Source organism: Stenotrophomonas sp. STEN225 (genome assembly GCF_056756445.1).
The window spans coordinates 54,812-97,894 of the sequence record NZ_JBRRBV010000017.1; the positions used below are offsets into that span (position 1 = coordinate 54,812).

The 43,083-nt window shown below is 68.1% G+C and carries 45 protein-coding genes (1 of these 45 running past the window's edge); 17 read left to right on the forward strand and 28 right to left on the reverse strand.

Features of this window, described 5'->3' with window-relative positions:
- Positions 1–10: the 3' end of an EamA family transporter RarD gene (gene rarD / locus ACVOJ1_RS15670; RefSeq protein WP_262218896.1), read on the forward strand. It extends 890 nt beyond the left edge of the window; only the last 10 of its 900 coding nucleotides appear in the window; its start codon lies beyond the left edge, outside the window; the stop codon is at positions 8–10.
- Positions 11–82: 72 nt separating this feature from the next.
- Here the strand turns inward: rarD and ACVOJ1_RS15675 are convergent, their stop codons facing one another.
- The 4 genes from ACVOJ1_RS15675 to ACVOJ1_RS15690 form a co-directional block, all read right to left on the reverse strand.
- Positions 83–1,405 (reverse strand): ABC transporter permease, encoded by a 1,323-nt coding sequence (locus tag ACVOJ1_RS15675; protein WP_074902194.1) that lies wholly within the window; start codon positions 1,403–1,405, stop codon positions 83–85.
- 13 nt (positions 1,406–1,418) lie between these two features.
- A complete protein-coding gene (locus tag ACVOJ1_RS15680) occupies positions 1,419–2,576 on the reverse strand; it encodes an ABC transporter permease (protein ID WP_053516548.1) in 1,158 nt (385 codons plus the stop codon).
- Positions 2,577–2,590: 14 nt separating this feature from the next.
- Positions 2,591–3,280, reverse strand: coding sequence for an ABC transporter ATP-binding protein (locus tag ACVOJ1_RS15685; RefSeq protein WP_053516547.1), 690 nt, complete (start codon positions 3,278–3,280; stop codon positions 2,591–2,593).
- 118 nt (positions 3,281–3,398) lie between these two features.
- Entirely contained in the window at positions 3,399–4,646 is a 1,248-nt protein-coding gene (locus tag ACVOJ1_RS15690) for an efflux RND transporter periplasmic adaptor subunit (RefSeq protein WP_262218897.1), read from the reverse strand.
- A gap of 202 nt (positions 4,647–4,848) precedes the next feature.
- Between ACVOJ1_RS15690 and ACVOJ1_RS15695 the strand changes: the two genes are divergently transcribed.
- The 3 genes from ACVOJ1_RS15695 to ACVOJ1_RS15705 are packed head-to-tail and all read left to right on the forward strand — an operon-like array spanning position 4,849 to position 6,853.
- Positions 4,849–5,034 carry a hypothetical protein gene (locus ACVOJ1_RS15695; protein ID WP_197600110.1) on the forward strand — a complete coding sequence of 62 codons (186 nt, stop codon included), beginning with the start codon at positions 4,849–4,851 and terminating at the stop codon, positions 5,032–5,034.
- The gene (locus ACVOJ1_RS15700; RefSeq protein WP_111186487.1) at positions 5,031–6,254 is read left to right on the forward strand and encodes a sensor histidine kinase; all 1,224 of its coding nucleotides are present in this window, start codon (positions 5,031–5,033) and stop codon (positions 6,252–6,254) included. The genes ACVOJ1_RS15695 and ACVOJ1_RS15700 overlap by 4 nt, the downstream gene beginning before the upstream one ends.
- Positions 6,251–6,853 (forward strand): response regulator transcription factor, encoded by a 603-nt coding sequence (locus ACVOJ1_RS15705; RefSeq protein WP_053516542.1) that lies wholly within the window; start codon positions 6,251–6,253, stop codon positions 6,851–6,853. Before ACVOJ1_RS15700 ends, ACVOJ1_RS15705 begins: the two co-directional genes overlap by 4 nt.
- A gap of 90 nt (positions 6,854–6,943) precedes the next feature.
- Here the strand turns inward: ACVOJ1_RS15705 and ACVOJ1_RS15710 are convergent, their stop codons facing one another.
- The 9 genes from ACVOJ1_RS15710 to ACVOJ1_RS15750 all read right to left on the reverse strand — a co-directional run bounded on the left by ACVOJ1_RS15710 (position 6,944) and on the right by ACVOJ1_RS15750 (position 14,837).
- Positions 6,944–7,480: a cytochrome b gene (locus tag ACVOJ1_RS15710; protein WP_346480620.1), complete on the reverse strand. Its 537-nt coding sequence runs from the start codon at positions 7,478–7,480 to the stop codon at positions 6,944–6,946.
- Positions 7,477–8,580, reverse strand: a complete 1,104-nt coding sequence (locus ACVOJ1_RS15715; protein ID WP_346480621.1) for a catalase family peroxidase — start codon at positions 8,578–8,580, stop codon at positions 7,477–7,479. Before ACVOJ1_RS15715 ends, ACVOJ1_RS15710 begins: the two co-directional genes overlap by 4 nt.
- A 141-nt stretch (positions 8,581–8,721) precedes the next feature.
- Positions 8,722–10,089 carry a leucyl aminopeptidase family protein gene (locus ACVOJ1_RS15720; RefSeq protein WP_180876924.1) on the reverse strand — a complete coding sequence of 456 codons (1,368 nt, stop codon included), beginning with the start codon at positions 10,087–10,089 and terminating at the stop codon, positions 8,722–8,724.
- A gap of 3 nt (positions 10,090–10,092) precedes the next feature.
- Complete coding sequence (locus tag ACVOJ1_RS15725; protein ID WP_065174216.1) at positions 10,093–10,812, reverse strand: HAD family hydrolase; 720 nt, start codon at positions 10,810–10,812, stop codon at positions 10,093–10,095.
- Between the two features lie 31 nt (positions 10,813–10,843).
- The gene (locus ACVOJ1_RS15730; RefSeq protein ID WP_053516537.1) at positions 10,844–11,953 is read right to left on the reverse strand and encodes an AI-2E family transporter; all 1,110 of its coding nucleotides are present in this window, start codon (positions 11,951–11,953) and stop codon (positions 10,844–10,846) included.
- A gap of 67 nt (positions 11,954–12,020) precedes the next feature.
- Positions 12,021–12,458, reverse strand: a complete 438-nt coding sequence (locus ACVOJ1_RS15735) for a hypothetical protein (RefSeq protein WP_053516536.1) — start codon at positions 12,456–12,458, stop codon at positions 12,021–12,023.
- A complete protein-coding gene (locus ACVOJ1_RS15740) occupies positions 12,455–12,925 on the reverse strand; it encodes a phage holin family protein (protein ID WP_053516534.1) in 471 nt (156 codons plus the stop codon). The genes ACVOJ1_RS15735 and ACVOJ1_RS15740 overlap by 4 nt, the downstream gene beginning before the upstream one ends.
- 9 nt (positions 12,926–12,934) lie before the next feature.
- On the reverse strand, positions 12,935–13,300 hold the full coding sequence (locus ACVOJ1_RS15745; protein WP_053516533.1) for a hypothetical protein: 366 nt from the start codon (positions 13,298–13,300) through the stop codon (positions 12,935–12,937).
- Between the two features lie 103 nt (positions 13,301–13,403).
- Entirely contained in the window at positions 13,404–14,837 is a 1,434-nt protein-coding gene (locus ACVOJ1_RS15750; RefSeq protein ID WP_263176903.1) for a Do family serine endopeptidase, read from the reverse strand.
- 491 nt (positions 14,838–15,328) lie between these two features.
- On the opposite strand from ACVOJ1_RS15750, the gene ACVOJ1_RS15755 reads away from it, so the two are divergent.
- Both ACVOJ1_RS15755 and ACVOJ1_RS15760 read left to right on the forward strand, forming a co-directional pair.
- Positions 15,329–16,156, forward strand: coding sequence for a histone (locus ACVOJ1_RS15755; protein WP_180876926.1), 828 nt, complete (start codon positions 15,329–15,331; stop codon positions 16,154–16,156).
- Positions 16,157–16,293: 137 nt separating this feature from the next.
- Positions 16,294–16,980 (forward strand): hypothetical protein, encoded by a 687-nt coding sequence (locus ACVOJ1_RS15760; RefSeq protein ID WP_262218899.1) that lies wholly within the window; start codon positions 16,294–16,296, stop codon positions 16,978–16,980.
- Between the two features lie 14 nt (positions 16,981–16,994).
- On the opposite strand, the gene ACVOJ1_RS15765 is transcribed toward ACVOJ1_RS15760, so the two are convergent.
- Entirely contained in the window at positions 16,995–17,354 is a 360-nt protein-coding gene (locus ACVOJ1_RS15765; protein ID WP_053516528.1) for a DUF1428 domain-containing protein, read from the reverse strand.
- Between the two features lie 274 nt (positions 17,355–17,628).
- Here ACVOJ1_RS15765 and ACVOJ1_RS15770 point away from each other — a divergent pair, with 274 nt between their 5' ends.
- Both ACVOJ1_RS15770 and ACVOJ1_RS15775 read left to right on the forward strand, forming a co-directional pair.
- The gene (locus ACVOJ1_RS15770) at positions 17,629–18,201 is read left to right on the forward strand and encodes an OmpO family porin (protein ID WP_053516527.1); all 573 of its coding nucleotides are present in this window, start codon (positions 17,629–17,631) and stop codon (positions 18,199–18,201) included.
- A 186-nt stretch (positions 18,202–18,387) separates the two neighbouring features.
- Entirely contained in the window at positions 18,388–19,059 is a 672-nt protein-coding gene (locus ACVOJ1_RS15775) for a response regulator transcription factor (RefSeq protein WP_053516559.1), read from the forward strand.
- A 9-nt stretch (positions 19,060–19,068) separates the two neighbouring features.
- Here ACVOJ1_RS15775 and ACVOJ1_RS15780 read toward each other — a convergent pair whose 3' ends face one another.
- Positions 19,069–19,458, reverse strand: a complete 390-nt coding sequence (locus ACVOJ1_RS15780) for a DUF6165 family protein (protein ID WP_065174221.1) — start codon at positions 19,456–19,458, stop codon at positions 19,069–19,071.
- Positions 19,459–19,622: 164 nt separating this feature from the next.
- On the opposite strand from ACVOJ1_RS15780, the gene ACVOJ1_RS15785 reads away from it, so the two are divergent.
- On the forward strand, positions 19,623–20,315 hold the full coding sequence (locus ACVOJ1_RS15785; protein WP_065174222.1) for a TorF family putative porin: 693 nt from the start codon (positions 19,623–19,625) through the stop codon (positions 20,313–20,315).
- A 54-nt stretch (positions 20,316–20,369) separates the two neighbouring features.
- Here the strand turns inward: ACVOJ1_RS15785 and ACVOJ1_RS15790 are convergent, their stop codons facing one another.
- Positions 20,370–20,837 carry a YehS family protein gene (locus ACVOJ1_RS15790; RefSeq protein WP_346480622.1) on the reverse strand — a complete coding sequence of 156 codons (468 nt, stop codon included), beginning with the start codon at positions 20,835–20,837 and terminating at the stop codon, positions 20,370–20,372.
- Between the two features lie 85 nt (positions 20,838–20,922).
- On the opposite strand from ACVOJ1_RS15790, the gene ACVOJ1_RS15795 reads away from it, so the two are divergent.
- Both ACVOJ1_RS15795 and ACVOJ1_RS15800 read left to right on the forward strand, forming a co-directional pair.
- Complete coding sequence (locus tag ACVOJ1_RS15795; RefSeq protein WP_053516522.1) at positions 20,923–21,414, forward strand: hypothetical protein; 492 nt, start codon at positions 20,923–20,925, stop codon at positions 21,412–21,414.
- A gap of 88 nt (positions 21,415–21,502) precedes the next feature.
- On the forward strand, positions 21,503–22,255 hold the full coding sequence (locus tag ACVOJ1_RS15800) for an SDR family NAD(P)-dependent oxidoreductase (RefSeq protein ID WP_065174225.1): 753 nt from the start codon (positions 21,503–21,505) through the stop codon (positions 22,253–22,255).
- A 99-nt stretch (positions 22,256–22,354) separates the two neighbouring features.
- Here ACVOJ1_RS15800 and ACVOJ1_RS15805 read toward each other — a convergent pair whose 3' ends face one another.
- The 4 genes from ACVOJ1_RS15805 to ACVOJ1_RS15820 all read right to left on the reverse strand — a co-directional run bounded on the left by ACVOJ1_RS15805 (position 22,355) and on the right by ACVOJ1_RS15820 (position 26,459).
- Positions 22,355–23,233, reverse strand: coding sequence for an SPOR domain-containing protein (locus tag ACVOJ1_RS15805; RefSeq protein WP_065174226.1), 879 nt, complete (start codon positions 23,231–23,233; stop codon positions 22,355–22,357).
- 21 nt (positions 23,234–23,254) lie between these two features.
- Complete coding sequence (argS, locus tag ACVOJ1_RS15810; RefSeq protein ID WP_346480623.1) at positions 23,255–24,943, reverse strand: arginine--tRNA ligase; 1,689 nt, start codon at positions 24,941–24,943, stop codon at positions 23,255–23,257.
- A gap of 114 nt (positions 24,944–25,057) precedes the next feature.
- Positions 25,058–25,762 carry a RadC family protein gene (gene radC / locus ACVOJ1_RS15815; RefSeq protein WP_065174506.1) on the reverse strand — a complete coding sequence of 235 codons (705 nt, stop codon included), beginning with the start codon at positions 25,760–25,762 and terminating at the stop codon, positions 25,058–25,060.
- Between the two features lie 70 nt (positions 25,763–25,832).
- Positions 25,833–26,459, reverse strand: a complete 627-nt coding sequence (locus ACVOJ1_RS15820; protein ID WP_053516509.1) for a response regulator — start codon at positions 26,457–26,459, stop codon at positions 25,833–25,835.
- Between the two features lie 227 nt (positions 26,460–26,686).
- On the opposite strand from ACVOJ1_RS15820, the gene coaBC reads away from it, so the two are divergent.
- From coaBC to ACVOJ1_RS15835, 3 genes are read left to right on the forward strand one after another with little or no spacing between them, the layout of a single operon-like run.
- Entirely contained in the window at positions 26,687–27,949 is a 1,263-nt protein-coding gene (gene coaBC, locus ACVOJ1_RS15825; RefSeq protein WP_346480624.1) for a bifunctional phosphopantothenoylcysteine decarboxylase/phosphopantothenate--cysteine ligase CoaBC, read from the forward strand.
- Positions 27,946–28,419 (forward strand): dUTP diphosphatase, encoded by a 474-nt coding sequence (dut, locus tag ACVOJ1_RS15830; RefSeq protein ID WP_053516506.1) that lies wholly within the window; start codon positions 27,946–27,948, stop codon positions 28,417–28,419. The genes coaBC and dut overlap by 4 nt, the downstream gene beginning before the upstream one ends.
- Positions 28,420–28,431: 12 nt before the next feature.
- Positions 28,432–30,774: a phosphomannomutase/phosphoglucomutase gene (locus ACVOJ1_RS15835; protein WP_262218904.1), complete on the forward strand. Its 2,343-nt coding sequence runs from the start codon at positions 28,432–28,434 to the stop codon at positions 30,772–30,774.
- Between the two features lie 40 nt (positions 30,775–30,814).
- Here the strand turns inward: ACVOJ1_RS15835 and ACVOJ1_RS15840 are convergent, their stop codons facing one another.
- The 8 genes from ACVOJ1_RS15840 to pyrE all read right to left on the reverse strand — a co-directional run bounded on the left by ACVOJ1_RS15840 (position 30,815) and on the right by pyrE (position 40,242).
- Positions 30,815–31,528 carry a response regulator transcription factor gene (locus ACVOJ1_RS15840; protein WP_053516504.1) on the reverse strand — a complete coding sequence of 238 codons (714 nt, stop codon included), beginning with the start codon at positions 31,526–31,528 and terminating at the stop codon, positions 30,815–30,817.
- Positions 31,509–34,163, reverse strand: a complete 2,655-nt coding sequence (locus ACVOJ1_RS15845) for a sensor histidine kinase (RefSeq protein WP_111186504.1) — start codon at positions 34,161–34,163, stop codon at positions 31,509–31,511. The genes ACVOJ1_RS15840 and ACVOJ1_RS15845 overlap by 20 nt, the downstream gene beginning before the upstream one ends.
- A gap of 36 nt (positions 34,164–34,199) precedes the next feature.
- Complete coding sequence (kdpC, locus tag ACVOJ1_RS15850) at positions 34,200–34,850, reverse strand: potassium-transporting ATPase subunit KdpC (RefSeq protein ID WP_346480625.1); 651 nt, start codon at positions 34,848–34,850, stop codon at positions 34,200–34,202.
- The gene (kdpB, locus tag ACVOJ1_RS15855) at positions 34,847–36,904 is read right to left on the reverse strand and encodes a potassium-transporting ATPase subunit KdpB (protein WP_346480626.1); all 2,058 of its coding nucleotides are present in this window, start codon (positions 36,902–36,904) and stop codon (positions 34,847–34,849) included. The genes kdpC and kdpB overlap by 4 nt, the downstream gene beginning before the upstream one ends.
- Before the next feature lie 10 nt (positions 36,905–36,914).
- A complete protein-coding gene (gene kdpA / locus ACVOJ1_RS15860) occupies positions 36,915–38,621 on the reverse strand; it encodes a potassium-transporting ATPase subunit KdpA (protein WP_065181998.1) in 1,707 nt (568 codons plus the stop codon).
- 12 nt (positions 38,622–38,633) lie between these two features.
- On the reverse strand, positions 38,634–38,726 hold the full coding sequence (locus tag ACVOJ1_RS15865; protein ID WP_053516498.1) for a potassium-transporting ATPase subunit F: 93 nt from the start codon (positions 38,724–38,726) through the stop codon (positions 38,634–38,636).
- Positions 38,727–38,900: 174 nt separating this feature from the next.
- Positions 38,901–39,563 carry a hypothetical protein gene (locus ACVOJ1_RS15870; RefSeq protein WP_065174232.1) on the reverse strand — a complete coding sequence of 221 codons (663 nt, stop codon included), beginning with the start codon at positions 39,561–39,563 and terminating at the stop codon, positions 38,901–38,903.
- Between the two features lie 19 nt (positions 39,564–39,582).
- Positions 39,583–40,242 (reverse strand): orotate phosphoribosyltransferase, encoded by a 660-nt coding sequence (gene pyrE / locus ACVOJ1_RS15875; RefSeq protein WP_065174233.1) that lies wholly within the window; start codon positions 40,240–40,242, stop codon positions 39,583–39,585.
- Positions 40,243–40,404: 162 nt separating this feature from the next.
- On the opposite strand from pyrE, the gene ACVOJ1_RS15880 reads away from it, so the two are divergent.
- The 3 genes from ACVOJ1_RS15880 to ACVOJ1_RS15890 all read left to right on the forward strand — a co-directional run bounded on the left by ACVOJ1_RS15880 (position 40,405) and on the right by ACVOJ1_RS15890 (position 42,815).
- Positions 40,405–41,205, forward strand: coding sequence for an exodeoxyribonuclease III (locus ACVOJ1_RS15880; protein ID WP_053516492.1), 801 nt, complete (start codon positions 40,405–40,407; stop codon positions 41,203–41,205).
- Positions 41,202–42,506 carry an AmpG family muropeptide MFS transporter gene (locus ACVOJ1_RS15885; protein ID WP_065181996.1) on the forward strand — a complete coding sequence of 435 codons (1,305 nt, stop codon included), beginning with the start codon at positions 41,202–41,204 and terminating at the stop codon, positions 42,504–42,506. Before ACVOJ1_RS15880 ends, ACVOJ1_RS15885 begins: the two co-directional genes overlap by 4 nt.
- A 78-nt stretch (positions 42,507–42,584) precedes the next feature.
- Positions 42,585–42,815, forward strand: coding sequence for a hypothetical protein (locus tag ACVOJ1_RS15890; RefSeq protein WP_053516488.1), 231 nt, complete (start codon positions 42,585–42,587; stop codon positions 42,813–42,815).
- The last annotated feature ends 268 nt before the right edge of the window (positions 42,816–43,083 follow it).

Here is a 43,083-nt window from a genome sequence, read left to right on the forward strand (position 1 = left end):
AAAGCGCTGAGCCGGAAAGCAACGCGGGACGGAGCACCGGCCCCGTCCCGCGTCCGCGCCGCCTCGGATGGCGGCGTACACATCAGGTTTCGCGCAGTGCCGTGGTGATCGGCAGGCGGGCGGCGCGCAGCGCCGGGAACAGGCCACCGACCAGGCCGATGCCCAGCGCCCACTTCAGCCCCGTCCACAGCAGTTCCGGCGATACGTGGAACTTGAACACCACCGCGCTGAAGTTGCTGCCGATGGTGGACACGCTGTAGCCATTGAACAGCAGCCATGCCACCGTGCAGCCCAGCAGGCCGCCGAGCAGGGCCAGCAGCATCGTTTCCAGCATCACCGCAGTCACCACCGGCAGGCCGCGGAAACCAATCGCGCGCATGGTGGCGATTTCGCGCGCACGCGTGGCCACGGCGGCATACATGGTGTTGAGCGCGCCGAACACCGCGCCCACCGCCATGATGGTACCGATCACCTTGCCGAGGATGTCGATCAGCTTGGTCAGGCCGCCGCCCTGCTTGCTGTAGTACGCGCGGGTGGTTTCCACGTCCAGCTTCAGGCGCGGATCGGCGGCGACGGCGGCCTTGAACTGATCGAAGCCGGGCTTGCCCTCGGTACGCACGCTGATCGACTGCCAGGCACTGCGCTGGTACGTGGTGGCCAGGGTATCGGCATCGGTCCACAGCTCCGAGTCATGCGCATCACCGGTGGCGAACACACCAACCACCGTCCAGGTCTGGTTGCCCAGGGTGAGCGTCTTGCCGACCTCCATGTCGCGGAACTGGCCCTTGGCGCCCTGGCCGACCACGATCTCGCGCAGGCCGGTGGCGAACTTGCGGCCTTCGATGATCTTGACCTTGTCATGCACCGCCCACGCCTGCGGCCCGACGCCCCGGAACTGCGCGTTGACGTCGGTACCGTCCGATTTGGAGACCAGGTTGACCACCTGCGAGAGTTCAGGCGACAGCAGCGGCCGTCCCTGCGCATCGCGGCTGATGCCGGGCAGAGTGGACAGCGTCGGTACCTGCTCGCGGGTGATGACCGAATTGGTTTCCGCCTGCGAGCCACCGCGCAGCACGATGGCGGTGGTGTCATCGCCGGTGTTGCTGAGCGTGGCCTGGAAGCCTTCGCCCATCGCCAGCATCGCCACCAGCACGCCGACCACGCCGGCGATACCCACTACGATCACCGAGGATGCTCCCCAGCGCTGCGGCAGGCTGGCGATGCCGATGCGGGTGGCGGCCAGGGCCAGCCGCCCGCTGCGGGTCAGCGCCAGCCACAGCCCGACCAGCACCGCCACGGCAAGCACGCCCACCCACGGCAGGCCGATCCATACCGCCAGGCCGATTGCCAGCGCCAGCACGGTCACCGTGTTGCCGAACCACTTCTTGAGCTTGTTCTTGAACATGTCGGTGTCCTCCTCAGCGGCCGGCCAGTGCGTCGACGATCTTCAGGCGCTTGGCGCGCAGCGCCGGCAGCAGGCCGACGACCGCGCCGATCACCACGATCAGGCCCAAGCCCATCAGCCAGGTCGGGGTGGGGATGTGCGGCGGCAGCAGGCCCATGCTCTTCGGGCCGATGGCGGGCAGGATCAGTGCCGCCAGGCCCATGCCGATCAGGCCACCGAGACCGATCAGCAGCACCGATTCGATCATCACCAGTATCAGCACCGTGCTGTCCTTGAAGCCCAGCGTCTTCAGCGTGGCCAGCTCCGGCACGCGCTCGCGTACGGCCTGCGCCATGGTGTTGCCGGTCAGCAGCAGCAGGGTGAAGAACACCGCACCCATGATCGAGGTGACGATCATGCCGATGTCGGCGAACTGCTTGACGAAGGCCTGCTGGAACGCCGATTCGGTCTGGGTCTTGGTCTCGTGGTCGGAGTTGGCGGAAATCGCATCGATGGCCTGTGCCACCCGCGAAGAATGGTCGGGGTTGTCGAGCGTCACCGTGTACCAGCTGACCTGGTTCTTGATGTAGTCGTTGGACTCATCGAAGTATTTCCAGTTCATCATCAGCTGGCGCTCTTCGTTGGAGGCCTGCGCCGGATCCTTGGAACGGAAGATGCCCTTCAGTTCCAGCGGCCAGTCGTTGCTGCCGCCGCGCGGGAAGATCGTCGCCTGCAGCGGGATGGTGTCGCCGACTTTCCAGCCGAACTGCTTGGCCAGGGTCTCGCCGACGATCGCACCGGTGCGGGTGTTCTTCCAGTCTTCCAGCTGCGCCGGGTCGATCTGCAGCTCGCGGTAGACGTCGAAGTAGTTGGGCGATACCGAGAAGTTCGGGAAGAAGTTCTTCGGATCCTGGTAGATGCCGCCGAACCACATGCCATAGGCCACGTCGCGCACGCCCGCCACCTGGCGGATCTGCGTTTCCAGGCGGATCGGCAGCGACTGGGTGATCGACAGGCGCGAGGCCACCACCAGGCGGTTGGCCCCTTCCACACTGCCACCGGAGGTGAATGCCACGCGCACCGAGTCGAGCATGCCGAACAGCAGGAACGCGGCCACCACCGACAGCAGGGTCAGCAGGGTCCGGGTGCGGCTGCGGAACAGCTGCGCCCAGACCAGAGAGAAGTATTTCATCGCTGTGGCCTCCGTCAGTGGGCCAGCGGCGCGTCCGCCAGCTCGCCCTTGTCCAGGTGCACCGTGTGCGTGGCGTACTCGGCGGCCTTCGGGTCATGGGTGACCATGATGATGGTCTTGCCGTGTTCGCGGTTGAGCTGCTGCAGCAGGCCCAGGATCTCCTCGGCGGACTGGCGGTCGAGATCGCCGGTGGGTTCGTCGCAGATCAGGAAGGTCGGGTCGGAGACGATCGCCCGGGCGATCGCCACGCGCTGCTGCTGGCCGCCGGACAGCTCGTTGGGACGATGGTTGCGGCGGTCGGCCAGGCCGACCAGGGTCAGCGCGATCTCGGCGTTGCGGCGGCGCTGCGCGGCATTGAGATGGGTCAGCAGCAGCGGCAGTTCCACGTTCTTCTGCGCGGTCAGCATCGGCATCAGGTTGTAGAACTGGAACACGAAGCCAACGTGGTGGCTGCGCCAGGTCGACAGCTGGCCACCGCTCATCTGATCGATGCGCTCGCCTTCGATGCTGATCTCGCCGCCGCTGGGATTGTCCAGGCCACCGATCAGATTGAGCAGGGTGGTCTTGCCTGAACCGGACGGCCCCATCAACGCGACGAAGTCGCCGCGGGCGATGTCCAGGTCGATGCCGTGCAGCACCTGCACCTTCTCGGGGCCGCGCTGGTAGGTCTTGGTGATGTTGCGCAGTGAAACCAGGGTCGACATGGGTGGTTCTCCACGTAGGCGGGAAACAGGGGCGCACCCCGGCCGCCGGCCGGGCATGCGTGGAACGGTGTTGTCGTCGAACGGTGCCGCTGGCGGCGCCCCGGAAGGCGCCCTGCCGCTACTGCGCTTGTTTCTGCTGCACCCGGGTGCCATCGCGCAGGGTGTCCGGCGGGTTGACCACCACCAGCTCGCCGGCATTCACACCCTTGAGCAGCTGGCGATCCTTGCCCATGGCCTGGCCAGCCTGGACCGTGCGCTGCTGCACGCGGTTCTCGTCGCCGAGCACGAAGGCCACCGATGCACCCTCGCGCTCGACCACCGCGCCTGCCGGCACACGCACGCCCTGCGGCTTGGCTTCAGCCTGCGGCGCTGCCTGTTCCAGGAAGCTGACCCGCACGCCCATCTCCGGCACGATGCGCGGGTCCTTCAGCTTCAGGGCGACGCGCACCTTCACCGTCGCCTTGCCCCGGTCGGCGGTGGGGATGATGGCGATCACCTCGGCCGGAATCTTCCATTCCGGATAGGCATTGAGGATGGCTTCCACCGGCATCTTCGGTTGCACGCGGCCGATGAAGGCTTCGCCAACCTCGACCTCGATCTCCAGCGAATCCATGTCGACGATGGTGCCGATGCCTGTGCGGGTGAAGCCACCACCGGCCGACAGCGGCGAGACGATCTCGCCCGGCTGTGCCGCCTTGGCCGTGACCACGCCGGAGAACGGCGCACGCACGATGTTGTTGTCCACCCCAAGGTCGGCGATCGCCAGCTGGTCGTTGGCCACCTTCACGTTGCGCTGTGCGGTTTCCAGCTGCGCGCGCAGGCTGTCGCGCTGGGCCACGGCCTGGTCGTACTGCGAGCGCGAGACCAGCTGCTGTCCGACCAGCGCCTGCAGCCGGCTGGCCTCTGCCGCCGCCTGCCTCTGCTGTGCCTCCAGTCCGGCCACCTGGCTGCGTGCGGCCTGCAGCTGCGAGGCATACAGACTGCGCTGTGCGTCGGCATCGATCGGGTCGAGGGTGGCCATGATCTGTCCCGCCTCCACGCGCATGCCTTCTTCGATCATCACCTCGCGCACCTTGCCGGTGATCTTGGCCGACACCGTAGCCATGCGCCGGGCGACGACATAACCACTGGCATCGAGGACCGAGCTGCTGGCGCTGCCCTGCTGGATGGCGACCGCCGGTGCGGTTTCCACCTGCACGGCCGGAGTGCGGCCGAACAGCGCGAAGGCGCCTGCGGCCAGGAGCAGCACCACCGCGATCACGGCGATCCACAGCCAGCGGCGACCGCCGCCGCCCCCACCAGAGGCAGGCGGGGGTGACTTGCGTTCGATACGGAGTTCCTTCAACAGCTCGGCAGAAGCGTTCATTCGTTCCATCACAGGCGTTCGGGCGGGTGTGACCGGAAGGGCGGACAGCGGCGGTTCCGGCAGTGGAGCGTGCGGCACAGCATGACGGCAGGCACGGGGATGGCGGCAGTGACAGCTGTCATCCGATGACCTTGACGGTGGCAACTGCGAAACGTGACCAAGGGGGCGCAGGATGGCAACGTCCCCGCTACCGGTACCGCCCATGGCTCCGATCGCCCCGTCGCTGGCTGGCCTGCAGCAGATGCAGGTGCGTCGTAACGGCGCCGGCAAGAGTACCGCGATCAGCGGGCTGTTGCGCCTGCGCAGGCCTGGCGGAGGGCAGCGCACGCGTCCGGCAGGGCCGTGCTGGCGCGCCCGCGCCTGCGCAGGATCGGCTGAACTGGCATGATCGGCAGCGATCGTTCCCGCCTGGACCCTCCCGTGTCATCGAGCTGGCTGGCCTCCCTGCTGCGCCCTGCGCCGGACTCGGCGGTTGCCGACACGCTGCGGCGTGGCAAGTCGCCCTGGAGCGAGGCGATCCATCTGCTGTGGTCGGTGTGGATCTTCCTGACCCCGCTGCTCGGCCATGGGTTCACCCTGCGCTGGCTGCTGCTGACCTTGGCCAGCTACCCGCTGTTCCTGCTGCTGTACGCCAAGGTGCTGGTATCGCCCCGCCACCACGCAACCCGTTATGCCCTGGGTCTGATTGCAATGGCCCTGGTCCTGCTGCCCTGGTATCCGTCCGGGCTGACCTACTTCGTGTTCGGCTGCGTACTGATGCGGGTCAGCGGGCGCGGTGGCTGGTGGCGGTACCTGCTGCAGCTGACTGGCCTGAACATCGTGTTCTGCGTGGTCGCGCTCGCGTTCGAGTATCCCTGGCAGAGCCTGGTGTGGATTCCGGCGGTGTCGTACATCGTCGGCCTGGTCGTCAATGTCGAGGCGCTCAACCAGGAGAAGGAGGCGGCCCTGCAGCTGTCGCAGGAGGAAGTACGTCGCCTGGCGGCGACTGCCGAGCGTGAGCGGATCGGTCGCGACCTGCACGACCTGCTGGGCCACACTCTGTCGCTGATCACGCTGAAACTGGAGCTGGCACGCAAACTGCACGATCGCGGCGACGCGCGCGCGCGGCAGGAGATTGGCGAGGCCGAGGCCATCGCCCGCGACGCGCTGGCGCAGGTGCGCAGTGCGGTCACCGGCATCCGGGCCAGCGACCTGGCCGGGGAGCTGGCCTCGGCGCGGCTGCTGCTGGAGTGCCAGCAGGTGCATCTGCAGTACGCGCCGCCGCCGCCGATGCCGGTGGAGGTGGAGCGTGGCCTGGCGCTGGTCCTGCGGGAGGCCGCGACGAATATTGCCCGCCATGCACAGGCGACACAGGCGCGGGTGGACTTCATGAAGGAAGGAAAAGTACTGGTGATGCAGATCCGCGATGATGGCCGGGGTGGCATGCAGGCCGAGGGCAATGGGCTGAGCGGGATGCGTGAGCGCACTGCGGCGCTGGGCGGGTATGTCACCGTGCAGTCTCCGCGCGGCGAGGGCACGGTGCTGAGCGTGCGCGTGCCGCTGTCGGCGGCCACTGTCCCGTTGCCGCCCGCTGCACCCGCGCCGGTGGCGCAGGACGGCGCGGCATGATCCGCATCCTGCTGGCGGAAGACCAGGCCATGGTGCGCGGCGCACTGTCCGCATTGCTCAGCCTGGAGGCGGACATCGAGGTGCTGGGCAGCGCCGCCGATGGCGAGGCCGCCTGGCGCATGCTGCAGCAGCTGAAGCCGGACATCCTGGTGACCGATATCGAGATGCCCGGTCTGTCAGGGCTGGAACTGGCCCAGCGCATCGCACGCCACGAACTGCCCATCAAGGTGGTGATCGTGACCACCTTCGCGCGCGCCGGTTTCCTGCGCCGCGCGCTGGACGCAGGCGTGCTCGGCTATCTGCTCAAGGACGCGCCAGCGGAGAACCTGGCCGATGCACTGCGCAAGGTGAAGCAGGGCGTGCGTGCGATCGACCCACAGCTGGCACTCGATGCCTGGTCACAGGCGGACCCGCTGACCGACCGCGAGCGGCGCGTGCTGCGCCTGGCGGGCGAAGGACGGACTGCCAGCGAGATCGCCGAGCAGCTGGGGTTGTCGCACGGCACGGTGCGCAACTACCTGTCCGAGTGCATCGGCAAGCTGGGCGTGGCCAACCGGATCGAGGCGTACCGGCTGGCACGGCAGAAGGGCTGGCTGTAGCGGAGTGGCTCGACCCTTTTGAGCCGAGCCATGCCCGGCGGCTCCCGAGGGGTTCCCTGGCCCACGAGCGATCGACAGGCCGCAGTCGCGTCAGTCCTTCCCGCGCGCCATCGCCTGGAACACGCCATCGCGGCGGACCCACAGGTGGAAGAGGGCGGCACCGACATGCATCAGCACCGTGGCGAACAGCACGTAGGCCAGCAGGCTGTGCGCGCTGCGCAGCGCTGCATACAGTGCCGGTGTGTGCGGCACGATCGGTGGCAGGTGCAGTCCGCCCCCCAGCACGATGGGGTAGCCCCCGGCGGACAGCATTGCCCAGCCCACCAGCGGCATTGCCAGCATCAGCGCGTACAGCATCCAGTGCGATGCCTTTGCCGCCATCACCTGCCACACCGGAAGATCGGCCGGCAGCGGCGGCAGCCGATGGCGCAGGCGGTTGTACAGGCGCAGCAGCACCAGCACGCCGATCGCGATGCCCAGCGGGCGGTGCAGGTCGAGCAGCATCGGCCGCAGGTGCAGCGAGGCGACCATGGTCACGCCGATGAACAGCATGGCGATGATCATCACCGCCATCGACCAGTGCAGTACCCGCGCCAACAGGTTGAAGTGGCCATTGCCGGTACTCATCGTGCAGCCTCCTTCGGTTGCGCTGCCGCTCCGGCCGCGCGCTCGCGCTCGCGCCGGTTGAACGACTGCGAATAGACCGCCGACCGCGCGGCCAGGATCGGATCATCACTGCCGCGGATGCCGCTGGGCAGGATCAGCGGGTCGAAGTTCAGCTCGCCGCAGGCGCCCTGTTCCTGCGACTGCATGCGTTCCAGGCTCAGCACGCCTGCCACCACCGTTTCCCGCGCGTCCGGCCAGGGCACCGACGGATCATCGATGGCGTCCCCCGGTTCGGCGATGCTGACCACCAGGTCCCATTGCACCGGGCCGGCCGCCAGCCGGCGCTGCAGGTCCTGGCTGAGGAAATCGACATCGGCGCGCTTGCGGGCGTCGGCATCAAGCTCGGCGACCGGCGTGCGGGGCTGCCATTGCCAGCGCACGGCGCGTCGCTGGCCCTGCGCATTGGTGAACCAGAAGCTGTTGACGCTGTTGAAGCGGGTATTGGCCCAGCTGTCGGTCCACGGCGCGCTGCGTGCCCATTGCTGGAACGCCTGCGCGCTGGGGTACTTGGCCAGCACCGCCGCCATCTTCTGCGGGTCGGGCTTGCCGGTCGCCGGATCGGGGATCTGCGCCTGCGTCTGTTCGAAGAAGGCCTCCGCCGTCGGCACCGCGAAGAACGGGAAACTGTTCATCGCCATCCGCCATTCCTGGCCATCGTCGCTGACCAGCTGCAGGGCGATGCTGCGCACCCGGGCGCTGCCATCGGCCCCATGGGGATCGCCACCACCGATCGACAGGCGGCCCAGCACCGGTACCCGGGCCTGCGAGAACACGCGCGCGCTGGACAGCGTCGGCGCCTGTGCACTGGGTGCGAACCAGCCACTCACGCACACGCCCTTGCTGTGCGCACGGCGGAACCCGGGATGGGCCGGGCCGGTGGCCTCGATGGTGTCGGTGAAGCGTTGCGCGGTGAGGCGGTGGCCGACCCAGCCGGCCAGCCAGGCAAAGCCCAGCGTGATCCCGCCAAGAATCAGGGCGATCAGCGCGATCCAGGGCAGCGGCGAATGCCTGCGCGGTGCGCGCGGCCCCTGGCCGGCGCGGGTGTAGCGGAAGAGCGACATGGTCGGAGTCCTGCCTTCACGGAATGTGTGGGTGGTCGACCGACACATCCTCGCAGAACCCGACCGTGGCCGGAATTCAATTTTTCGTCACAACTCGGTGGAGCGGACCCCTGTCCGGCTCCACCCGCGCATCGGCTGCGCTCAGGCGTAGCGTGCCTTCAGCATCGCCCAGGCCGAGCGCAGGGCCAGTGCTTCGCCGCCGGCCGGGCGGCCCGGCCGTTCGCCATCGTTCCAGGCGTACACATCCAGGTGCGCCCAGCGCTGGCCATCCTCAAGGAAGCGCTCCAGGTACAGCGCGGCGGTAACCGAGCCCGCCATGCGCGAACCGGCATTGGCCAGGTCGGCGATGCCGCTGCTCAGGTAACGCAGGTAGGGACGCCACAGCGGCATGCGCCAGACCGGGTCGCGCGTTTCATCTCCGGCCTGCAGCCACTGCTGGGCGACGGTGTCATCGTTGCTGAAAAGTGCCGGCAGGTCCGGGCCCAGCGCGATGCGCGCAGCGCCGGTCAGGGTCGCGAAGTCCAGCACCAGGTCCGGCTTCTGCTCAGCGGCGAAGGTCAACGCGTCGCACAGGATCACACGGCCTTCGGCGTCGGTGTTGTCGATCTCCACGCTCAGGCCCTTGCGGGTGGCGATGACTTCGCCCGGACGGAACGCATCCGGGCCGATCGCGTTCTCCACCGCCGGCACCAGCAAGGTCAGGCGCACCGGCAGCTGCTGGGCCATCACCAGTCCTGCCAGGGCCAGCGCGTGCGCGGCGCCGCCCATGTCCTTCTTCATGTTGCGCATGCCATCGGCCGGCTTGATGTCCAGCCCACCGGTATCGAAGCACACGCCCTTGCCGACCAGCACCAGCGCCGGATCCGTCGCCTTGCCCCAGCGCAGCACGACCAGGCGCGGCGCGCGATGCGATGCGCGGCCGACGGCATGGATGGCCGGGAAATTCTGCGCCAGCAGCGCATCACCGGTGATCGCTTCGACCTCGGCGCCGTGCGCCGCTGCCAGCGTGCGTGCGGCCTCTTCCAGCTGCTGCGGACCCATGTCTTCGGTGGGCGTGTTGACCCAGTCGCGCACGCGCAGGCTGGCGGCGATCAGATCCGCCACTTCCCCGGTCGGTGCGGCAACCAGCTGCGCCGGGCGCCGGTTGCGCTTGCGGTAGCGGTCGAAGCGATAGCTGCCCAGGCCCCAGCCCAGCTGCAGCAGTGCCTGCTCGCTGGCTGGCAGCTCACTGGCGAGCTGCCACACGCTGCCTTCGGGCAGGGCGTGCGGCGCGTGCGCATAGCTGTAGGCATCGCCGCGATCGCCCACGCCCATCACCGCACCGGCCAGACCCTCGCTGCCGGGCAGCAGGGCGATGCTGTGCGAGCCGGCGGTGAAGCCCTGCGAGGCCAGCCAGGCCTGCGTGGCGGCCGGCTGTCCGGCGTTCCAGCGGGCGAACTGCTCGCGATCCAGCACGTACAGCGGCAGTGCGGCAGAAGTGTCGGCGGTGAAGCCCGTGATCTCGCTCATGCGTCAATTGCTCCGGGGTGCAGTGGCGCCGAGGTTGGCGTCCAACCAGTCGGCCAGGCCGGTGAGGGTGTCGAACTGCAGGTCGGGCTGCAGCTGCGGATGGGTCCAGGTGGCGGCGTCGCGGTTGATCCAGCAGCCGCGCAGGCCGGCGGCGATGGCGCCGGCCACGTCCATCTCGATGTGGTCACCGACATGCAGCACCTGCGCCGGGGCCACGCCCAGCCGGGCACACGCGGCATGGAAAATGCTCGCCTCCGGCTTCGCCGCGCCATGTTCGCGCGCACCCAGCTGGAAGGCGAAATGATGGGCCAGCCCGATCCGCTGCAGGTCCGCATTGCCATTGCTCAGCGCGGCCACCGGTACCCGCGCGGCGATACGCGCCAGGGCATCAAGCGCATCGGGATAGCACTCCACCTGATTGCGCGCGGCATAGAACGCTTCGTAGGCCGGCTCCAGCAGGTCCAGGCTGGCGCCGCTGTTCTGCAGCGCCTCACGCAGCGTCAGCCGGCGCAGCGCGCTCAGGTCATGATGCAGATGCGGGTTGTCGCGGAACGAGCGCTCGCGCAGTTCGCGCATCGCCGCCAGCGGATACATCGCGGCGGTGGCCGGGCTGTGTTCACGCATCCAGTCGTGCAGCACCTGGTCGATGCGGGCGCCGATCGGTGCGAACGGCCACAGCGTGTCGTCGAGGTCGAGGGTGATGGCAAGGACAGGGAAATTCACCCGGCCATTCTACGCCTGCCCGCACGCGCTTTCATTCCAGCAGGCGCGCCCAGCCCTGCATGCCGTCCAGCCGGGCCAGCACCAGCTTGATGCAGACCAGCAGCGGCACCGCCAGCAGCAGCCCGATCATGCCCCAGGCCCAGCCGAACACCATCAGTGCCAGGATCAGGACCAGCGGCGAGAGCTTCATGCGCCGGCCCAGCACGATCGGGGTCACCAGCTGGCCCTCCAGGGTATGCAGGCCCAGATATGCCGCAGCGGGCAGCAGTGCCTGCAGCGGGTCGCGGAATTCGACGAAGCCCATCAGCAGCATCAGCGCCACTCCGATCAACGGGCCCACATAGGGCGCGAAGTTCAGCAGTGCCGCCACCGTCCCCCACAGCAGCGCTTCCTGCAGGCCGATACCCAGCAGCATCAGCACGCCCGCGAAAACCAGGCCGACCAGCGTGTTGATCACGCTGATGGTCAGCACATAGCGCGACACCTCGCGCTCGATCGAGCGCAGGATGTCGCTGGTGAAGCGCTGTTGCTGGCGGTTCGGGAACAATGCGATCGCCGCGCGCTGCAGGCTTTGCCCATAGATCATGAAGAACAGCGTCAGCAGGACCACGGCCAGTACCGAGGCGGCCAGCCGGGGTGCGCGGGTCAGCATGCGATAGGGATCGTCCAGCTGGGTCCGGATCACCTGCACCTTGCGATTGCTGTCGCCGCCGGCAACGCGGGCGAAGTTCTCGGCCGCCAGATTGGCCTGCTGCACCGGCTTGGTCAGATCCTGTACCTGCCGGGCGACCTTGCGCAGCTGTTGTGGCGCTTCCTGCGCCCATTCCATCGCCGGGCCGATCAGCTGCACGGCCAGCGAGCTGGTCACGCCCAGGCCGGCACCGAGAACCAGCAGCGCTCCCAGCGCCCGCGGAATCCACAGCTTCTGCAGCAGGCGCAGGATCGGGTTGCCGACCAGCGCGAAGAACATCGCCAGCAGTACCGGCAGGATGATGTCCTGTGCGGCCCACAGCGTGTAGGCCACCGCCAGCGTTGCCAGCACCACCAGCGACATCGGCCCGCGCGGGCGGGTGGGCGGCGGAAGGGCGGCAGCAGACGGTGCGGGTTCGGCCGGTGACGGGGACAGGAGGGACTCGCTCATCGACGTACCGACCGGGAAGGGGAGCCTATTATCCGTCCGCCGCAGTCAACGCGGCGGATGCTGTTCGTCAACGTTCGGACAGTTCGGTGGCCGCTTCGGCAGGCCGCGGTTCGCGCGCCTCAGGCTCGGCAGGTGGCGCGGAAGCGGGTGCCGCGGCAGCGGGAGCGACCGGGTCGGCGGCGGCTTCGGCAGTGTCGGCCGCATCGTCTGCGGTGTCGGCGGCGTAGGCTGCCACGGCGGCAGCCAGCGCTGCCTGGCCGCTGGCCACCAGGCTGGAGACCGAGCCGATCATCTGCAGCCAGCGCGCACCGTTCACTTTGCCCGGCACTTCCAGCTTGCCGGCCACGAAGCCACCGGCCAGGCCGACCACCACGATGCGCAGGGGAGACCAGCCCCTGCGCCAGACCTCGCTGAGCACGGTCCAGTTGTCCTGGGTTTCACCCATGCGCACGGCCACCACCTGTTCGCAACGTTTCACCCGCCGCTGCAATGCGCCGAACTTCATGGCTTGCCCTCCGGTATCTGTACGCCGGCATCGGGATCGTCTTCGCTGGGCTCGTCGAACAGGCCAAGGCGCGACAGCTGGCGCCGGGTAGCATGCATGCCGGTGTGGTGGAAGAAGTAGGACACCCGCCAGATCGCATAGCCGGTTACCGCGAGGCTGATCAGCGAGGTGATCAGAAGCGCCTGCAGCCAACTCAGGCCCCAGCTCTGCAGCAGGGCGATGAGCGTGGCGGCCATCAGCAGCCAGGCCGAGGCCCCGAACACGATCGCCACGCCCGCCCAGGCCAGGGCCCGGCCGAACGCACTGCGGGCGAGCGCGAAATCCGACGAGGCCAGGCGACGCAGCGAGCGCAGCGTGTGCTTGGCCGAATCGGCGGCGGCGCGACCGGCCGCGCCGACCTGGCGGATGCTCTCGTCCAGCGGCGGGGTGGCCGCCGGATCGGGGCGTTGCGTGTTGTCTTCGCTCACGCCGTGGACTTACTTGTCGCTGCTGCCGCGAGCCAGCTTGGCGATGATCCAGCCAGTGGCGAAGGCAACACCGAACGATGCCAAGGGACGTTCACGGATCAGTTCAGCGGCGCTGTCGATCAGATCCTTGCCCTTGTCCATCAGTGCATCGACCTGTTCCTTGGCGGCAGCGCCGCCGAATTCAGCCGCAGCCAGGCCGGACAGCGCCGTGTCGGACAGCTCGGCCTTGACGTTGGCCTTGCCGATGCGCAGTTCGTCGGTTGCAGCGCCGGTCGCGCCCTTGATCGCACCGCCGGCAGCACTGGCGGCCTGCTTGAGGTGGGAACCGGCTTCACCCAGGTGTTCCTTCAGGTTCTCGGTATTGGTGGGGCTCATCGAATCACTCCTGTTGCGATGGGGGAACGGACGATCGGCTTCAGCCGACAGGGACGTACAGCAATAGCACTGGCCGGGTATAGGGGGTGTTACGGCGGAGCGATCAGCGCATCACCAACTGGCCCTGCTGCTGGCCGTTGTTGCGCAGGATGCGCAGCACCAGGGTCGGCGGCCGCTGCTGGAAATTGGCGCGCCAGCTGGCCAGGTCGGCGAATTCACCCACCGTGGCATCGGTGATGATGTCGCCCTGCTGGAGCCCGTTGCTGGCTGCGCGGCTGCCGCGCTTGACCTCGCTGACCAGCACCCCGCGTACGCCGGACTGGCGCAGCGATTCGGGCAGGTCGACGAAGGTCGCGCCGCCCAGGCGCGGGTCCAGGCTGTCGCCGCTGGCGGCGCGCGCCTGCTCCTTCAGCGTCGCCCGGATCTGCAGCGGCTTGCCTTCGCGGCGCACGTCCAGCGTCAGTACGCTGCCTACCGCTGCCAGGCCCTCCACGTTGTGCAGGGCTTCGGCGCTGTCCACGCGCTGACCGTTGGCAGCAACCACCACGTCGCCCGGCTTCAGCCCGGCCGCCGCACCGGCCGAACCGGCCAGTACCCGGGTGATCAGCGCGCCGCGGGTTTCGCCCAGGCCCAGGCCCTGGGCGATCTGCGCGCTCAGGTTCTGGCTTTCCACGCCCAGGGTGCCGCGCACCACCACGCCATGCTTGACCAGCTGGTCGACCACGCTGCGCGCCAGGTTGGTGGGAATGGCCAGGCCCAGGCCGATGTTGCCGGCCATGCTGCCCTGCGGGTTGAAGCTGGCGGTGTTGATGCCGACCAGCTGGCCCTGCAGATCGACCAGCGCACCTCCGGAGTTGCCCGGGTTGATCGAGGCGTCGGTCTGGATGAAGTTCTGGTAGCCCAGCCCACGGATGCCACTGCGGCCGACCGCCGAGACGATGCCCGAGGTCACCGTCTGGCTGAAGCCGAACGGATTGCCGATCGCCACCACGAAGTCGCCGACCCGCAGCTGGTCGCTGTTGCCGAGCTTGATCTCGGTGAGGTTCTGCGCCGGGATGCGGATCAGGGCGATGTCGGTGTCGCGGTCCGAACCGAGGAATTCCGCCTTGACCGTGCGCCCGTCAGCGAGCGTCACCTGCACGTCATCGGCGTTCTCGATGACGTGGTGGTTGGTCAGCACCAAGCCTTCCTTCGCGTCGATGATGACGCCCGAACCCAGCGATTCGTTGATCCGTTCCTGCGGAATGTCCGGGAACAGGCGGCGGAAGAACGGGTCGTTGAAGAAGGGGTTGCGTACCCGTACCACCTGCTTGGTATTGACGCTGACCACGGCGGGCATGGTCTTTTCCAGCATCGGTGCCAGCGAAGGCACCGGCTGGCCGGCGACCGAAGCCGGCAATGCGGCGGTGGCCGGAAGGGCAGCCGGCAAGGGCGCGGCGTCGGCGCGGTTGTCCAGGTGGGCGTTGATGCCGGTGGCGACGAATCCACCGAAGGCGGCGGCGATTGCGAGCGTGAGAAGGGTAGGTAGCGGTCGCATGGGAGTCGGTTCGCAGGCGTGGGATGGGGGCCGTTGGCCCATACGGTAAAACAAGCTGAATGAATCTGCCGCGGCGTGGATAAATGCGCGATGAAAGAGACCCTCGTCGATGCGGCGCCCGACGACGGCTGACCCGCCTGCGGTGCGGTCGGCCATCGGCGCTACACCGATAGGGTGTGTCCGCCGGCGTGGCCAGGACACCCTCTGATACTTGCGCAGTTCCGCCGATCCAAGGTGCGCGATGGCACGTCGCGCGTGCAGGTTCCGGCAAGGGGCGTGCAGGCAGCCCGTCGCCGCGACGTGCACCTCAATCCGATGGCGCAGCGCTGAAAAAAAGGGGTTTGCTGCGGATCGACGGTAGCAGCACCAGCCTCCCCCTACACTACTATCGTCGCAGCAGACGCGATTGCAGGCGTACCACCCGTTCCACGATCGTCATTGTCGGTATAGCATCGCCCCGTTTTGACAATCCACGCCCCCAGGAGGGCAACATGAGCAACGGTAATGGTGTGTCGGTCGTGACCGACGCCGTCGAGAACGCGAAAGAAACCGCCACCAACGTCGGCGAGACCATCGCCCACGCCGCCGAAGACGCAGTGAAGTCGGTCAAGAAGACCGTCAAGCGCGCCCGCAAGGCCGCCACCACCCGCGTCGCCAAGGCCAAGAAGGCCGTGGCCAAGGTCGAGAAGACCGTTGCCAAGAAGGCCGAGAAGGCCGCCAAGTCGGTCGGCAAGACGGTCGCCAAGGCCAAGCAGAAGCTGGAAGCCGCCAAGAAGAATGCCAAGGCCGAAGCCGCTGCCCTGAAGAAGGAAGTGGCCAAGAAGAAGGCCGCTGCCGGCAAGACTGTCGCCAAGAAGGCTGCTGCTGCCAAGAAGACCACGAAGGCCGCCACCAAAGTTGCCGGCAAGAAGGTCGCCACGGTGAAGAAGGCTGCGACCAAGAAGGCAGCCGCCACCAAGAAGACGGTTGCCAAGAAGGCCGCCGCCGCGAAGAAGGTTGTCGGCAAGAAGGTGGCCACCGCCAAGAAGGCCGTGGCCAAGAAGACGGTCGCCGCCAAGAAGGTGGCTGGCAAGAAGACCGTGGCCGCGAAGAAGGTCGTCGGCAAGAAGGTTGCCGCTACCCGCAAGGTCGCCACCAAGAAGACGGCTGCCGCCAAGAAGGTTGTCGGCAAGAAGGCCGCTGCCACCCGCAAGACGGTTGCCAAGAAGGCAGCGACCACCAAGAAGGCTGTCGCCCGCAAGGCTGCACCGCTGAAGAAGGCCGCTGCCAAGAAGGCCCCGGCGAAGAAGGCCGTGCGCAAGGCCGCCAAGCGCAAGTAATCGCGCGAGCGGCGAAGGCCCCTCCGCCCTGCCGGGTGGTGGGGCCTTCTGCGTTCATGGGGCGGTACAACGGCCCGGCATGAAGCCTGCGGGGTCGTCCTGGGGCAAGATGAAGTCCCTCCGCTGGAGTTCCCATCATGCGCGGCATCGATTTCAGTTCCTGGCAGGGTGTGCTTTCCACGTTGGCCGGCCTGGTGCTGATAACGCTGCTGGGCGTGGGTATCCGCCTGCTGGTGATGCAGACCCTGCAGCAGCGCCGCGAGCGCGAGAACCGGCAGATCAACGAACGGCTGCGCACGCTGATGGCCGCCTACAAGACCCTGGGCGGTTCGTTCACCGGTGAGCTGGGGGTCGACCCCAGTCATCTGCGCGACCTGCGCCAGCGCGCCCATGAGCAGGGCATCGTCGAACCCGGTTCGGATCGCGCGCGGCGCATCCGCGACGCCGTCGAAGCGGCCTTGTCGGACATCCTGCTGCTGGGTACCGATGAGCAGGTGCGGCTGGCCGCGCGCGCCGCCGATGAGCTGGCGCAGGGACGACCGGTGCACACGCATGAGCTGGTGGTGTCGCTGCGCGATTTTGTCCGCGAAGCCCTGGATCTGGCGCCGATCCCGGCCGATCTGCAGATTCCGCGGCAGGGCCCGACCCGGCCTGCAAGCGGCAGCGGGGGCGGCAAGGGCCGCCCTGAAGGCGAAGGCAAGGGCGGCCGTGCGGGCGGCGGCGGGGGAATGGGCATGGGCGCCGGCATGGGCGGGCTGGGCCTGGGGGCCGGCGCCGCGCTGGGCGCCGGCACTGCCGGAGAAGACGACGCAGGTACGCGCTGAGCGCCGCGAAGGCGTCAGCGGGTCAGTTCGTAGATGGGTGTGAAACCGCCATAGATCATCCGCGCACCGTCGAACGGCATCGGGTTCTTCGCGGGGTCCAGGCGCGGGTCTTCCATCATCTTCTGCATGCCCGCATCACGGGTGGCCTTGTCAGGCCACTCGATCCAGGAAAACACCACCGTCTCTTCCGGTGTCGCTTTCACTGCGCCGAAGAAGTCCGTCGTCTTGCCATGCGGCACGTCATCGCCCCAGCACTCGACCACGCGCAGCGCCCCGTACTCGATGAAGACCACGTCGCCGCTTCGTGCATGGGCGAGGAACTTTTCCTTGTTGGCGGTGGGAACCGCCAGAACGAAACCATCGATGTAACTCATTGCCTGCCTCCGTGATGGACCGCACTGCATGTGCGGCCTTCTTCTGTTCGACGAACCAGGGCGCCGCAGATCGACACGGCCGCGATCGAAGCATTCAGGACGTACCCGCGCGCCGCGCGTATGCCAGAGACCGCCTGAATCAAGCCAGAAAATTCAGCAATGCGAAGGTTGCTGTTTTCAGGGTGCGTTGTGGCGAATAACGGAGAATTTACATTCCCGATGCGACGGCGCTTCCGCGCTGCTGCTCACCATAAGAAAGTAAAGGTGTACCCCCATGAAGAATTCGCTGATTGCCCTGGCGCTGGCTGCTGCCCTGCCGTTCTCCGCCTCGGCTGCCGAGAACCTGTCCTACAACTATGCTGAAGCCAACTACGCCAAGACCGACATCGACGCGTTCAAGGCCGACGGCTGGGGCGTGAAGGGTTCCTACGGCTTCCTGCCGAACTTCCACGCCTTCGGTGACTACAGCCGCCAGGAAATCGACCACACCAATCTCAAGCTGGACCAGTGGAAGGTCGGTGTCGGCTACAACCAGGAAATCGCACCGTCGACCGACTTCGTGGCACGCGTGGCGTACCAGAAGCGTGACCTGGAGCATGGCCTGGATTTCAACGGCTACAGCGCTGAAGCCGGCATCCGCACCGCGTTCGGTGCCCACGCCGAAGTCTACGGCATGGTTGGTTACGAAGACTTCTCGAAGAAGCGCGGCATCAATCCGGAAGGCGAGTGGTACGGCCGCCTGGGTGGTCAGGTGAAGCTGAACCAGAACTGGGGCCTGAACGGCGAGCTCAAGATGAACCGCGACGGTGACAAGGAATACACCGTCGGCCCGCGCTTCAGCTGGTAATCGCTGCAGGCGCTCTGCGCCCTGCGTGCATCGACAGGCCCGGCATCTGCCGGGCCTGTTGCGTTCCACCCAACCGAAATGAAATCTGACTGCGGCTGCGCAGTCGATGCTGCATTGCAACGAATTGGATTCCGCCGTTGCAGGGCGCGACCTACGGTGGGCATCCACTTCCGCCGGATCCGACTGATGCCGCCCGCCCCCGCCACCCCGCATACCGGGAAGCTGCGCCGCCTGGCGCTGCTGGATCCGCATCCGGTGCTGCGGCTGGGCCTGGAAGTGTTGTTGTGTGAGCACAGCGGTCTGCAGGTCCGTGGCAGCTTCGCCAATGAAGCCGACCTGCTGTCGCTGCTGCATCAGCAGCCCGGTTGTGTCGATCTGCTGGTGATCGATGCCCTTCCGCTGGGTGACCAGGGGGTTGGCCTGCAACTGCTGCGCACGCTGTCGCAGCAGTGGCCGTCGTTGCCGGTGCTGGTGCTTTCAGCCCATTGCAACGCCAGCACGGTGGTGACGGCCATGCAGGCCGGCGCGCGCGGCTTCCTGTCCAAGGCGACCGCACCGCGCGTGCTGCTGCGGGCTGTGGAGGTGGTGGCCCGGGGTGGGCGGTTCGTGCCGCCGGAACTGCGCCCGCAGTTGAGCCGCTCGCGGGCGCGCCGCATGCCCTCATTGATGCCGCTCAGCCGCCGCGAGCGCGAGGTGCTGCGCCTGGTGCTGGAAGGCTGCAGCACCGGCGAAGTCGCGCAGCGCTTCGGCCGTTCCGCAAGCACGGTCAGCTCGCAGAAAAAAGCCGCCTACCAGAAGCTCGGCATCCGCAGCGACGGCGAGCTGTTCCGCATCCGCCACCTGCTCGAATGCGGCTGAAACCCGGGCTTATTCCCCCTGGTACTGCTTCTCTTCGACCAGTGCCGACCCCGCAACGCGGTTGATCTCGTTCTTGACCTGCACGCGCTCGCCATTGGTACCGTACACGCCGCGCGCGAGCTGGACGAAGGCATCATCGAACACCTGTGCCGCTTCCTTGTCGCGCAGCTGGTCCTGGATGTCCCACATGCGCTCGTTGATGGCCTTCAGCTGCTGCTTCAGCGCGGCAAGTGCCGGCTGTGCCTGCAGCTGCTGCTGCAGCAACGGCAGCAGGCCGTCCAGCTCCGTCCGCACATTGGCCAGCTTGGTGGCATCGCCGATGCGTTCGGCCTTGATCTCGAGAATGGTGATCTTGTCGATCAGCTCGCCGATCGATACCGGCGTCAGGATGGCGTCCATGGGTGGTTTCCTGGAAACAGGCGGCCATCATACCGCGCCACTGCCAAGCGGTTTTACGCTGATTTTGCGCCCCGGCCACGGTAGCGCCATCGAACCGTTACGGCCCTGCCATCGACACTGCCGTCCCGGCGGTTGAGCCGCCATTGGATGAGGAATGATGTGCAGTGGACAGCAAGGGAATGATCGCTGCGTTGGCCGCGGCGTTGGCGGGACTGCTGGGCGTGGGCAGCGCGCAGGCACAGGTGAGCGGCAACGCCACGTTGACCAGCGATTACGTCTGGCGGGGCAGTTCGCAGAGTGACGGCGACCCGGCGGTGCAGGCCGGAGCGAAGTTCGCGCTCGCGTCCGGGTGGTATGCCAGCGCGTGGGGCTCGAACGTATCGTTCAAGCCGGACAACGGCGCACGCAGCGAGTTCGATCTGGTGGCCGGCTGGTCCGGCACACCGGCCGCGGACTGGACGCTGGACGCCAACCTGACCCGCTATGTGTATCCGGGGACAGCCCGCGCGCTGGACTGGACAGAGTTCGCTGCCACGTTGGGCTGGAAGCAGCGGACCTGGCTGCAGGTCGCGCATTCCAGCGATGCCCTGGGCGGTGGCCATCGCGGTACCTACGCACAGTTGGGCGTGCGCCTGCCGCTGCACGAGCGCATCCGGCTTGAAGCGGCCGTGGGCCACTACTGGCTGACGGCCGCGCAGGGGCCGGATTACCTGCACGGGCAGCTCAGCGCCATCGCCACGTTGGCTCCGGCGTGGGAAGTGCGGGCCACCGTGCATGACACCGATACCGCGGCCAGACGCCTGTTCCCGGGCAACGCGGGCGGGCGCTGGGAACTGGCGCTGCAGGGCAGCTTCTAGCGGGCCGGCGCCGCCACGACGGTATCGGCCACCCATGGGCCGGTACCGCGCGGCTCAACCGCGCAGGCGCTGGCTCAGGCCCTTGAGGAAGTTGCGCAGCATCTGATCCAGGCAACGTCGGTAGTTGGCATGTCCGGGTTGGCGGAACAGCGCCCCGATCTCGGACTTGGATACCTTGAAGCCGGCGCTGGCGAAGATGTCCATCAGATCGACGTCGCGCAGCTGGAACGCCACGCGCAGCTTCTTCAGCACCAGGTTGTTGTCGACGCGGGTTTCCACGGCGCGCTGCGGCTGGCTCTCGTCGCGGCCGCGCAGGTGCACGATCAGGCCATCCAGGAAGTGCGCCAGCGTACTGTCGTCCATCGGCACGAAGCCGGCTTCATCCTCGCGCCGCAGCCACGCCCTGGCCTGCTCGAGATCCACCGCGAAGGTCGGGTCGGCCAGCTGGCACAGGGCCACCACGTGATGGTCGCCCAGGTCCAGGGAGTAGCGCACGCTGCGCAGTACATCATTGTTGATCATGGCCCATTGTAGCGGTCCGGCCGTTGTCACCGGATTGTCACCGGATTGAAGCATCGTGAGCGCTGTTCCGTAGAGACCTCCTCCGATGCGCCGGTACCTCGTTCTCCTCCTGCTGGCGGCCAGCAGTGTTGCCGCCCATGCCCAGGACCGTTTTGTTCCGGTCGAACAGCGGCTCACTGCGGCCCAGCTGGCCGAAGTGGGGCTGAGCCCGGCCCAGCTGCAGGCGTTGAACCGCGTGCTGCGCCAGGCAGAGGCCGCGTCGCCTGCCATTTCCGCGGTCACGGCCGCCCCCGCCGGCGCGCCGCTGCCTGCGAATGTTCCGGCGCCGGCCGCCATGCACCTGGGGCTGGAAGAAGGCCCGGTCAGCGCACGCGTGGTGGGGGAGGTGGCCGGTTGGGCCCCCGGCACGGTGTTCACCCTCGACAACGGACAGCAATGGCAGGTGATGAAGGGACAGATGAAGCTGCGCAGGGCCCTCCAGGCGCCGCAGATCGAAGTGATCCCGGGCATCGCCGGCCGCTGGTTCCTGCAGGTCGACGAGGATCTGCCGAAGGCCCGCGTGTTCCGCCTGCGCTGAGTGTGCCCGGCGCGAAGACCGATCAGGCAAGGCAGGGTCCGGCCGACGGTGCCAGAATGGGGGTCTCGATCCTCCACGGAGTTGCCTGATGTCCCGCACCGTCCTGATTACCGGCGCCACGTCCGGGTTTGGCGCCGCCGCCGTCCATCGCTTCGCCCAGGCAGGCTGGAAGGTGATCGCCACCGGCCGTCGCAGCGATCGCCTGCAACCGCTGGTCGAGCGCTATGGCAAGGACGTGGTGCACGCAGCGGCGTTTGATGTCCGCGATCCGATCGCAATGGAAGCGGCGCTGCTGGCGCTGCCCCCCGCATTCGGTGAGATCGACCTGCTGGTCAACAACGCCGGTCTCGCGCAGGGCACCGCTCCGGCGCAGAGCGCCAGCCTGCAGGACTGGACGACGATGATCGATACCAACATCACCGCCCTGGTGACGTTGACCCACCGCCTGCTGCCGCAGCTGGTCGAACGCAGGGGTGCGATCATCAACATCTCGTCGGTTGCCGGTGTCTACCCGTACCCGGGCGGCAACGCGTATGGCGGTACCAAGGCGTTCGTCAGCCAGTTCTCGCTGGGCCTGCGTTCGGACCTGCACGGTACGGGCGTGCGTGTGACCACCATCGAGCCGGGCATGGCCGAGACCGAGTTCACGGTGGTGCGTACCCACGGTGACCAGGCCGCGTCGGACAAGCTGTATTCCGGCGCCAACCCGATGACCGCCGAGGACATCGCCGAGCAGATCTTCTGGGTTGCCAGCCTGCCGCCGCATCTGAACATCAACCGCCTGGAACTGATGCCGGTCAGCCAGTCGTTCGCCGGCTTCCAGGTCGCGCGCGAGGGCTGACCTGCGTGCCTTCAGGGCCGCCCGGCGTGGGTCGGCCCTGCGGGGCCCAAAAAAAGAAAGCCGGGCAATGCCCGGCTTCTTCCGTTCAGACCCGAACGATCACTGTGCCTTGATCGCCATCGCCTGCAGGCCGGTGCCATCCAGCTTCTGCTTGGCTTCGGACAGCTCACCGGCGCTGCCGTAGGGCCCCATGCGCACGCGGTACACGGTCTTGCCATTGATCTGCGCCGACTCCACCCGTGCCGCCAGGCCCATCATCGCCAGCTTGGCCTTGGTGGCCTCGGCGTCGCCGGAGGCGCCGAACGCACCTGCCTGCAGGATGTAGCGCGCGTTGTCGCCGGCCACGGCCGGTGCTGCAGCGGCGGCCGGCGGCGCGTCCACGCGGGCGGCCTGCGCGGTCGATGCCGTGCTGGTCGCCGCCGGACTGGTCGTGGCCGGTGCAGCCGTTGCCGGGCGTTCGCTCAGCGGGGCAGGCAGCGGACGGCTGGTCGCGGTCACCGGTGCCGTGCTGGCGACACTGGCCGTCGCGGTCGGTGCCGGCGTTGCGGGGACCGGTTTGCCTTCCAGCGCCGCCTGCGCGCGCTGCGCTTCGGCCTTGGCCCGGCGCTGTTCCTCGGCGCGGGTGCTGGCAGCCAGTTCGGCATCGGACATCTCCACTTCCTTGCCTGGCAGCAGGGTGTAGAAGTCGTACTGGGTCGCCGCCGGCTTCTCGGCTTCGGCCGGTTTCGGCGTGGCCGGTTGTGCGGCCGGCTGCGTGCCGACATCGCTGTCGGCATCGGCGACCGGCGCCGGCTGCGCGTTCGGGTTCGGCTGCGGACCGGCGCGCAGGAAGCCATCGCCCTCGCCCTTGAACAGATTCGGCGCCGCCAGGAACACCACGGCGGCGATGGCCACACCGGCGACCAGCCACACCCATCCCGGGGTGCCCTGGCTGCTGCTGTTGCGTCGTGCCTGGTTTTTGCCGCGTCGTGCTGCCATGTGTACTGCGTCTCCTGATGCTTACATTTTTTCCGGGGCGCTCACGCCCAGGAGGTCGAGGCCATTGGCCAGCACCTGACGCGCCGCGCAGGCCAGCGTCAGCTTGGCGTTGCGATCGTCGGCGTCGTCCACCAGCACCGGTGTCCCGTGATACCACGTGTGGAAGGCATGCGCCAATTCACGCAGGTACTGCGCCACCAGATGCGGCTCCAGCGCCACGCCGGCGGCTTCGACCACTTCCGGATAGCGCGAGATCTCGTTCATCAGCAGCAGCGAGGCGTCATCGGCCAGGCGCACGAGCTGACCCAGGCCACTGCCCTGGTCATAGGCCAGGCCCTTCTCCTGCGCCTGGCGGAGCAGGCTGCACACGCGGGCATGCGCGTACTGCACGTAGAACACCGGGTTGTCGTTGCTCTGCTGGCGGGCCAGATCGATGTCGAAGGTCAGCTGCGAATCAGGCTTGCGCGCGATCAGGAACCAGCGGGTCGCATCGCGTCCAGCTTCTTCGATCAGGTCGCGCAGGGTGAAGTAGCTGCCGGCACGCTTGGACAGCTTCACTTCCTCGCCGCCGCGCATGACGGTGACCATCTGATGCAGCACATACTCGGGCCAGCCCTGCGGGATGCCCACTTCCAGCGCCTGCAGGCCTGCACGCACGCGCGCCAGCGACCCGTGGTGGTCGGCGCCCAGCTCGGTGATCGCGCGCTCGTAGCCGCGCTGCCATTTGGACAGGTGGTAGGCCACGTCCGGGACGAAGTAGGTGAAGGTGCCGTCGGACTTGCGCATCACGCGGTCCTTGTCGTCACCGAAGTCGGTGCTGCGCAGCCACAGTGCGCCGCCTTCCTCGTAGGTGTGGCCGGACGCCTGCAGCTTGGCCACGGTTTCCGCGACCTTGCCATCGGCGTACAGCGAGCTTTCCAGGAAGTAGATGTCGAAATCGACGCCGAACGCGGCCAGGTCCAGGTTCTGCTCATTGCGCAGGTAGGCCACCGCGAAGCGGCGGATCGCCTGCATGTCGTGCGGATCCTTGGCGCCGACCACGAGGGTGCCTTCCAGGTCGACGCTGGCGCCGGCCATGTAGGCTCGCGCGACATCGGCGATGTACTCGCCGCGGTAGCCGCCTTCCGGCCAGCCCTCCTGGTCGGGGCCGATGCCCTGGACGCGGGCCTGCACCGACAGCGCCAGGTTCTCGATCTGCACTCCGGCGTCGTTGTAATAGAACTCACGCTTGGCGTTCCAGCCGTTGGCGTCGAGCACGCGGGCCACGCAGTCGCCGATCGCCGCAGCGCGGCCATGGCCGACGTGCAGCGGACCGGTCGGGTTGGCCGACACATACTCCACGCCCACCGTGCGGCCGTTGCCGGACAGGTTGCGCCCGTAGTCGTGGCCTTCCTTGATGACCGAGGCGGCTTCGCGCTGGTACGCGGCCGGAGCCAGGTGGAAGTTGATGAAGCCGGGTCCGGCGATCTCGACCTTGCTGACGTCCTCGCTGCGCGGCAGCGCCTCGACCAGTGCCTGCGCCAGCGCGCGCGGGTTGCTGCGCGCGGCCTTGGCCAGCAGCATCGCGGCGTTGGTGGCGAAGTCGCCATGGTCACGGGTCTTCGGGCGCTCGACCACGAAGTCCGGCGGCAGGGAGTCGGCGGGCAGGGTGCCATTGGCGCGCAAGGCTTCGATGCCTTGGCTGATCAGGGCGCGGAGGAGATTTTTCACGAGGCCTGCTGTGAGAATGAGCGGCGGAATCGCCCATTTTAGCGCAGATGCCGGCGGCCACGCTGACCGTTGCCTGCCTGTGCGGTCCCCCCGGGGCGGTCGGGGGGCCGGGGCTCAGCCGAACAGGCGGGCCTGGCGCTGGCCCAGCAGGCCACGTTCAGCAAACGAAACAGGGCGGCCTTCGCCCACTACGAAATGGTCGAGCAGGCGGATGTCGACCAGGGCCAGGGCCTGCTGCAGCTCCTCGGTGATGCGCGCGTCGGCCGGCGATGGCTCCGGGTCGCCGGACGGGTGGTTGTGGCTGATGATTACGGCGGCGGCATTGAGCTGCAGGGCGCGCCGCACGACCTCCCGTGGATAGACCGCCGCTGCGGTGAGGGTTCCGGCAAACAGTTCCTCGCACGCGATCAGCCGGTGGCGGTTGTCCAGGAACAGCACCAGGAACAGTTCGCGGGCCTGCCCGCGCAGACGGTGCTGCAGGTAGCGCCCCACCGCCCCGGGATTGTCGCCAACTGCTTCGCCGTGCTGCAGTTCGGCGGCCAGGTACCGGTGGGCCAGTTCCAGGCCGGCGGCAAGGGTGCAGCTGCGGGCCGGCCCCAGCCCGGGCAGTCGTGCCAGCTCGCCGGCAGGCCGGTCCAGCAGCACCCGTAGCGGACCGTGCGCGTGCAGCAGGTCGCGTGCGGTCTGCACGGCATCGCGGCCGCCGACCCCGGAGCCGAGGAACAGCGCCAGCAACTCCGCGTCGGACAGCATGGTGGGACCCCGCGCCAGCAGCTTCTCGCGGGGACGTTCCTGTTCAGGCCAGTCATGGATGGGCATGCCTGCATCATCGCCAGCGGCGCCCGGCGCTCCCATCGGCGCTTGCCGCCGATGACCGTCAGCCGATGCCTCAATCGCGCACGGTCTTCAGGTAGTCGAACAGTTCCTGGTTGCTCTGCAATCCCAGCTTGCGCTTGGCCTCGGCCTTCTGCCGGCTGATCGTCTTCGGGCTGCGGCCGCAGCGGGCCGCGATGGCGTTGATGTTCAGGCCCTCGGCGAGCAGCTGCAGGACTTCCTGCTCGCGCGCGGAGAGCGAGACCGGTGTGCGCTGGAACAGCAGGTCGCGCGACTGCAGGTGATGACGCAGCTGCTGTGAGACGAAGACCTGGCCGGACATGGCTGCCGCGAGCGCCATCGGCAGCTCGGCGAAGCCGGCGCATTTGTCGACCAGGCCATCGATGCCTTCGCGCAGCAGCCTGTCCAGCAGTCCCGGGTGGCGCGCTCCGGTCAGCACCACCACCGGCAGGCCCGGATGACGCTCGCGCAGTGCGCCCAGCAGCGCAGGGCCGTCGGGGCCGACGCCGGGCATGGACAGGTCGGTGAGGACGGCATGGCAGGTTTCACGCTGCAGCAGGTCGAGCAGCTGGGCACCGTCGGCCGCGCTGCCGGCCACCTGCATCTGGTGAGCCTCCAGCACGATACGGATGCCATGCAGTACAACCGGATGGTCGTCGGCGATGATGATGCGCGGTTGCACGCGGGATCCTCGGGGAAGCGGAGCGGCGCACCGGAGGTGGCCAGTACCGATTCTGCAAAGCCGACCCGGGCACGGGTATAGGAAAGTTCCGAATCATCGGCGGGTGAACCCGGGAACTGCGGTAGTGGAAGTTCCATCTGCTGATAGCTGCCAGCTATGTGCGCTGTGCATCGGGACATTACCGACCATCGGGTAAGCTAGCGCCCTCGTTTGCACAGGAATTCCAGGTGGCTGACTCCCCCAACGCATCCCCCGCGCCGGCCGGCGCGCTGGAAGGCCAGAAACTGCTGTTGTGTGTCGGCGGCGGGATCGCGGCTTACAAGGCCCTGGAACTGGTGCGGCGGCTGCGCGATGCCGGGGCGCTGGTGCAGGTGGCGATGACTGCGGGCGCCCAGCAGTTCGTGACCCCGCTCAGTTTCCAGGCCCTGTCCGGGCAGCCGCCCCGCACTACGTTGTGGGACAGCGCCGCCGAACAGGCCATGGGCCACATCGAGCTGGCGCGCTGGGCCGACCGCATCGTGATCGCACCGGGCACCGCCGACCTGCTGGCGCGGCTGGCCCATGGTCACGCCGACGACCTGGTCACCACGTTGTGCCTGGCCAGTACCGCGCCGCTGACCGTGTGTCCGGCGATGAACCATCGCATGTGGCTGCATCCGGCCACGCAGGCCAACATCGCACTGCTGCGCCAGCGGGGCGCGCAGGTGATCGGACCGGTCGACGGGCCGCTGGCCGAGGGTGAGTCCGGCCCGGGGCGGCTGGCCGAGCCGGGTGACATCGTTGCCGCGCTGGCGGCCAACGGCAGTGCCGTGGCGCCTGCCGCGCCCGCGGCAACCCGCGCGCTGCAGGGACTGCGTGTGCTGATCAGCGCCGGACCCACCTACGAGGACATCGACCCGGTGCGCTACGTCGGCAACCGCAGCAGCGGCAAGATGGGCTTCGCACTGGCCGCGGCCGCGGCGACGATGGGGGCGCAGGTGGTGCTGGTCAGTGGTCCCGTGCAGCTGCCGACGCCGGTCGGCGTGCAGCGCGTCGATGTGCGCTCGGCCGCACAGATGCGCGACGCCGTGCTCTCATCGCTGCCGGCCGACATCTATATCGGTGCCGCCGCCGTGTCCGACTACACCCCGCGGCAGGTGGCGCCGCAGAAGCTGAAGAAGACCGCCGACAGCCAGTCACTGGTGATCGAACTGGTGCGTACCCCGGACATCCTGGCCGAGGTGGCCGCGCAGACGCAGTCGCTGAAGCTGGTGGTCGGTTTCGCCGCCGAAACCCACGACGTGGAGAAGTACGCGCGTGGCAAGCTGGTCGACAAACGCCTGGATCTGGTGATCGCCAACCAGGTCGGCATCAGTGGCGGTGGCTTCGAAAGTGACAACAACGCCGCCACGGCCTTCTGGCAGGACGGCGAACAGGTATTCCCGGCGACCTCCAAGCGCGAGCTGGCCGAACAACTGCTGGCGCTGATCGCGCGGAGGCTTCAGGCATGACCCAGGTGATTTCATCGCAACCGTTGCAGGTCAAACTGCTCGATCCGCGCTTCGGCGACAGCTGGCCGCTGCCGGCGTATGCCACCGAGGCCAGTGCCGGCATGGACCTGCGCGCAGCACTGGACACCGCGCTGACTTTGCAGCCGGGCGATACCGCGCTGGTTCCCAGTGGCCTGGCCATCCACATTGCCGATCCGCACCTGTGCGCGGTCATCCTGCCGCGTTCGGGCCTGGGCCATCGCCACGGCATCGTCCTCGGCAACGGCACCGGCCTCATCGACGCCGACTACCAGGGTCCGCTGCTGATCAGCGTCTGGAACCGGGGCCGCGAGGCCTTCACGATCGAGCCGGGTGACCGCATCGCGCAGCTGGTGGTGGTTCCGATTGCCCGCGTCAGCCTGCAGGTGGTGGATACTTTCACCGACAGCGTGCGGGGAACGGGTGGATTCGGCCATACCGGGGTGCGTTGACGGGGGACATTGATGAGCGGCATCGGGGAAAGGCAGCAGGGACGGTCGTTGGGGCGCAGCGCACCGCTGCTGGCAGTGCTGCTCGTGTTGCTGGCCGGCTGGTTCGGCTGGAGCGCCGTGCAGCAGTGGCGCCAGGAGGCAGGTGGCAAGGCGCTGGAAGAGGCGCGTGACCAGGCCGTGCAGGGCCTGCAACAGGCCGCCAGTGGCCAGTTGCAGCAGCTGCAGCAGCAGTTGAAGAACGAGCGCCTGCAGCAGGCGCTGCAGGCCGGCGATGCGTCCGCCGCTGCGCTGGCCCTGCGCGAGAGCTGGTCCGGCGTGGAGCGGGTGGAGGTGCTGGGCGCCGACCTGGCCGCTGCCTACGCCGATCCGGCCACCTTTGGCTATGCGCGCCTGGCCCTGCTGGAGCAGGCATTGGGCGAGGACCGGCCGAGCCTGCGGGTGGTCCGCGATGGGGGAGGCAACCGCCTCGGCCTGGCTGCGCCGGTGCAACTGGGCAGCCTGGGGGCGGCGGTGGTCTACGTCCGTCAGCCGCTGCTGCGCCTGACCGCGCCGCTGGATCAGATCCGCGCACCTGCCAGTGGTTTCCTCGGCCTGCGCCAGGGCACGCACGATCTGGTCACCCAGGGCGATTCCGGCCTGGCGCAGATCGCCGAGGCGCAGGCCAGGCCGATTGCCGGCACCCCGCTGCGGCTGGCAGCGGCCGTGCCCAACGTCGAACCCGGCCCGCTCGGTCTGGGCGCGCTGGCCAGCGGCATCGTCGCGCTGCTGCTGGCCTTCATCGCCGTGCTGCTGCTGGTCGGTCGCGACCGCCTGCCGAAGCACCTGCCGCTGCCGCGGCGCACGTCCGCCGTCGAGATGGATGAGGGCCCGACGCTGCGCGAGAGCCTGCAGATGGCGCCACCGCAGGTCGCCGAAGCTGCCGCCGACGCCACAGTGGTACCTCCGCCGCCGGTCCCGGCGGAAGCGCTGGCAGCGGGCATCTTCCGGGCCTACGACATCCGCGGTGTGGTGGGCAGCGAACTGACGGCAAAGACCGCCGCGCTGATCGGCCAGGCCATCGGTACGGCTGCGCTGGAACAGGGCCTGCGCGAGGTGGTGATCGGCCGTGACGGGCGCCTGTCCGGCCCCGAGCTGGCAGCCGGCCTGGCCGAAGGCCTGCGCCGTGCCGGCTGCGCGGTCATCGACATCGGCCTGGCGCCCACGCCGGTCGTCTATTACGCCGCATTCCACCTGCGTACCGGCACCTGCGTGGCGGTGACCGGCAGCCACAATCCTCCCGAGTACAACGGCTTCAAGGTCGTCATCGGCGGCGAAACGCTGTCCGGCGATGCCATCACCGGCCTGTACCAGCGCATCGTCGAGGGCCGCCTGGTGCAGGCGGCCGAACCGGGTGACTACCAGCAGCGCGATGTCGGCGCCGATTACATCCAGCGGATCGCCGACGACGTGCAGCTCGACCGCCCGCTGAAGGTGGTGGCCGACGCCGGCAACGGGGTTGCCGGTGCGCTGGCCCCGCAGCTGCTGGAAGCGATCGGTGCCGAGGTGATTCCGCTTTACTGCGATGTTGATGGCACCTTCCCCAATCATCATCCCGACCCCAGCGAGCCGGACAACCTGCAGGACCTCGTACAGACGGTCAAACGCTTTGGCGCTGATCTCGGCGTGGCCTTCGACGGTGACGGCGACCGCCTGGGCGTGGTCACCGGCGAGGGCAGGATCATCTACGCCGACCGCCTGCTGATGCTGTTCGCCGCCGATGTGCTGATGCGCAATCCCGGGGCGATGGTGATCTACGACGTGAAGTGCACGGGCAAGCTGTCCGACCACGTGCTGCGCAACGGCGGCAGCCCGCTGATGTGGAAGACCGGGCACTCGCTGATGAAGGCGAAGATGCGCGAGACCGACGCCGAGCTGGCGGGCGAGATGAGCGGCCACTTCTTCTTCAAGGAACGCTGGTTCGGCTTCGATGACGGGCTGTACGCCGCCGCGCGCCTGCTGGAGATCCTGGCCCAGCGCGAGGAAACCCCGGATGAGGTGCTGTCCGGACTGCCGGAGATGGTGGCCACACCGGAGCTGAAGGTGCCGGTGTCCGAGGGCACGCCGCACGCCCTGGTGGCGATGCTGGTGGCGGCAGCGCAGTCGCCGGACAACCCGTATGTAGGTGGACGCCTGTCGACCATCGACGGCCTGCGTGTGGATTTCCCCGACGGCTGGGGACTGGTGCGCGCCTCCAACACCACCCCGGTACTGGTGCTGCGCTTCGAGGGCGACGACGAGGCGGCGCTGGAGCGCATCCAGGCACTGTTCCGCAGCCAGCTGCAGCCGATCGTCGGCGACACGCCGCTGGGGTTCTGATCGATCCGGGTGTGGGTGCCGACCGTTGGTCGGCACACCCTCACCCCTTGAACCGCAATCCGACACCAGGTTCGGTGAACAGGTAGCGTGAATCCAGCGCCGAATCGCCCAGCTTGTGCCGCAGCTTGCCCACCAGGATGCGCAGGTAGTGCGTGTCGTGCTGGTGGGTGGGTCCCCAGATCTCCTGCAGGATCTGCGGCTGGGTGACCACCCGGCCGGCATTGCGCAGCAGCAGCGACAGCAGCGCGTACTCCTTGCGGGTCAGCGCCACCGGTTCGCCCGCGATCGCCACCTCCCGGCGCACCAGGTCCACATGCAGATGGCCGTCGTCGAATACCGGAGGCGTGCCATCGGTCGGCACGCTGCGTGTCCGCAACAGCGCGCGCACCCGCGCCATCAGTTCCTGCGTGCCGAAGGGCTTGGTCACATAGTCGTTGGCACCGTTGTCCAGCGCCCGCACCTTTTCCGCTTCTCCGGCACGTACGGTCAGCATGATGACCGGCACCTGGCTCCATTGCCGCAGCTGCTCCAGCACCTGGTGGCCCTCCATGTCCGGCAGGCCGATATCCAGGATCACCAGGTCCATGTCCTCGCTGGCAGCCAGCTGCAGGCCTTCCTGGCCGGTCGCGGCCTGCCTGACCTGATAGCCCTGCGCCCGCAGGCTGATATCCAGGAAACGGCGGATCTGGGTCTCGTCATCGATCACCAGCACGCGCGGGGCCGGTACGCTCGCATCAATCGGGGTCGGGCTCATCGTGGGAGGCTGGCTTGAGCAGGGGCAGGGTGATGCGGATCAGGGTACCGCGACCGTCACGTCCCGGCAGCGCCTGCACGCTGCCGCCATGCGCACCGATCATTCCCTGGCAGATGGTCAGGCCCAGACCGGTACCATGGCGGCCACGGTCGCCACGCTCGACGCTGTAGAACATGTCGAAGATGCGTGCCCGCTCTTCGTCGGGGATGCCGGGACCGGCATCGATCACGTCGATGCGCAGTTGGCCGTCCAGTTCGCGCGCCTGCACCTGTACCGCGGCATCGGCGGGGGAGAACTTGGCCGCGTTCTCCATGACATTGAATACTGCCTGCTCGACCAGCGCCGGATGCACCCAGATCGGCGCCAGGGTCGGCGGGATATCCAGTTCCAGCCTCACGTTGGGCTGGTAGCGCTGCAGCCGTCGCGCGGCTGACCCGATCAACTCGTCCACCCCGATCCAGTCGCGGTTGATCTTCAGGCCTTCGTGGCCCAGCCGGGTCATGTCCAGCAGGTTCTGGATGTAGCGGTCCAGCCGTTCGCCTTCGACCAGGATGGTGTCCAGCAGCGCGCGGCGGTCAGCCACGTCCATCGCCGTGCCATAACTGGCCAGGCTGTCGGCCGATCCGATCATCGCCGCCAGCGGCGAGCGCAGATCGTGCGATACCGAAGACAACAGAGCAGAGCGCAGGCGCTCGGTCTCGTTGCTGACGTGCGCCCGCTCCAGCTCGGCCACCAGCCGCGTGCGCAATGCCGCCTGGGCAATGTCGTCCACCATCGCTTCGGCGAGCTGGCGCTGCTCGGGCAGCAGGCGTGCACCTGGCAGATACAGGCCGGCCACGCCGATTGCACGGTCCTCGCCATCAAGCAGGGGCAGGAACCACCATTGCGCGCCGGCCAGCGTATCGGTGAAACGCCCGCTGGGCTGGCCGTGGCGCAGTGCCCAGTCGGCGGCAGCCAGGTCGGTGTCGCCGGGCAGGGTGCGGCCGCCGGCGGTGGTGTCCACGCCGATCCGCAGCCATGCCGGCACGTCCATCGCCTGCTCCAGCGCATGGCGGCCGGCCAGTGCCACCTCGCCATCGCCGGCAGCGCTGGCCAGCTGTCGCCCCAGCTGCTGCCGCGCGCGCGCATGACGGTTGGCGGCCCGTAGGGCGATCACCTGCATGCGCAGCCGTGATGCCAGGCGCCCGGCCACCAGTGCCGCTGCCAGGAACAGGAACACGGTGATCACGCCTTGGCGTGCGCCGATGGCGAAGGTGAAGCGTGGTGCGATGAACAGGAAGTTGTAGGCAAGGAAGCACAGGATCGCGGCCATGACCGCCACGCTGGCGCGGGTGCGGGCTGCGACCAGCACGACCGCCACGATGAACACCATCGACAGGTCGGCCATGCCCACCCAGCGTTCAACCAGCCACGCGACCAGGCAGGCCAGCGCGGTGGCGAGCAGGGCCTGCAGTGGTTCGTGGTTGATGCCGCGCGCCGGCGGTAACAGGCCTTCGCGGCGCGAACGCGCACGTGCCTGCGGCGTGCTGATGATGGTGATCTCGTAGTGCGCACCGCGCTGGATCAGCTGCTGGGTCAGGGTGCGGTTGAACATCCGTGCCAGCGGCCGCTCGCGGGTGCGGCCCAGCACCAGGGTCGAGACACCGTTGTGCGCGGCGTGGTCGAGCAGGGCATCGGCGATGCTGGAGCCATGCAGCAGTTCGGCATCGCCGCCCAGGCGACGTGCCAGCGCGAACGCCGCGTCGATCTCGCGTCGGGTCGCTTCGTCCTGGCGTCGTCCCTGCACCGTCACCACCGTCCACGGCGCATCGCGCCGTTCGGCAATGCGGCGCGCGACCCGCACCAGATACTCGCTCTGCCCGCCACCATCGATCGCCACCAGTACGCCGCGGCGCAGCGGCAGGTTGCCCTCGCCGCGTGCGGCACGGGTCTCGCGCAGGCTGCTGTCGACGCGATCAGCGGCTTCCTGCATGGCCAGCTCGCGCAGTGCGGTCAGGTTGGCCGGCGAGAAGAACGCCTGCAGTGCCTGTGCCGCCTGCTCCGGCACGTACACCTTGCCCTGCTGCAGGCGGGCGATCAGTTCGCGTGGCGGCAGGTCCACCAGCACGATGTCGTGCAGGCGGTCGAGCACACCGTCCGGCACGGTTTCGCTGACCCGCACCCCGGTGATGCGCATCACCACGTCATTGAGGCTTTCCAGGTGCTGGATGTTGACCGTGGTCCAGACATCGATGCCCGCATCCAGCAGCTCCATGACATCCTGCCAGCGTCGCTCGTGGCGGCTGCCCGGTGCATTGCGATGTGCCAGTTCGTCGACCAGCACCAGCGCCGGGCGCCGCGCCAGCACGGCATCCAGGTCCATTTCCTGCAGGGCGTGGCCATGGTAGGCCACGTCCTTCAGCCGCAGCCGTGGCAGTCCTTCCAGCAGCGCCTGGGTATCGGCACGGCCGTGCGTCTCCACCAGACCCACCACCAGGTCGACCCCCCGGCGCAGCTGTTCCTGCGCGCGGTTGAGCATCGTGTAGGTCTTGCCCACGCCCGGCGCCGCGCCGAGGAATACCGTCAGCTTGCCACCGGCTTCGCGTTGCAGGCCTTCCACCAGGGCGTCGGCCTGGCGGGTTCGCAGGTCAGTCATGGCGGCCATTGTGCGCGCAGCGGGTGCACGATCGCATCACGGCCTGGCGGCTGCGTGGTCCAGCGCGAAGTTCAGCGTCACCACGTTCACCCGCGGCTGGCCGAACAGACCCCATTGGCGTCCCTCGGTGTGGGCCTGCAGCAGCGCCTGCACACGTTCCACCGGCAGGCCCCGGGCACGCGACACGCGGGCCACCTGCAGCTGCGCCGCCGCCGGCGTCAGCTGCGGATCGAGCCCGCCGCCGGATTGGGTGACGAGGTCTGCCGGCACCTGGTCCGGTGCGACGCCTTCGCGCGCTGCGACCGCAGCCGTGCTTGCGGCGACGCGCTCGGTCAACGCAGGGTTGCTGCGTGCCAGGTTGGAGCCGGCCGCCGCCATCGGGTCATAGTTGGCGGCCGATGGCCGCGCCTGGAAGTAGCCATCGCCAGCGAACGGCTGCGCCAGCCACGCCGACGCACGCACCTGGCCGCTGCCATCGCGCAGCAGGCTGCCTTCGGCCTGCATCGGGTAAGCCAGGCCGGCAAAACCGGTGGCGATGCCGGCGTAGACCGCACCGGCCAGCAGCAGGGTCGCCACACCCAGGCCGATCGCCGGGCGCCAGCTGGCGTCGTCCTGCAGGCGGGCCATGCGGGATGCGGCCTTTGCTTCGCGCGGAAGGGAAGAAGAAGTGGAAGCAGAGCGGTTCATGAGCCGGATACCAGGACAAGAAGGAGGTCGATCGCCTTGATCGCCGCGAACGGCAGCAGCACGCCACCCAGGCCGTACACCAGCATGTTCCGGCGCAGAAGCGCGGTGGCCGTGGCCGGGCGGAAGCGCACGCCCCGCAGAGCCAGCGGAATCAGAGCGGGAATCACCAGGGCGTTGAAGATCAGCGCGGCCAGCACCGCGTTGCGCGGACTCGACAGATGCATCACGTTCAGCGCCGCCATCGCAGGTACCGCCGCGGCGAACAGCGCCGGCAGGATCGCGAAGTACTTGGAGACATCGTTGGCCAGCGAGAAGGTGGTCAGCGCGCCGCGGGTGATCAGCTGCTGCTTGCCTACTTCCACCACCGCCAGCAGCTTGGCCGGATCCGAATCCAGGTCGACCATGTTGCCGGCTTCCTTGGCGGCCTGCGTGCCGGAGTTCATGGCCAGCCCGATGTCGGCCTGGGCCAGCGCCGGCGCATCGTTGGTGCCATCGCCGACCATCGCCACCAGACGGCCCCCGGCCTGTTCCTGGCGGATGCGTGCCAGCTTGTCCTCGGGCCGGGCTTCGGCGATGTAGTCGTCGACGCCGGCTTCGGCAGCGATGGCGGCCGCGGTCAGCGGGTTGTCACCGGTGATCATCACCGTCCGGATGCCCATCGCCCGCAGCTGTGCGAACTTCTCGCGCATGCCGTGCTTGACCACGTCCGACAGTTCGATCACGCCCAGCACATGGCGACCTTCCGCCACCACCAGCGGCGTGGCGCCGTTGCGGGCGACCTGTTCGACGCGCCCGCCCAGCTCGGCCGGCACCACGCCTCCCTGCGCCTGCACATGGTTGCGGATCGCATCCAGCGCACCCTTGCGGATCTGCCGGCCATGGGCAAGGTCAACGCCGGACATGCGGGTCTGCGCACTGAAGGCCAGGTAGACGGCCTGCTCCGGCTCGGCGGTGGTGCACCCCTGCTCGCGTGCCAGGCGCACGATCGACTTGCCTTCCGGGGTCGGGTCGGCCAGCGAGGACAACAGGGCCGCGTCGCGCAGCTGGCTGGCGTCGATCCCGGCCAACGCATGGAAGTGGCTGGCCTGGCGGTCGCCGTAGGTGATGGTGCCGGTCTTGTCCAGCAGCAGCACATCGACGTCGCCGGCCACTTCCACCGCCTTGCCCGACTTGGCCAGCACGTTGGCCGCCAGGGCGCGGTTCATGCCGGCGATGCCGATGGCCGGCAGCAGTCCGCCGATGGTGGTCGGGATCAGGCAGACCAGCAGTGCGATCAGCAGCAGTGGATCGACCTGGACGCCGACATGGGCGCCGATGGCCGGCAATGTCGCCACCACCACCAGGAAGGTCAGCGTCATCGCCGCCAGCAGCAGGGTCAGGGCAACCTCGTTCGGTGTCTTCTGCCGGTTGGCGCCTTCCACCAGCGCGATCATCCGGTCCAGGAAGCTGTGGCCCGGCTCGGCGGTCACACGCACGACGATCTGGTCGGACAGCACCTTGGTACCGCCGATCACGCCGGAGCGATCGGTACCCGCTTCGCGCAGCACCGGTGCCGATTCGCCGGTTACCGCCGCTTCGTTGATGGTGGCCAGGCCCTGCACGATCTCGCCATCGGCTGGCACCAGCTCGCCGGCACTGACGATGACGTGGTCGCCCGGGCGCAGTTCGGCGGCCGGCACCTGCGTTTCTGCGGCTCCTGGCTGCGGGGCGGCCAGTCGGCGCGCCACCAGGTCCTGGCGGGCACGGCGCAACGATGCGGCCTGGCCCCGCCCGCGTGCTTCGGCGACGGCCTCGGCGAAGTTGCCGAACAATACGGTGACCAGCAGGATCGCGGTCACCGCCAGGCCGAAGCCCAGTGGAGCGTTGCCGGTCAGGGTGATGATCGCGGCGACTATCGTGCCGGCCATCACCACCGCCATCACCGGGCTGCGCACCAGATGCATCGGTGAAAGCTTGCGTACGGCGTCGACCAGTGCGCGGCGCAGGCCGGCCGCATCGAGCAGGGCAGGGCGTGACGCAAGCGGGTTACGGGTTGAGGTTGCGTGGCTACTCATGGGGGTGTCCTCAATGCAGTCCCAGGCTCAGGTGGTCGGCGATCGGGCCAAGCACCAGCGCCGGCATGAACTGCAGCACGGTCAGGATGACGATCACCGACACCAGGGTCAGGGCGAACGTCGGGGTTTCGATCTGCAGGCTGCCCGCTGATTCCGGTGCCTGCCGCTTGGCGGCGAGCTGGGCAGCAACCACCAGCGGAATCACCAGCAGCGGAAAGCGACCCAGCAGCAGCACCAGCGAGCAGCTCAGGTTCCACCACGGCGTGGCATCACCCAGTCCCTCGAAGCCCGAACCGTTGTTGGCGTAGGCCGATACGTATTCGTAGAACACCTGGCTGATGCCGTGGAAGCCGGGATTGGAGGTGCCGGCCAGGCCGGGCACGGCCAGAGTGACCGCGGTGAACACCAGCAGGGTGATGGGCTGCAGCAGCACCAGCAGGGCCAGCAGGCGCACCTGCGGGGTCTCCAGCTTGCGACCGAACAGTTCCGGCGTCCGGCCCGTCATCAACCCCGCCAGGAACACGCCCAGCAACAGGTAGACGATGAACTGCTGCAGGCCGCAGCCGATGCCACCCCAGATCGCACTGACCAGCATGTTGACCAGGGCAATGCCACCGCTCAGCGGGGCCAGCGAATCGTGCATGCCGTTCACCGAGCCATTGGACACCTGCGTCGTCACCGCCGCCCACAACGCGGTGCCGTCGGCGCCGAAACGTACTTCCTTGCCCTCCATCAGCAGGGGCGTGGCCGCACTGGCACTGTGGCCTTCGCTCCACACCATGGCGCCGGTGGACAGCAGCGACATTCCCAGCATGCAGACGAACACCAGCGCGCCGAAGCGACGTCGCCCGGTGAATGCCCCGATCATGAAGATCACCGCCATCGGTACCAGCAGGATGCCGATCACTTCGAGAAGGTTCGAAACCGGCGTCGGATTTTCCAGCGGGAAGCTGCTGTTCGGGCCATACCAGCCGCCGCCGTTGGCGCCCAGCTGCTTGGCGGCGACCATCGCCGCGACCGGACCCAGCGGCAGCTTCTGCGTCGTCATGCCGGCGGAGGCATCGATCGGCGTAGCCTGCGGCCCCGCCGCCAGCGTCGACGGCACGCCCTGGCTGGTCAGCAGCAGTGTCCACAGCAGGCACAGCGGCAACAGGACGCGCACGCACAGGCGCACCACGTCGGTGTAGTAGTTGCCCACTGCGACCTGGCGGTCATCGCCGGCGCTGCCTGTGGCCGACTGCGGCGCCGGCGCGAACAGCGCGCGCAGTGTGGCCACCGCCAGCGCCAGGCCCATCATCGGGGTCACCACCTGCAGACCAGTGATCCCGGTCATCTGCGAGAGGTAGGACAGCTGCGCCTGGCCCGAATAGTGCTGCTGGTTGGTGTTGGTCAGGAACGAGATCATCGTGTGCAGCGCGGTGTCCCAGCGCATGTTCGGGATCTGGTCCGGATTCAGCGGCAACCACGCCTGGGTCATGAACACCGCCAAGGTCAGCACCGCCACCACCCCATTGCTGAGCAGGAATGCCAGCACGTAGCCACGCCAGGACATCGAGCGTGCGGGATCGACGCCGAAGACCTTGTACAGCGGCGTTTCGATCCAACGGAACAGCACGTCGACCTTCATCGGCGTGCCCCGCATCACGCGCGCCAGGTACAGTCCCAGCGGCCATGCCAGCGCGACGCTGGCAGCAAGAATGACAAGAATTTCAATCATGGCCGGCTCCGCTCAGAACGACTCGGGCCGCAGCACGACATACAGAAGATAGGCGGCGGCGATCAGCACCAGCACGCCACACACCAACGACAGCCAGGGGGACATGGGAATTGCGTCCTGGTGGAACCCCTCCACCTCAGGCCGTCATGGTCGGCCTGCGCCCCGTAAACGCACTACCCGGCGGACCGGGCCGGCGCGTAAAGACTGCATAAATTCCGCGCGTCAGGCCGTAACCTGGCCACGGGTAGCGCCGGGCCATGCCCGGCGGCAGGAGCGTTTTCAGCCAGCCGGGGCAGCCGGCGCCAGGCCCTTCAGCTCGCGATAGCGCTGCAGGGTGCTTTCGATCTCCGCCTTCAACGCCTGCTGCTGCTGCAGGAAGCCGGACTGCAGGCGCTGCTGCGACTGCAGCTGTACGTGCCGCTGGCGGATCGCTTCGGCCTGCGGGTCGCCCACCTTGGCGCCCGCCAGCTCGCGGTCGCCGGCCGCCGACAGCAGCGCGACCAGCGATTCACGCAGGCTGGCCACGTTGTACTGGGCGGTCTTGAGGTTGTTGTCGAGCACTTCCTGGCGCTCGGCGAACACCCGCCGCAGGTCGTCTTCGCTGCCGTAGGTGGTCAGCATCGCCTGCTCGGTGCGCTGGCGGGTCTGCTCGGCCATCCGGTCCAGCTGCTGCTGTGCCGCCGCGGTACTGGCGGCGGCACGTTCTTCGTCGGTCAGCGCGCGCTGCACCTGCGCATTGCGCAGCCCACTGCGGGCATTGAACTCGTCGCGCGCGTGGTTGACCGCATCGGCAGGAAGCGCATCGCTGCAGATCCGCTCCTGGCCCTCGTTCCAGCAGTACAGCTTCTTCTCGACCTTGTCGCCACCCCGCGACTGCCCCGCCACGGTGAACGGCAGGGCCAGCAGCAGGCCGGCGAAGAGAACAGCAGGAATTCGGGACATGCGACCTTCCCCCTGGCGGTCAGCGTGTGGAGCGGACGCCGTACTGGGCCCGATAGGCTTCCAGCGGCTGCCGGTAGCCGACAAGTTCCGGGTTTCCCGAGGCGAAATCAAGCAGGTCGCCCAGCGAAGCCACTGCGATCACCGGGATGCCGGCTTCCTCGGCCACTGCCTGCGCCGCGGAGCGGCGATCGGCTTCCGAAGCGATCTCCTGGCGATCCAGAGCGACCACAATGCCGGCCGGAGTGCCGCCTGCCGCGCGGATGATGGCCAGCGCTTCGCGGATCGCAGTACCCGCAGTGATCACGTCATCGACGATCAGCACGCGCTTGCCATTCATGTCGGCGCCGATCAGCTGGCCGCCTTCGCCATGGTCCTTGGCTTCCTTGCGGTTGAACGACAGCGGCAGGTCGCGGCCACGCTGGGCCAGCTCGCAGGCCATTGCCGTGGCCAGCGGAATGCCCTTGTAGGCCGGGCCGAACACCACGTCGTACTTGACCCCGCTGGCGTCGATGGCATCGGCATAACAGGCGCCGAGCTGGGACAGCAGCGAGCCGGAGTCGAAGCGACCGGCGTTGAAGAAATAGGGGCTCAGCCGGCCGGACTTGAGGGTGAACTGGCCGAAGCGCAGGGCGTCGGCGGTCAGGGCCAGCTGCAGGAAACGGTGACGGTGGTCGCTCATCAAAACTCGATTCATCTTCATTTGGAGCACAAATCCTAATGCAGCCGGGCCTTCCGCGCTCGTCGGCGCTCTTCCGGGGGGCCGTCCGGCCGCGTCCGCCGGACTGCGCAGCCCAGCAGCCAACCGGTATGCTTGCCCGGTTTCCCGCCGTAGGTCCCCCGCATGCGCATCATCAGTTTCAACGCCAATGGCATCCGTTCCGCCGCGACCAAAGGCTTCCTCGACTGGTTCCGCGCCCAAGACGCCGACGTCCTGTGCCTCCAGGAGACCAAGGCCCAGGAAGACCAGCTGACCGACCCGATGTTCCGGCCCGACGGACACCATTGCTTCTACCGCGATGCCATCACCAAGAAGGGCTACAGCGGCGTGGCGATCTACAGCAGGCGGGAACCGGACCAGGTCATCACCTCGCTGGGCTGGGCGCCGTTCGACGATGAGGGGCGCTATATCGAGGCGCGCTTCGGCAACCTCAGCGTGGTGTCCTTCTACATTCCGTCCGGCAGCTCCGGCGACCTGCGCCAGGGGTTCAAGTTCGAAGTGATGGAGTGGCTGCGGCCGATCCTGGAGGAGTGGGCGCGCAGCGGTCGCGACTACGTGCTGTGTGGCGACTGGAACATCGTGCGGTCGGCGCTGGACATCAGGAACTGGAAGTCCAACCAGAAGAATTCCGGCTGTCTGCCCGAAGAGCGCGACTGGCTCAACGCGCTGTGCGCTGATCATGGCCAGGCCACCGACGTGGCGGCCGGTCGTGGCTGGGCCGATGCGTATCGCCTGCTCAATCCCACCGGGGAGGACTACACCTGGTGGAGCAACCGCGGGGCGGCCCGCGCCAACAACGTGGGATGGCGCATCGACTACCAGTTCATCACGCCGGGCCTGCGCGACAAACTGCGTGGCTGCTCGATCTACCGCGAAGAGCGCTTCTCCGACCACGCCCCGTTCACCGTGGACTACGACCTGTGAGCGAGGCGGCCAGGCCGGTCAGCTACAAGGGCTGGGCAGGAATCAAGCGCGCCTTCGGTACACCGTCGGCGCTGACCATGGCCATGCTGGGTTTCGGCAGTGGCCTGCCGTTCCTGCTGATCGCGTCGCAGACCTTGTCCACGCGCCTGCGCGATGTGGGGCTGGACCTGGGCAGCATCGGCCTGATCAGCCTGGCCAGTTTCTTCTACCTGCTCAAGTTCCTGTGGGCACCGCTGCTGGATCGGTATGCCTTCCCGTTGCTGGGCCGGCTCGGCCGTCGTCGCTCCTGGCTGCTGATATCGCAGGTCATGGTGCTGGTCGGACTGATCGCGCTGGCCTTCGTGCGCCCCGAACAGGGCGTCTGGCCCCTGGTGATGTGGGTGCTGGTGGCGTCCTTTGCCGGCGCCACCCAGGATTCGGCCGTGGATGCCTACCGTATCGAGATCGCGCCGCAGACCGCTCAGGCCGCGCTGGCGGCCACCTACACGTTGGGTTACCGGATCGGCCTGATCCTGGCCGGTGCCGGCGCGCTGTATCTGGCCCAGTTTGAAGGCTGGGTCATCGCGTATCTGGCGATGGCCGCCCTGATGCTGCTGCCGATCATCACCACGCTGCTGTGCGCCGAACCGGAGCGTCCCGCCACCGCCGTGCAGCGCCGCATCGATGTCGCCGAAGCCTTCGTCCAGCCGATCACAAGTTTCTTCAGCCGCAACGGCGTGGCATTGGCGCTGGTGCTGCTGGCCTTTGTCGGCCTGTTCAAGTTCCCTGACCAGGTGATCGGGGTGATGGCGGGGCCGTTCTACCTCGATTCCGGCTTCGACAAGGCCGACATCGCCACGGTCTCCAAACTGTTCGGGGTGTGGATGGGCATCGGCGGTGCCTTCCTGGGAGGCATCGCGGTGGCCGCGTTTGGCTTCCGGCGCATGCTGCTGGTGGCGGCACTGGGCGTGGCGCTGTCCAATCTGGCCTTTCTGCTGATGGCGCACAACCCGGGCAAGCTGTGGGCGTTCTATGCCGCCCTCAGTGCCGACAACCTGTTCCAGGGCTTTGCAGGCACCGTGCTGGTCGCCTTCATGTCGTCGTTGACGGACCGCAACTTCACCGCGACCCAGTATGCGCTGCTGGTCTCGCTGGCCAACCTGCCCGGCAAGTTCGTCGGCGGTGTGTCGGGCTACATCGTCGAGGCCACCTCCTACAGCACGTTCTTCATCCTCAGCTCGGTCACCGTGGTGCCGACCCTGCTGCTGCTGGTCTGGCTGTGGCCGCGCATCGTCGACCGCGGGCCACCGCCGGCCGCCTGATTGCCTGCCCGCCCGGTCTGCGGGATCATCGCCCCCGACGCGCCGAGGGGGCGGTGCCCTGCGAACGGGGAAGTGAGCATGGCTGATGTTGTGCTGCGGGACCTGGACCCGCTGCTGCTGGAACGCATCCGGCGGGTCGCGGTTGCCCGTGGCTGGAGCCACGAACAGACCTGTGCGGCGTTGCTGGAACAAGGGTTGTTCAGCAGCGAGCTGGAGGTCCGCTCCGGTTTTGGCGATACCGAGGTCGATGCGCTCGCTGCGGCCATCATCGCGCTGCAGGCGCTGCCGGCCGGGCAGGGCTTCGATTGATCTGATACCTCACCGCCGGGCATGGCCCGGCGCTACCAGTTGGTCGCCGAAGGGCGCGCGCCGGGCCATGCCCGGCGGAGGATGCCGACGGGGGTAGCGCCGGGCCATGCCCGGCAGGGGGTAGCGCCGGGCCAAGCCCGGCGGGGGGGGGGGCCACCAAAAGCCACATGGATCGCGCCGAGAATACCCGGTACCATAGCGCCGGTGTCGCGGGGCCAGTTCCCCCTCATCCCCTCCATCCTCCGCGGCGCCAGCCCGGCGAAGCCCA

Coding starts and splice junctions, on each gene's coding strand:
- ACVOJ1_RS15880 (WP_053516492.1), top strand. CDS start 40,405: ATGCGCATCATCAGTTTCAACGCCAATGGCATCCGTTCCGCCGCGACC.
- ACVOJ1_RS15890 (WP_053516488.1), top strand. CDS start 42,585: ATGGCTGATGTTGTGCTGCGGGACCTGGACCCGCTGCTGCTGGAACGC.
- ACVOJ1_RS15800 (WP_065174225.1), top strand. CDS start 21,503: ATGTCCCGCACCGTCCTGATTACCGGCGCCACGTCCGGGTTTGGCGCC.
- ACVOJ1_RS15750 (WP_263176903.1), bottom strand. CDS start 14,837: ATGCGACCGCTACCTACCCTTCTCACGCTCGCAATCGCCGCCGCCTTC.
- ACVOJ1_RS15735 (WP_053516536.1), bottom strand. CDS start 12,458: ATGAAGTTCGGCGCATTGCAGCGGCGGGTGAAACGTTGCGAACAGGTG.
- ACVOJ1_RS15690 (WP_262218897.1), bottom strand. CDS start 4,646: ATGAACGCTTCTGCCGAGCTGTTGAAGGAACTCCGTATCGAACGCAAG.
- ACVOJ1_RS15705 (WP_053516542.1), top strand. CDS start 6,251: ATGATCCGCATCCTGCTGGCGGAAGACCAGGCCATGGTGCGCGGCGCA.
- kdpC (WP_346480625.1), bottom strand. CDS start 34,850: ATGAACCGCTCTGCTTCCACTTCTTCTTCCCTTCCGCGCGAAGCAAAG.
- ACVOJ1_RS15870 (WP_065174232.1), bottom strand. CDS start 39,563: ATGTCCCGAATTCCTGCTGTTCTCTTCGCCGGCCTGCTGCTGGCCCTG.
- pyrE (WP_065174233.1), bottom strand. CDS start 40,242: ATGAGCGACCACCGTCACCGTTTCCTGCAGCTGGCCCTGACCGCCGAC.
- ACVOJ1_RS15745 (WP_053516533.1), bottom strand. CDS start 13,300: ATGAGCCCCACCAATACCGAGAACCTGAAGGAACACCTGGGTGAAGCC.
- ACVOJ1_RS15845 (WP_111186504.1), bottom strand. CDS start 34,163: ATGACTGACCTGCGAACCCGCCAGGCCGACGCCCTGGTGGAAGGCCTG.
- ACVOJ1_RS15710 (WP_346480620.1), bottom strand. CDS start 7,480: ATGAGTACCGGCAATGGCCACTTCAACCTGTTGGCGCGGGTACTGCAC.
- kdpA (WP_065181998.1), bottom strand. CDS start 38,621: ATGATTGAAATTCTTGTCATTCTTGCTGCCAGCGTCGCGCTGGCATGG.
- ACVOJ1_RS15770 (WP_053516527.1), top strand. CDS start 17,629: ATGAAGAATTCGCTGATTGCCCTGGCGCTGGCTGCTGCCCTGCCGTTC.
- ACVOJ1_RS15715 (WP_346480621.1), bottom strand. CDS start 8,580: ATGTCGCTCTTCCGCTACACCCGCGCCGGCCAGGGGCCGCGCGCACCG.
- ACVOJ1_RS15780 (WP_065174221.1), bottom strand. CDS start 19,458: ATGGACGCCATCCTGACGCCGGTATCGATCGGCGAGCTGATCGACAAG.
- ACVOJ1_RS15675 (WP_074902194.1), bottom strand. CDS start 1,405: ATGTTCAAGAACAAGCTCAAGAAGTGGTTCGGCAACACGGTGACCGTG.
- ACVOJ1_RS15840 (WP_053516504.1), bottom strand. CDS start 31,528: ATGAGCCCGACCCCGATTGATGCGAGCGTACCGGCCCCGCGCGTGCTG.
- ACVOJ1_RS15760 (WP_262218899.1), top strand. CDS start 16,294: ATGCGCGGCATCGATTTCAGTTCCTGGCAGGGTGTGCTTTCCACGTTG.
- ACVOJ1_RS15790 (WP_346480622.1), bottom strand. CDS start 20,837: ATGATCAACAATGATGTACTGCGCAGCGTGCGCTACTCCCTGGACCTG.
- ACVOJ1_RS15775 (WP_053516559.1), top strand. CDS start 18,388: ATGCCGCCCGCCCCCGCCACCCCGCATACCGGGAAGCTGCGCCGCCTG.
- kdpB (WP_346480626.1), bottom strand. CDS start 36,904: ATGAGTAGCCACGCAACCTCAACCCGTAACCCGCTTGCGTCACGCCCT.
- ACVOJ1_RS15695 (WP_197600110.1), top strand. CDS start 4,849: ATGGCTCCGATCGCCCCGTCGCTGGCTGGCCTGCAGCAGATGCAGGTG.
- ACVOJ1_RS15765 (WP_053516528.1), bottom strand. CDS start 17,354: ATGAGTTACATCGATGGTTTCGTTCTGGCGGTTCCCACCGCCAACAAG.
- ACVOJ1_RS15865 (WP_053516498.1), bottom strand. CDS start 38,726: ATGTCCCCCTGGCTGTCGTTGGTGTGTGGCGTGCTGGTGCTGATCGCC.
- ACVOJ1_RS15755 (WP_180876926.1), top strand. CDS start 15,329: ATGAGCAACGGTAATGGTGTGTCGGTCGTGACCGACGCCGTCGAGAAC.
- ACVOJ1_RS15700 (WP_111186487.1), top strand. CDS start 5,031: ATGATCGGCAGCGATCGTTCCCGCCTGGACCCTCCCGTGTCATCGAGC.
- dut (WP_053516506.1), top strand. CDS start 27,946: ATGACCCAGGTGATTTCATCGCAACCGTTGCAGGTCAAACTGCTCGAT.
- ACVOJ1_RS15730 (WP_053516537.1), bottom strand. CDS start 11,953: ATGAGCGAGTCCCTCCTGTCCCCGTCACCGGCCGAACCCGCACCGTCT.
- ACVOJ1_RS15720 (WP_180876924.1), bottom strand. CDS start 10,089: ATGAGCGAGATCACGGGCTTCACCGCCGACACTTCTGCCGCACTGCCG.
- ACVOJ1_RS15680 (WP_053516548.1), bottom strand. CDS start 2,576: ATGAAATACTTCTCTCTGGTCTGGGCGCAGCTGTTCCGCAGCCGCACC.
- ACVOJ1_RS15805 (WP_065174226.1), bottom strand. CDS start 23,233: ATGGCAGCACGACGCGGCAAAAACCAGGCACGACGCAACAGCAGCAGC.
- radC (WP_065174506.1), bottom strand. CDS start 25,762: ATGCCCATCCATGACTGGCCTGAACAGGAACGTCCCCGCGAGAAGCTG.
- ACVOJ1_RS15685 (WP_053516547.1), bottom strand. CDS start 3,280: ATGTCGACCCTGGTTTCACTGCGCAACATCACCAAGACCTACCAGCGC.
- ACVOJ1_RS15795 (WP_053516522.1), top strand. CDS start 20,923: ATGCGCCGGTACCTCGTTCTCCTCCTGCTGGCGGCCAGCAGTGTTGCC.
- ACVOJ1_RS15835 (WP_262218904.1), top strand. CDS start 28,432: ATGAGCGGCATCGGGGAAAGGCAGCAGGGACGGTCGTTGGGGCGCAGC.